Genomic DNA, 55,592 nt, shown 5'->3' on the forward strand with positions numbered 1-55,592 from the left:
CACGGCGGCGGAGTTTCTGACCCTGTCCGATGAGAACTTACGCGGCGCCGGGTTCTCTCGCCCGAAAGTCGCCTATGCCCGTGGGCTGGCGGAGGCAATTGAGGACGGACGCCTGGACATTGCCATCCTGGCGGAGATGGCGGATGACGAGGCTGTCGCCGCCATCACCGCCCTGAAAGGGTTCGGGCGGTGGAGCGCCGAAATCTACTGCATGTTTGCCTTACGTCGGGAAGACCTGTTTCCCGGCGAGGATATCGCGCTTCAAGAGGCCATGCGGCGCTTGAAAGGGCTGGAATCCCGCCCGACCGCTAAACATGCCCGCGCGCTGGCGGCGGCGTGGTCGCCTTGGCGCTCGCCGATGGCGGTTTTCCTGTGGCACTATTATCGCGGCGCGCCGCAGTCATGACCCGTCAGTGTTTCAGCACGAATTCAACGACGAGCCGCGCCGCGTCGCCGCGTTTCTTCAATTTCTGCGGGATCGGTTCGTCCAGGTCCTTCGGACGCCATTCCCGACAGGTTTCGACCGTCAGCCCGGCTTGAGCGAAGGCGTTCAGGTGATCCGCGAATTGGTGCGGATAGGTCGGCATATGGACCTCTTCGCCGCCATCCTTGAAATGCGCGGCGATCCCGTCGCCGGATAGATAGGGATGGATTTCGATCACGACGATCCGCCCGCCGGGTTTTAGCAACCGTCTCGCTTCCGCCAGCGGAATCTCTGTCCTGTCGATATGTTCCAGCACCAGGCAGAACAGCACCAGATCGGCGGATACGTCCGGTAACGGCACCGGGGTCATCAGGTCCTGGCGGATCAATCGGAAGGAGGCATTCCGCGTGGCGGCCTTTTCCAACATGCCGTCGGAAAGGTCCAACCCCGTCAGGCTATGTGCCCCATGCGTCGCGAAGAATTCCAGATTCCTACCGGTGCCGCATCCGAACTCGACGATATCCTGACCCGAGACATCGGCGTGGTGCCGGGTCAGCGCCTTTTCGGCGATGAAGATCATCGGATTGTCGAACCCGTCGTAACTCTCCGCCCACCGGTCGTAGGCGGCCTCGACGCTCAAATCCACGCGGCGGATCGAATCAGTCATTCAGGGACCGTCCCGCCACGGCATTCAGCAGTTCCGTCACGCGGTCGAAATACCGGGCGATATGGACACCGTCCGCGAGACCGTGATGGACCTGAACGGATAGCGGAAAATCGACTTTGTTCGCAGCAAATCCGAACTTGCCGACGGCGACGGCGGGGATCGAACTGTCGTTGAACCGTCCCGTCGGGTGTTGGATCGCAGTGAACCGGAGCCAGGGCAGGCAAGTCGCGAACAAATAGTCGCGGTGATCCATCGAATCCTTGCGTAAACCGTCCGCCGCCGCGGTGACTGCCTTGTCCTTTAGATAGCGGTCCAGGAAGACCGGCCAATCCGCCGAATAATCGGCGGAAGAGAAGTTCACATTCCCGTCCTTGCCCGTCGTCGCATAGGATACGATCAACCGCTCCACGCGATAGACCGCATCGTCCATGATCCGGAAGCGGAATTCGTCGATATCCAGGCTGGCACGGGCGAGTGCGTGCAGGACGATGGCGAAGGGCGGATATCCGTGCCGCTTCGCCGGGGTGACGAAATCCTCCGCTTCCACCAGGGCGGCGATGTTGACGGTCGGATTGTCGAAGCCGCCGTAGAAGTTCAACTGATCCAGACGTGAAAAATTTTCGGGGGTGGCGTATTTGCGCATGACGATAAGTTTCTCCCTTCGGAATCCCGTTCCGGTTCGGGGCACTTATTGTCCCGGCGATCAGGATCGCCGTCGGCTCCGCCAGAGCAACCGCAGCCTATGATTTTCGGTCGCTTGCTTCAAGCCCGATCCCCGATTTGCACTCTGTCCCGCGATCGTCCAAGGTACTTTCATTCGAATTCGAACGGCGACCTTGCGACGTGGGAGAGAGTGTATGGCGGACCTGACCCTGACCGGCCCGGAACTGGCCCCGATATCGGGGGAAACGCCCGACCGCCTGATCGTGCTGCTGCACGGACTGGGCGCGGACGGGGCGGACCTTCTGGCGCTGGGCGAAGTTCTGTCGCGGGTGTTCCCGACGGCCCAATTCGTGGCGCCGGATGCGCCTTTTGCCTGCGACATCGCGCCGACCGGGAAACAGTGGTTTTCGTTGCAGGACCTGTCGCGGGATCAGTTGAAGATCGGCGTGTCGGCGGTGTCGCCGATGCTGAACGACTATATCGACGCGCAGATGAAACGGTTCGATATCGAGGCATCGAATGTCGCCGTCATCGGGTTCAGTCAGGGGACGATGCTGGCCCTGCATGCGGTGTTGCACCGTCCGGACCCGGTCGCCGTGGTCATCGGTTTTTCCGGCATGCTGATCTCGCCGGAGGATCTGGGCGATATCGGCCCCGCGAAGCCGCCCGTCTTCCTTGTTCACGGCGCGGACGATCCCGTCGTCCCGTCCGATATGACCCGGCTGGCGGGGGAGGCGTTGAAGCTCGCCGGCTTCGATGTGGAGGCCATGATCATTCCCGATCTGGGCCATTCCATCGACGAGAACGGGTTGGGCGTGTCCGTGGAAATCCTGCAGCGGGCTTTCGGCGATAAGGAAATCCCGGAAAATTAATCGGGCTATTCCCGCGCCGTTGTTATCGTTTTGTCATGCAAATCGGTTAGACGAGAACCCGACGCATTCGGGTGTTACAACACTGTGATAATTGGAAGGATGCGTTCCACAATATCTTGTGGCCAAAACAGAATATGGGTAGAGTTTACCCAATCGGCGGCGTCAGCACCGGTATTCGGGGAATTCCGGTTCCGCCCGCCAAGTACGGAGAGCAGTAATGTTATCCGCATTGGAAAGCAGTCCGGCCCTTGTCCTGAACGCGGACTTCCGCCCGCTCAGCTATTTTCCTCTTTCTGTGTGGAATTGGCAGGATTCGATTAAGGCGGTCGTTTCGGAACGAGTGAACGTTGTTTCCGAATACGATGTCGAGGTTCACAGCCCGACATGCAGTCTGCGCCTACCCAGTGTGATTTCCCTGAAGGAATATGTTGCCCCGGCGCGCCGTCCGGCCTTCACCCGGTTCAACGTTTTCCTGCGCGACAGACTGGTCTGCCAATATTGCGGCGATGCCTTCCCGGCGCATGACCTGACCTTCGATCACGTCGTGCCGCGCAGTCAGGGCGGCCGGACGTCTTGGGAAAACGTCGTCGCCGCGTGCAGCCCCTGCAATCTTGTAAAAGGGGGACGCACGCCGCGTCAGGCGAATATGCCGCTGATGCGCGACCCGCAGGAACCCTCCGCCTGGGAATTGCAGGAAAACGGACGCGGTTTCCCGCCCAACTTCCTGCATGAAAGCTGGCGCGATTATCTGTACTGGGACACCGAACTGGATCATTGAGCCGAATTGGGTATAGCGTCGTCCGACGGTTTCTCTTGCGATCTCGGACGGGTGTTATGAACGAACAGAAAGTCGACGGTCTCGGTTTCTCTCAATCTTTGTGGTTTGCCACGGCCATTGCGGCGCCGGATACCCCGCCGCTGACCGACAGCCGTAAGGCGGATGTCGCGATCGTCGGCGGCGGCTTCGCGGGTCTATCCGCCGCATTGCATTTGGCGGAACGGGGTGTGGACGTCGTCGTTCTGGAAGCGAAGGAGCCAGGCTGGGGGGCTTCCGGCCGGAACGGCGGGCAAGTTATCGCCGGACTGAAGCACGATTTCGCCGATATGGTCGCCGCTTACGGCACCGATACGGCGGAGCGTATGGCGGCCTTCGCCGATACGACGGCGGACGCGGCCTTCGACCTGATCGCGCGGCACGGCATCGATTGCGATGCGGTGCGCGGCGGGTGGGTGCAGGGCGCGCATGCGGATTCCGCGCTTCCGGAAATCGACGCAATGGTGGAACGCCTGTCCGCCCGGGGTGGCGATGTCGCGGCATTGAACGCCGATGAAATGGAACGTCTGCTGGGGACGAATTGGTATAAGGGCGGGTTTCTGGACCGGCGGGCGGGCACGGTACAGCCCTTGTCGCTGGCGCGCGGCTTGGCCAAGGCGGCAATTGCCGTCGGGGCGGCGGTACACGGCAATTCGCCTGTGTCCGGCATGGCACGCTCTGCCGCCGGATGGGTGGTGACGACGGAAGGCGGCGCGGCGATCACGGCGGATCGCGTGCTGATGTGCACAAACGGCTATTCGGACCTGACCGGCGTGCAAAGCGCCGTCGCCCGCAGTGTGGTGCCGTTTTTCAGCTATCAGATCGCGACGCGGCCCTTGTCGGAAAATCAGCTCGGCGCGCTTCCGGCGCAGGGGCTTGGCGTTTCCGAAACCCGGCGTGTCCTCAGTTATTGCCGGGTCGACAAGGAGGGGCGGTTCGTCATGGGCGCGCGCGGGGCGTTGGACGGCACCCTGACGGACGCAGCCTTCTCTCGACCGTTGGAACGGTTGCAAGAAATCTTCCCCACCTTGAAGGGGGAGGAGATCGTCTATCGGTGGAACGGGAAGGTCGCGATCACGCCGGACCATTTCCCGCGGATCATGGAGGTCGCGCCGGGCGTCGGATCGGCGCTGGGCTGGAACGGACGCGGCGTTGCGATCACGACGGCAATGGGACCGGTGCTGGCGGATTGGATGACGGGTACGCCCGCGTCGGAATTACCCTTTCCGGTAACGGCACCGCGACCGATACCGTTCCATGTTTTCAAACGCCCGGCCTCCGGCGTCGCGGTCACTTGGTACAACTATCTCGACAATAGGGAACGGGCTAAATCCGCTCGCTGAGCCAGATCGCCAGTTTGGACGCCCGCTTGACCGTTGCGCTCAGCAACGGATAGGCGGGCGCCTGTTCCGCGCCGTGTTGCAGCCCGATATCGCGGTGTTCCAACTCTTCCAGGCGGAATTCCTCAATCGTGTCGCGCAGGGCTTCCTCTTCGGGACCCAGGGCGTCGCGCTGTGCCTGATAGTGTTCGTCGATCACTTCCTCGACCGCGACGGTGCAGGCCATGGCGGCCTTTTCGCCCAGCAACGCGGTCCCGGCGCCCAGCGCGAAGCCCGCGACATGCCACAGGGGCTGCAACACCGTCGGACGAACGCGGCGATCCGCGACCATTTTTTCGAAGGTGGCGAGGTGATGGGCTTCCTGATCCGCCATATGCTTCAGCACGGGGCCGTTCGGGCCCTTGCCCAGGATGGCGATCTGACCTTCATAAATCCGCTTCGCGCCGTATTCGCCCGCATGATCGACGCGCAGCATCCCGTCGATGGTTGACGGCGCGCGGCTGTCGCCGGGCAGATATTTCGGTCCCTTGCGTGTATTCTTCACGGGTCGTCCCCTTTATGCCGTGCGCAAACGCTTCTTTGCCGCGAGGCCCCCGATCACGACGACGATCAGGGAAACCAGGAAATTGTAGCCCGCCATGGAGACGCCGAACAGCGTCCAGGCCGGTTCGCCGCAGGACGGGCCTTTCGGACCTTCGCTGACGGATTGGATCGCGGCGGCCAGACCGCCGGACAGTTCCTGCGTGCCGCTGCATCCCGACGGGCCTGCCCAGAATTTGTACTCCACGCCCGCATGGTAGAAGCCGATGCCCGCCCCGACGGCGATGGCGATCAGGGCGAGGATGGACAGCAATGTCGCAAGGTCGCGGCGCTTCCCGTCCGTCATCAGTGCGACGCAGCCGATGCCCAGTGCGATCCACCAAGGCAGGCGCTGATATAGGCACAGCTGGCAAGGCAGATATCCGAACCCGTATTCGAAAACGTTTACGGTGAACAGGATTGCCGCGGATACCAAGACAATTGCCTGGGGCAGGCGGCGCGGGGCGGTCAGGAAGGTCATCATCGTCATACCAGGAATTTGATCGCCAGGAAGCCGCCGATCAAGAGCACGAATGCCGCAGCCACGACCCAGCCCAATCTTTTTTCGATAAAGTCGCGGATCGGCGCGCCGAAATACCATAAAAGGATCGCCACCAGGAAGAAGCGCGCGCCGCGTCCGACGGTAGACGCCCCGGCGAAGGCTACGGGGTCGAGGTCGAGCGCCCCAGCCGCAATGGTCACGACCTTATACGGGAACGGCGTCATGCCGCCGCCCAGCACGATCCACCAGCCGTTTTCCGCAAAGTCAGCCCTTACGCCGTCGAGGGCCGCGCTTGCACCGTAAAGTTCGACCAGCGGCCGCCCCACCGTGTCGAACAGGAAATGCCCGATCCCATACCCGGCCATGCCGCCGATAACGGAAGCCACGGTGCAGACCAAGGCCAGCCGGAACGCCCGGTCGCGGGCGGCAAGGATCATCGGAATCAACAGGACATCCGGCGGGATCGGAAAGACCGAACTTTCGATAAAGGCGATCGCCGTCAGCCACCAAACCGCATGCCGATGCGCGGCGAGAGACAGCGTCCAATCATATAGGGCACGGATAAAAGGCATGGTGGGGAGGTTCCTGGCGAGTGAGATCGAGAAACACCTAGCCGATCCGTGGGGGCAGGTCGAGCGTGACGAGCCGTAAGTCGGGGTGAGGCGGATTCCGTCCTCTAAGCGACCTTGCACTGCAACAGACCATCCGCTACAGATCGAGGCGACATTTTTAGGAAGTGTTCCTTTACCCGCCGCATCGGACGGTGCGCGCGGGGTTTTGACCCCAAATGAAGGGAGTTTTCCAATCATGGCACGGAACAAAATCGCGCTTGTCGGCGCAGGCAATATCGGCGGCACGCTGGCGCTGTTGGCCGGTCTGAAGCAGCTGGGCGACGTCGTCGTTTTCGACATCGTCGACGGCATGCCGCAGGGCAAGGCGCTGGACATCGCCCAGGCCGCGCCGGTCGAAGGGTTCGACGCGAAAATGTCGGGCACCAACGATTATGCCGACCTGAAGGATGCGGATGTCGTCATCGTCACCGCCGGTATCGCCCGTAAACCGGGCATGAGCCGCGACGACCTGATCGGCATCAACGCCAAGGTCATGAAGTCGGTCGGCGAAGGCATCAAGAACAACTGCCCGAACGCCTTCGTTATCTGCATCACCAACCCGCTGGATGTCATGGTCGGTCTGCTGCAGAAGGAAAGCGGTCTGCCGCCGGAGAAAGTCGTCGGCATGGCGGGCGTTCTGGACAGCGCGCGCTTCCGCTGCTTCCTGGCGGAAGAATTCAACGTGTCGGTCGAAGACGTCACGGCCTTCGTGCTGGGCGGCCACGGCGACACGATGGTGCCGCTGGTTCGCTATTCCACGGTCGCCGGTATCCCGGTGCCGGACCTGATCAAAATGGGCTGGTCCACGGAAGCGAAGATCGAAGAGATCGTGAAGCGCACCCGCGGCGGCGGCGGCGAGATCGTCGCGCTGCTGAAGACCGGTTCGGCCTTCTATGCCCCGGCGTCGTCCGCCATTTCCATGGCCGAAAGCTACCTGCTGGACAAGAAGCGCGTTCTGCCCTGCGCGGCCTACTGCGATAACGGCACCTATGGGCTGGACGGCCTGTATGTCGGCGTGCCGGTCGTGATCGGCGAGAAAGGCGTGGAACGCGTCGTCGAGATCGAAATGAACGCGGACGAACGCGCCATGTTCGACAATTCGGTCAACGCGGTGAAGGAACTGAACGAAGCGCTCGCGGGGGTTCTCGCCGCCGGCTAATCGGTCGGCAGCGAAATCCAATCCGGGATTTCGGGATGAAGAGCGGCGCTGCCCACGGTCAGCGCCGCTTCCTTTTTCAGGGCATCCAACCGAATCAGAGCCAACCCACGATCCCCGGCGACGCTATATAGTGTTCCGGCATCCTTGCCGTCGGCCAGAATTTGGCTGCCTTCCGACACATCCGATCCATCGATGCGGACCGGCAGTAGGCGTTTCTTGACCAACCCGCGATACTTGGTTCGCGCGGTCAGTTCCTGCCCCATATAGCAGCCCTTTTTCCAGTCCACGCCGTGCAACTCGTCAAAGCCGTTTTCCAGCAGTGTCGCCTTTTCCGGCTGCATGTCGCGGGATCCGTCCGGCGCGCCCAGCGCGATCCTGTGTTTGTGCCATTCCAGGGCGGTGGTTTCGGCAATTCCGGCGGCGGCAAGCGCGGTGCGCACGGCGTCCGACGGTCCGACGATACGGAACCCCAGTTCAGGCAGCCTTGGGTCGGCGAAACCGATTCCGTCGGACAGCGACGGCAGCATCGCGTCCGGTCCCCATAGGGTGAAGCAGGACCAGCCCTGTTGGATACCCAGGGCGACCTTTGCGCGCAGGACATAGCGGCGCAGCGATTGTCCCAAATCCATCAGCCGGTCGCCGCCCTCGCAATCCAGGAAAAGCGTGTCGTTCCGCCCGATGACGAAGAAATCGTGCCGGAATTTCCCCTGCGGGGTCAGAAAGGCGGCCCAGACCGCCGTTCCATCGGCGGCGGGATCGATATCGTTCGACACCAGACCTTGCAGAAAGTTCACGCGGTCCGCGCCGGACACGGTAATCACGCCGCGTCCCGTCAATTCGGCGAAGACGGCCATTGTAGTCTCCTATTCTATCCCATCTGTTCAGAGGTAGGCGTCCACCGGAAGCTTGGCAAGGTGGTCGTCCACGCGACGGTTGGCACGACCGGGGGCGGCGGCTATAGGAAAGCAGATTTCAGCCTAACCGCGTCAGGGTCTTATGCGCCTTCTGTTCATCACGTCCAACCGCATCGGCGACGCCGTCCTGTCCACGGGGCTGCTGGCGCATCTGATTGCGCAAAATCCGGGTATCCGCGTGACGGTCGCGGCGGGACCGGCATCGGCGCCCCTATTCGGCGGCGTGCCGGGTTTGGAGCGCGTGATCATCGTCCGCAAACAACGGTTCAGCCTGCATTGGTGGAAATTGTGGCGCGCCGTGTCCGGGACGCGCTGGGACATCGCGGTCGACCTGCGCCGGTCCGCCATTCTGACCTTCTTGCGCGCGGGCCGGAAACTGGTTGTCCCGAAACCGCAGGGCGTCGTGCATCGCCTCGACCTTCTGGGCTCCATGGTGGGACGTTCGGACGATCCGCCGCTACCGACATTGTGGTGGAATGTGCCCCATGAGCAGCAGGCTGAAAAGCTGCTGTCGGATGGCGATGGTCCGGTGCTGGCGGTCGGGCCGACGGCAAACTGGCAGGGTAAAGTCTGGCCGGCGGAAAACTTCGTGGAAATCATCGCGCGGTTGACGGCGGCGGACGGGCCGCTGCCGGGCGCGCGGGTGGCCGTCTTCGGCGGACCGGACGAACGGCTGCAGGCCAATCCGGTCATTGCCGCGATTCCGCGCAACCGGCGCATCGACGTGGTCGGGAAGATCGACCTCTTAACCGCGGCGGCCCTGCTGTCGCGGGTGCAGCTTTACATCGGCAACGATTCCGGGTTGATGCATATGGCGGCGGCGGTGCGTGTGCCGGTCCTGGGCCTGTTCGGACCGTCTAAGGACGACCTCTACGCCCCGCGCGGACCAAAGGCGCGGGCCCTGCGTACACCTGAAAGTATGGAAGAGCTGATCGGCTTCGACGGTTACGACCGCCACACGGTCGGATCGCTGATGACCAGCCTGACCGTTGACCGGGTGGTTGAGGCGGCGACGGAGATGCTGCGTTAAACGTCCTGGCCGCGTGCGCGACGGTCCAGGATTTCCTTCGCCTTCACATGGATCAGCAGGCTGTAGGACGCGGCAAAGAATGCCAGCGCGATGCCATAGATCCCTTCCTTGTATCCCTTGCGGGACACATAGGATTTCCAACCGCGTGAAAAGATGCGGCGCAGCGCCCCGCCCAGGGTCGGCACGGTGTTTTTGTCCACCGCATCGCGCGCCATCAGGTCGGTGTAGCGATTCATTCGGTCGATCATGTCCGACAGGTCCCGGTCGACCAGATGGATCAGCCCGTGTTTCAGCGATCCGCGCTTCGGCCCCGTCGTTAGGGACGGATGCACGCGTTCCGGTCCCCAAATCTTCGCGCCCTTGGAAAACAGCCGCGGTGCGGAGGCCGCCCCGTTATACGCCCCCCAGCCGTGTTTCACTTCCCGGCCGGATATAACGTTACGGATCGGGATCAAGTACAGACCGTCCGGGCCTTCCGTGATGGTCTTGCGGACCTCCGCCTCGACCTCCGGCGTGGCGCGTTCGTCGGCATCGACTTCCAGGATCCAATCGGACGTGCAGGCGTCTATCCCGGTATTCCGGCGCGCGCCTTCCGACTCCCAGGCTCCCTCGATGACTAGGGCGCCCGCCTTTTCCGCGATGGCCTTGGACGAATCCGTGGTTCGGTCCAGCACGACGACCAGCTGATCCGCGAAAGAAAGCGAGGTCAGGCAGTCGGGCAGCATCGCTTCTTCGTTGCGGGCCACGACAAGGCAGGAAAGGGTTGGTCCGGCGTTTTGCGTCATGGCTTCGCTATATCGAAGATTTCCCAATGCGGAAAGTCAGGATTGGTTGCACCCGACCCGACGCGGCGATAGAGTTCGCCTCCCATATTCAAGCACGGCTGCGGCTTTCCGTACGACATGATCGCATGAGCGACCCCAACTCTCGACAATCGACTCCCCCGGACACTCCCCCGGACTCTTCTGCTGAGGATTCCGTTGACGGCCCTGAGCCTGCGAGTTCGCAGCCGAAGGTCTTGCAAGTCATGGCCGGTGCCGAAACCGGCGGCGCGGAAGCATTCTTCACCCGTTTGACCTGCGCCTTGACCCGCGCCGGGCAGGACCAGCAGGCGGTGATCCGAACCCATCCCGCGCGCCGCGCGGCACTGGAGGAAGCGGGCGTTCCGGTGACGGAACTGCCGTTTGGCGGTAAATTCGACCTGCGCACCAAAAAATCTCTGAAGAAAATCGCTAAGGCTTTCGACCCGGATATCGTTCTTGTCTGGATGAATCGCGCCGCGAAGGTTGCGCCCAAGGGCGACTGGACGGTGGTCGGACGCCTGGGCGGTTACTACAAGCTGAAGAACTACAAACGCTGCGATCATCTGATCGCGAACACGCAGGATATTCGCGATTACCTGCTGCGCGAAGGCTGGCCGGCCGAACGTGCGTGGTATCTGCCGAACTTCGTCGATGATCGGCGGATGCCGCCGGTGGACCGTGCATCCCTGGACACGCCGGAAGGCGTGCCGCTGTTGCTTTGCCTGGGGCGGTTGCACGTCAACAAGGGCTTCGACACAGCGCTGGAGACACTTGCGAAACTGCCGGAGGCCTATCTGTGGATCGCCGGTGAAGGGCGGGAAGAATCGGCGCTGAAAGAACTCGCCGGGCGCCTGGGCGTGGCCCATCGCGTTCGCTTCCTGGGTTGGCGGGACGACGCGCCGGCCTTGCTGGCGGCGGCGGATGTTTTCTTCTGTTCGTCGCGCCACGAACCGTTGGGCAATATCGTGCTGGAAGCTTGGGCACAGGGCGTGCCGATCGTCGCCGCCGCGTCGCAAGGACCGTCGCAGTTGATCAAGGACGGCAAGACCGGTCTGCTGGCTCCCGTGGACAACCCGGACGCGCTGGCGAAGGCATTCCGCCGCCTGCTGGACGACCGGGCGCTGGGTCACGACATGGCCGGACAGGCGCATGAACAGTTTACGCAGCATTTCTCCGAAGGGCCTGTCGTCGCCGCCTATCAGCGGTTCTTCGACGCTGTCGCCCGCAAACGGTAAGGTCGGTCATGTGCGGGATCGCCGGTATCATGACTCGCGACGGGTCGACGCCGACCGACGGACTGTTGGACCGGCTGATGCAGGGGTTGACGCATCGGGGCCCTGACGGTAGCGGTCGCCATCTGTCCGGCGATGTCGGTTTGGTGCAGACCCGGCTGGCGATTATCGATCTGACGACCGGGGATCAGCCGCTGTATGAGCCCGCGGGCGGGGCCTTGGTCGCGAATGGGGAAATCTACAACTACGTCGAATTGAGGGCGGAAATGGCGGATACGCCATTCCGAACCCAATCCGACTGCGAAACGGCGCTGTTCCTGTATCGTCGCGACGGTGTCCGCTATGCTGATCGCCTGCGCGGCATGTATGCGATCGCGATCCATGACCCGATGGATGGCGGCAGCCTGATCCTGTCGCGCGATCCTTTCGGGATCAAACCGCTCTACTATATCGAAACGCCGGATTGTTTCGCCTTCGCGTCCGAACCCGGTGTTTTGCTGAATGCTGGTCTTCACGGTCGGAAGTTGGACGAGGCGTCGCGGGACGAGTTCCTTCAGCTTCAGTTTTCCTGCGGTCGGACGCTGCCTGTCGCCGGTGTCCAACGGGTTCTTCCCGGTGAGACGCTTGTTATCCGTCAGGGGCGTATCGTCGCCCGCTACCGGCGCGAGGCACTGCCCGCCGGGGGCGTCGAAAAACTATCGGAAGCGGATGCCCTGGCGCGGCTGGATACGGCACTGCATGACAGCGTGACGGTGCATCAGCGATCCGACGTGCCCTACGGCCTGTTTCTGTCCGGCGGGATCGATTCCAGCGTGTTGCTCAGCCTCATGGCCGAGTTGAACGATCAACCCGTCATCGCCTTCACGGCGGGGTTCGACGGGGCCGGGGTGCATGACGAACGGGACCATGCACGGATGCTGGCCACTAAATTGGGTGCGCGGCATGAGGAAGTGTCGTTTGGTGAAAAGGACTTCCATGCGCTGCTGCCCAGCATTGCCAGCGCTGTTGACGATCCGACGGCGGATTATGCGGTTCTGCCCAGTTGGGCCCTGGCCGAACGGGCGGCGCAGGACCTGAAGGTCATCCTGTGCGGTGAAGGCGGGGACGAGCTGTTCGCCGGTTATGGCCGCTATCGATCCGTGCTGCGACCCTGGTGGTTGGGTGGTAAGTCGATGCGCAGTCGCGGTGTGTTTGACCGATTGGGTGTATTGCGCAACGAATCGCGCGATTGGCGGGACAGTATTTACGGGCGGGAAGCCCGCGCCGGACAGGACCAACGCAACCGGTTGCAAACCGCCCAGGCCGTGGATTGCGAGGATTGGTTGCCGAACGATTTGCTGGTCAAGCTGGACCGCTGCTTGATGGCCCACGGGTTGGAGGGGCGCACGCCGTTTCTGGACCCCGCCGTTGCGGAAGCCGCGTTCCGGCTGCCGGACAATCTGAAAATCCGGGACGGGAAGGGCAAGTATCTGTTGCGCCGGTGGCTTGAAAATCGCCTGCCGGAGGCCAAGCCATTCTCTCCCAAGCGCGGGTTCACGGTGCCTGTCGGTCACTGGATCGCGGCGGATGGTGACCGCCTGGGGGCGGCTGTCGCGGCGCAGGACAGCATTCAGGCCATCGCCCATCCCGATCGGGTGCGGGGCTTGTTCCGCGCGGCGGAAAAGAAACGCGAGGGGCAGGCGGCTTGGTTGCTTCTGTTCTATGCACTGTGGCACAAGTCCGTGATCGCCGGACAGGACATACGCGGCGCATCGATCTTGGACGCATTGGACGGAACGGGGACAGGCGCATGACCGCAATGGAACTGACGATCAAGCGGCCGGACGACTGGCACATACACTTTCGCGACGGGGCGATGTTGTCGGCGGTGGTGCCGGAAACGGCGCGGGTCTTCGGTCGGGCGATCGTCATGCCGAATCTGGTCCCGCCGGTGGTGACGCGCGCCGATGCGACGGCCTATCGCGACAGGGTGCTGGCCGCCGTGCCGGACGGATCCGACTTCACCCCGCTGATGACGGCCTATATGACCGAAAAGACGGACGCCGACGATATCGCGGCGGGGTTCGAGGCAGGCGAGCTGACGGCGGTGAAGCTCTATCCGGCGGGGGCGACGACGAATTCCGACGCGGGGGTCCGGGACATCCGAAAGGTCGAACCCGTGCTGAAGCGCATGGCGGAAATCGGTATGCCGCTGTTGGTCCATGGGGAAGTCACCGACCCGATGGTCGATATCTTCGATCGGGAAGCGGTCTTCATCGAGGTGGTGTTAAAGCCGCTGATGGACCGGATTCCGGATTTGAAGGTGGTGATGGAGCATATCACGACCAAACAGGCCGCCGATTTTGTGCAGGAATCGGGCGACAATCTGGCCGCGACGGTGACGCCGCACCACATGGAGATCAACCGGACGGATATGTTCCGGGGCGGGATCCGACCGCATCTCTATTGCCTGCCGATCGCGAAACGGGAAGGGCACAGACTTGCCGTCCGGGAAGCGGCGGTCAGCGGTCATCCGCGGTTCTTCTTGGGCACGGATTCCGCGCCCCATCCGGTGCATGCGAAGGAAACCGCCTGCGGCTGCGCCGGTATTTTCAATGCACCGGGGGCGCTGCCGGTCTATGCCGCGATATTCGAGGCGGAAGGCGCCCTGGACCGATTGGAAGCCTTTGCCAGCCTGAACGGTCCCCGGTTCTATGGCCTTCCGGTCAATGAGGGGACTGTCACGTTGATCCGCGAACCAACGGTTCAGATCGACGGGATAACGGTCGGGGACGATCGCATCCTGGCCTATCGCGCCGGCGAAACGCTGGCCTGGACCGTGCGCTAAAAGGGGGCGGCTTTCGCCCCCCTAAACCACATTATGCGTGGGAAAACTCCCAATACAGTTCGCGGGCCAGCTGGTATTTCGGTCCCGGTTGCAGATCGCGGCCCTCATAGTGCTTCACAGGCATGACCTTGCCGTAATTCCCGGTATTGAAGATTTCGTCCGCGCTTTCCAGGTCCGCCGGGGTGACGCGGCCTTCGACCACCGTTTCTCCCTTGTCGCGCAGCAATTTGATGACGCGCTGGCGCGTGATGCCGTTCAGGAAGGTGCCGTTGACGGCGGGGGTCATAACCACTCCGTCCTTGGCCATGAACAGGTTGGCGGTCGCGAATTCTGCGATATTGCCGATCGGGTCCATCATCACCGCATTGTCGAAGCCTTTGGCGCGGGCCTCCGCCAAGGCGCGTCCGGCATTCGGGTACAGGCAGGACGCCTTCGCATCCGTCGGCGCCATGGACGGCATCGGACGCCGTAGGGTGGACAGGCAGGCGGAAAAACCGTCCGTGCCCGGCATGGGCAGCGGGTTGACCGTCAGGGCGAACTGCGTGGAGCTGGGGTCCGGCGCGACAAAGCCGTTTTCCGCCCAGAACATGGGGCGGATATAAAGCGCGGTATCCGTCGAAAACTGCTTCACGCCTTCAAGCGCGATTTCCTGGATTTCTTCCCATCGCAAGGTGGGGGCTAGCCCCAGCGCGATTCCGCTGCGCACCGCGCGCTGACAGTGCAGGTCCAGGTCCGGCGTTACCCCTTCGAAGGCGCGCGCCCCGTCGAAGATCATGGAAGACAGCCAAACCCCGTGGGACATGGAACTCCACAACGGCGCATTCGCGTCCATCCACTGGCCGTTATAGAAAGTAATCGGTTGCGACATGGCTGTTCCCTCGCGATAGGCGTTATCTGATAGTTCGGTCTATTGGCGGACCCAGGCGATCCGGGCAATCCATGAAATGTCCTGCGCCGGGATCGTTTCAGGGGCGCCGCCTTGAGGCAAGGATATATCTATCGTGAAAGGAGATTGCCGCGACAAGATGCCCAGTTTCAAGGCATCCCCTTGGCGGAAGGCGACCCGGTCGTCGCGATGGATACTCATCCCCGGGGCGCAGACGATCAAATCGCCCTGACGATAGACAGGGGTGTAGTGATCGACATCGACGACCAAACCGAAGCAACGCGGGTCAGGCAAGTCCGGAAACAGGACGCGTTCCCATTTCGGACCGGACGGAAAGCCGTCCGTATCGTATTGTTCCGAATCCGCGGCGTTTCGCATGGACATGCAGGGCAGGCGGAATCCGGCGCGGCTGGACGGGTCCGCATACATGAAATCCACGAAGTCGCCGATGGATATCTCCGCAACCTTCAGGACCTTTGCCAGGCTGTCCATGGACGGCCAGCGCAATCGCCCGTCGGGATTGGTGCGTCTGCCTGTGCTGAATACCGCTTGATCCAATCCCGCCATGCGGGCCAGTCGGGAGGGGGTGACCCCGATTTCGTGGGCAAGGCGATCTATTCCACGCCAAACGTCTTCCTGTTTCATAACAGTCCTCAAAAAACGCGCCCCGAACCGGGATAAATCTTTCCACGAAGAAAAACAATGGCGGAACGTCGGGCGGGGTGCGGTATCTTGGCACGACGAAAGGCGGTTTCGGAATGTGGCGGATGAAACGAATATGGTTGAAATGGAGAATATCAGAAAAATACACAATTGACGATAGAACATAGAGGGTATAAATAATGCTCGCTTGACGGATGATTTGTCCCCGGCCAAAGCCAGGGAGTGTATGGATGATTCAATCGAGATTCGTCCTGAATTCAGGTGATGAGCGTGAGAGGCCGGATGGTCCGACATCTTTCGCGTTGGCGGAGGAAGCGTGGCTTCGAGCGTCCGCGCGCCTGAAGCGGTTCTCCGATCCGGGGATCGGGCAGGCAGATCGCCGACTTTTTCGAGATCCAGAGGGTATCGTTTCCGTCCTGTCCCGCTTGCGGCGGCAACAACGCTTGACGCAAAGGGAGGTCGAAACTCTGTGCCGGTTCGGAGACCTGAACCGTCCGCCGGACAAGCGTGTGCCAAACGAATGGGAAAGCGCGCAATTGTGGCATGGCGCGCTTGAGAAGGCGGCGGGTGCGATGCGTGACAAGCGAGCCGCCGCGCGCGGCATGTCGACATCGGGAAAGGATGCCGGGCATGGATAACTGGCTTGATGCCGGTCATGGCCGGCGCCCGGCGATCGTCGTCTATTCGGACAATTCGGATATGATTCTGCTGCGCCCGCTCAAACGTGGGTTTCGGCATTGTTTCGTCATGGTGTCCGTTGGATCGCTGTGGGTCATGGTCGATCCGTTAAGTCATCGGACCCTTCTGGCGGTAACGGACCTTCACGGATTGTGCGACCATTTGATCGCCCTGCATCACACGGGCCGACGCTGTCAGGCCGTTACGACGACGCCATACCCGAAGCGCGGAATCCTGCTGCGACCCTTTACCTGTGTCGAGGCCGTGAAGCGCATTCTGGGCGTGTCGGCGATGAATGTTCTCACAACGTTCCAGTTATATAAGCATAATAACAAAAACAAATTGACAACAAATATGATTAAGGGTAAGGACAGTGTGGGCTGACCGAATGTGCCTTCCGATGCTTAGTGCAGGGAAACCTGTTTGTAGATGCGTCTAAGCAAGACGGTCGGTTGGACGTTGTGAAAAGGAACAAAAGGAGAAAATAATGGGCGGTTTATTGAGCTCTCCATCCCCGGCGGCACCGGTCGCCGTACCGGAACCGGTGGATACGGAAGCGGAAGAACGCAAACGGCGGCTTGAAGATATGGATCGCCGTCGCCGGGGGCGTAGCGGAACAATCGCCACGGGCTATCGCGGTATTCTGAACGAATCCCGCGGCAGCGCCGGCAAGTCCTTGTTGGGGGAATGACCATGGATCACTCCCAACAGAACCCGCGAACGGCGGAGGCGATCTTGCGTCGGTACGAACGGGCGAAGACACGCCGGTCCGCCTGGGACGGTCATTGGCGCGAATGCTACGACTATGCCATGCCGCAACGGGATGGTGCCCTGGACGGCGGTGTGCCGGGGGCAAAGAAGACGGACAAGCTGTTCGACGGCACCGCCCCCGATGCCGTCGAACAACTGGCGGCCAGCCTGATGTCGGAACTGACCCCGCCCTGGACGCGGTGGTTCGACATCGTGCCGGGGCCGGACTTGGCGTCGGAAGAGGCCGAGAAACTGGCAGGCCCGTTGGAGGAAGTATCCGCCCAACTGCAAAGCCACTTCGACCGATCCAATATCGCCGTCGAAATTCATCAATGCTTTCTGGATCTCGTCACCGTCGGCACGGCCAGCCTGTTGTTCGAGGAATCGCCGTTGGGGGAATCGTCGGCCTTTCGCTTCACCGCCGTCCCGATGGGCGAGGCGGTGCTGGAAGAAGGGGCGGGCGGACTTCTCGACGTCAGTTTCCGCCGAGCCGAATATTCCGAAGACGTGTTGAAAGCCCGCTTTCCGAAGGCCCATATCGTCCCGGATCATGCGGCCGGCGAAATGGATGACGGGGAACGCCGGTTCGCGGTCTTGGAATCCGTTCTGCCCGATGACAAACGCGGCTATGTCTATCGCGCGCTTTTGGTCGAAGGTGGAGATCGCGGCGGGGCGGAGGCTCAGGAACTGGCGACGGGGGTGTTTCCGGCCTCGCCCTTCATCAATTTCCGTTGGATGAAGGCGCCGGGCGAAATTTACGGACGTTCCCCGGTAATGAAGGCCTTGCCGGATATCAAGACCGCGAACAAGGTCGTGGAACTGGTCTTGAAGAATGCGACCATCGCGGTCACCGGAATCTGGCAGGCGGACGATGACGGCGTCCTGAATCCGGCGACGGTAAAGCTTCTGCCCGGAACCATTATTCCGAAGGCGGTCGGGTCCAGTGGCCTGACGCCGTTGACGGCGCCGGGCAATTTCGATGTCTCCAACTTGGTGCTCGAAGATCTGCGCAATCGAATTCGGTCCAGTCTGTTGGCGGATAAGTTGGGACAGATCGACGCGCCGCGCATGACCGCGACGGAGGTCTTGGAACGGTCCGCGGAAATGGCGCGTCATCTGGGCGCGACCTATGGCAGGCTTCAGGCGGAATTGCTGTTCCCCCTGGCGCGGCGGGCCATTGCTATCCTGAAACGGCGTGGGGAAATCCCGGACATCACCCTGAATGGGCGCGAGGTCGACTTGCGTATCGTGTCGCCGATCGCCCTGCATCGGCATCGGGCGGAGGCGCAGGCCGCTCTGCAATGGTTCGAAACAATCGCCCTGTTCGGGCCGGACGCCGCCGGGATCGTGAAGGCGCAGGAGGCGGCGCGTTGGTTCGCCAAATCTTTCCGCATTCCGGAAACCTTGTTGCGGACGAAGGAAGAGGCGGCGGCACAACCCGGCGCGACAACGGGACCGGCACTGCCTTCCTCGATGGGGGCGGCGGATCAGCCGGGGTTGGCGGGGTTGGCGCCCTTGCTATCGTCCCTGTCGCCCGGCACGGCGGGAACAACCGCCCCGGAAGTTTCCGTGCCGTTTGCGGGAGGTGCCTGAAATGTCTGATCTCAGCACAGACGGATGGGCGGGGCTTGAATCCCAACGCGGTATGCCGGTCGGTGGCGCGGCGGCGTCCCGGGTCGTCAGCGGCGCGGCGCAAAGCCGGATCGATAAGGCCTTCGCCCGATGCTTTTCCGGGGATGACGGGGATATTGCCCTGCGTCACCTGCGCGCCGTTACCCTGGACAGAGCGTTGGGCCCAGGCGTCAGCGATGCGTCCATGCGGCATCTCGATGGTCAGCGCTGCCTCGTCCTGCATATCCAATCCCTGATCGAACGCGGCCGGAACGGCCCCAAATAAAGGAACATAAGATGAACAATAAAACTCAGCCAATGGCGATCCCGATGAAATTCCGTAACCCGGAAACGGGGGAGCTGAACAGCGACGCCTTGCTGCGGTCGTATTTGGAACTGGAAAAGAAGCTTGGGGCGGGCGGCGTACCCCCCAGCGCCACCTCCGGCCCCGCCTCCGCCGATTTTCCGGAACAGGAAGAACCGACTCCGGAACAGGCGGAGCTGAAAGCGTTGGGCGTGCCCGAAACGCCGGAACAGTATCGCATCGAAATCCTGGAAGATTTCTTGGAACGGGACCCGGAACTGGAGGCCGTCCTGCACCGCGCCGGGTTCACGGAGGAACAGGCGCAACTGGTTTATGATCTGGCGGCGGAAAAACTGGCGCCGCTGATGATTTCCGTCGTCCAGGCCGCCCGGGGATCCGGCGATCAGTCCCGGCTGGAAACCGAATTCGGCGGCGCCGATCGCTGGAAGGAAATGCGCCGACAGATGCGCAAATGGGGGGAACGGAATCTGCCCCCCGGCGCCGTGGAGCATCTGGCGTCGAGCTATGACGGCGTCATGGCCATTCATCGGATGATGAGCGCGGGCGACGAACCCGGTATCGCCAAGGGCGGTGAGGGCGGCGAGGGCCTCAGCGAACAGCAACTGAAACGCCTGATGATGGACCCCCGCTATTGGCGCGACCGCGACCCGTCGCTGGTCGGCAAGGTTCAATCGGGGTTCCGGCAACTCTATCCGACCGGCAACTGACGCTGGCCGTGGGACAGGCGGCGTCACCGGTCGGCGCGCCGCCGCCCGCTCTGGGTACCCTTGGGGCGGGTACAGCCGACCCTTCCGTAACATTCTTGGAAAGGACGATCATGACGGACGGAAAATCAAGCGTGCAGGTCATCGCCGATGGCCTGAAGACCCTCAACCGCGCGGAATTGGAGGAGCTGGACGCAATCATCACGCCCCGCGCGGCCATTCTGCTGACCAAAGCGTTTGGGGACGGTTTCGGTGCCATTCTGGGGCCGCTTACTGAAAATGACGGGACGGACGGCGCGCCGGCGGGGGATGCCGCCGGGGGTGCCGCCTGGGATGCCGCCGGGGCGGAAGCGGATTTGCGGGCGATGATGCAGGACCCGCGCTACTGGCGTGACCGCGACCCGCGCACCGTGCAGCAGGTCGCCGATGGCTTCCGCAAGCTCTATCCCGGGGAGGTGCAGGCGACGGCGTAACCGCACAAACGCCCCTCTCTGATCGGGGATGGGCGCTTGGGGACCGGGCGGCGGGGAAGTGTGTATCGGACATCAACCAAGTCCGGGGCCGGATCTTCCGTCAAGCACCGCCGCCCGCGTTCCGTTTCATCTCGAACGTTCCAAAGGACAGAACGCATGGTCCAGACATTCAAACTGAAGGCGCCGATCGGCAGCAGCTATGTCGTCGACCCGGACGACATCTCCAAAACCAAAAAGGCCCTGATACGGACGGGCGATTATGAAATCCCCAGCTATGGCCTGACGCCGTATCCCGATACGCCGATGTTCGACGGGCTGAAGGCGTTTCAAAAACGCAACGGCCTGACCATCGACGGCATCGCCCGCCCCGGCGGCGAGACGGAAACGATGCTGAGCCGCACACTTGCGGAAAATAGCCGCACTAACGCTGTTCAAATCAAAGGCGCCAATACCAAGGCGACCGCCCCCAAATACCGGGAGGCATCGCAGAAACCGAAACACAGCGTGCAAACCGCGGATAGCGGTCTCTTGAATTCCGATGCCTGGGCCAATCCGACCGCATGGGCGTTCGGCAAGGCTGGGAAGCAAGTAGACGGGGCCATTGACGGAACCATTGGCGGGGCCATTAAGGCGGCCCCCGATGAGATCGAAGGCGCGGCGGCGCAGTTGGTGTTGCGTGCTGCATCACCGGTCGGTCGCATGCTGGGCCTGACCAACGCGGCGGATGCCCTCGACCATTTTTTGGATGGGTCCGGTAGACCCCGCACCATCCCGCGTGACGAGGCGAGGCAGCGCTATCCCGTGATCAAAGGGGAAGGGCTGAACCGGCAGAGATTCGTTGAAGGGTTCACCAAGAACCGGCTTGCCGATCCAGAAGATGAAAATAAGGACAATATTTACGAATATCGTAGCCATCTTCTCGCCATGAAGGACGGCGATAGTCTGCAATTACCGGCGGGGCCGGATGAAGCGGACATGCCCCGCGATAGGTTCAATTCGATCACGCGGTCGGAGGAGAACTTGAAAAATTGGGAGATCGATGAAGCCCTCGCTTCCGGCAAAAGCCAGTTCAATTCCGAGGCGCAGAATGGATTTACGGCCACGAGAAGCGGCGATACGATTACAATCACGGGTGATGTTACGCATTCGTGGAAAGACCCCTACGATTTTGACGGCGGGCCCTCCAGCGCATTGCCGGAAGCCGCACGGGATCATGGCAATGCGAAAGAATACGATAACCAATCAGCCTGGAAACAGCGGATGATAGCCACCTATCGCATCCAGGATGGCCAACTGGTTCTTCAATCCGTGGACTGGTCGGATTTGGATTGAGGCGGAAATGAAACCACTGGTTATTCGATATCCTCTTTTCTGGTTGGGCGGGGCGGTGCTGATCGGCACCGCCCTGTGCATCATGCTGGTGTCCTGGGCGACCCCGCACTGGGAATGGTTCCGGGCGCATGTGCCGGTCAAGCAGTTCATTCCAGCCTGCGAATTGTATGACTTTGAAACCTCTTTCAGTGGCGTCAATGCGTTGAATTTTCTGGAAGGCGAACCGACCGAAGAGTTCTGGTCGGAACTCCGAAATGACATTAGGAAAGCGGAGTATGAGGACGAACAGATGTTCCCGGAAAGGAGCAGCCGTTCGACCATCTTCATTTCCGGGAAAGTATATACCCCGCTTTCCTGGTTCGATCCGACGCACGATACCGGTAAATACGACGACGAACCCGAAAAGCGGATGTATTATTGGACCATGAGTGTTGCATATCGCATCTATCAGAAACGGTTGGCGGCGGGGCGGTTCGACGGCGTGGATATGTCGGACTTCAAGGCGACGCCGTCTTCCATATACAACCGAGACGCCAAAACCGACCTCATGGCATTTAACGAATGCGGCTTCCTGGAAGAACTGATCATGCGCGGCGGTCGGTTCGCGGAACCTTGATTGGTGCTTTGCGAACAAATCGAAGCACCGCTGTGACGATATTTTCGAGGCGGCATTGTTCCCCTTTCTTGATTCCGCGCACCGGGTTCGTGTGAGTGGTTAGCGGGAAGGTAGAGAGATGCCGATGTTTCCGATCCATTGTGTCTAATTGTCGCACAACCACAGGCGGCGGGTCGCGGCGATCGGATTTGGTCAATTTTGTCGGCATTGTTGCGGATGATATGATTTTCAGCATCCGGTGAGGGTGGCTGTTTTTCTTTTAAAATTAACCAGATACCGCAAAATATATCACATTCATAAAAAATTAAATATTTAATGAAAATTGATCTATATCAATTTCACTTAGGTGATATTCATGCAGTTTCCTGAGTGCGTTTGTGAAAAAGGAAATAATGCATCGAATAAAAATCATAAATAACAATTTTGAGTGGTGGGGAGATGATGGGAAAGATCAGTTGGAATGACCGGCAGGGACGGTCTCTGTCTGGTGCGCGCTTCGATACCGAGATTCTGGATATCGTACCGGCCGCAGTCATGGTCTGCGACTTACCCGATTTTAAGATTTCGTATCTGAATCGAGAGTCCTACCGGCTGCTAAAATCCATTGAAGCGATCTTGCCGGTACCGGCGGACGCGGTGCTGGGACAAAGCATCGACATCTTCCACAAAAACCCATCGGTGCAGCGCTCGATCCTCAGTGATCCCAATAATTTACCTCATAAGGCGCGGATCAAGGTGGCGGCCGAGGTGATGGATTTGAGCATCGTCGCCCGTTTCGACCCCGCCGGGAAATATTTGGGGCCGGTGTTGCTGTGGAACGTTGTGACCGACGCCGTCCGGGCGGAAAACGAGGTCCAGCGGATGGCGCAGATGATCGAACAGCTTCCGATGAACGTCATGTTCCTGGATACGAAGACGTTCGATATTCAATATATGAACCCCGAAAGCCTGAGGACCCTCAAGAATATTGAGGAACACCTGCCCTGCAAGGCGGAGGAGGTTGTCGGCAGCAATGTCGATATCTTCCATAAGAATCCCGGTCATCAGCGACAGATGCTGGCAGACCCGTCGCGTCTGCCGCATCGCGGGAAGATCAAGGTCGGTCCGGAAACACTGGATCTACGGGTCCACCCGGTGATGGATCGCGACGGCGGGTATATGGGGGCGATGGCGACATGGTCCGTCATCACCCGTGAAATCGAACTGACCGAAGGTATTCTGCAGGTCGCGGACAGTGTGAACCGGGCGGCTTCGGAGCTGCAAGAAACGACCGAGATGATCTTCGGCAAGACGGAGGAGTCGAGCTACCAAGCGGACGCCGTTTCGGCGGCAACGGAACAGCTCTCCGCTTCTATACAGGAAATCTCGCGCCAAGTCGCCCGATCCTCGGACGTGTCGACCAATGCGGTGAACGGCGCGGAGCAAATACGCGATCGGATCAACGGTCTGGCGAAGGATGTGGAAAGCATCACGGAAGTGGTGGAGTTGATCACCAAGATTGCCGGACAAACGAACCTCCTGGCGCTGAATGCGACGATCGAGGCTGCCCGCGCCGGGGAGGCGGGCAAGGGGTTTGCCGTCGTCGCCAGCGAGGTGAAGGGCCTTGCGGTGGAAACGGAGCGGGCGACGAAGGGGATCGGCGACCGTATTCAGTCGATCCAGGACGCGACCACCGGTGCGGTGGATGCCATCCAGGCGATCGCTACGGTGATTTCGGAGATGAGCGAGATTTCCGCGACGATTTCCGCGGCGGTGGAACAACAGACCGCCGCCACGCGCGAAGTTTCGGGAAACATTACGGGGGTCAGCGACGCGTCGCGGTCCTGCAATCAGCAACTGGGCGGCATTCGAACGTCAATGGATCAATTGACGGAACAAGCCGCCTATCTGGACGATCAGGTGAAGGCCTTTATCGCCCATCTGGAAGGGTAGCCGTCTGTCGATGGCGGGGAATTCGACTATGGATCGACGGCTTGGCGGGATGTCGGCCTCCGGCGTCTTTGCGACCCGGCAGGGTCGCCTTATGGCTGACACGGTGTTCTGATGGGGTCGGACGAAAGCGACATGCTCGATTTCGACAAAATCGAACGAACCGTCTTGCCGCATTTGGTCAATGCCGCGTCGGAAGCCTTTGTCGTCGTCGACAGTACCTTTCGCATCGCCTATGCGAATAAGGGCGTGGAAGCCATATTCGGCTGGTCGGTCGACGAATTGCTGGGCCAGAATCTGAATGTCCTGTTGCCAAAGCAGATTCGGGAACAGCACCCGGCCTATATGCGCGAATTCGCCCGATATGGGGCGGCGTCACGCACCATGGCGGAACGGGTCGAAGTACAGGGACTGCGCCGCAGCGGCTGCGTCTTTCCGGCGGAGGTGTCGATCGTCGCCGAAACCCTGGAGGGCGTTCCCTATTTTGCCGCGATCGTCCGGGACGTGACCGAACGTCGGATGAAGCAATATGCGCTGGAGCGTAGCGAAACCCGCCTGAAGAATGCCCAGAAGATAGCCGGTATGGGCAATTGGGAATTGGACATCGAAACCTGGGACCTGACTTGGTCCAGGGAGGCCTCGGTGATTTTCGGTGTTTCCCCCAAGACCCGGTCGGGGTCGTTTTCCGGCTTTCTGCGGACCGTCCATCCGGATGACCGGGATGCGGTGAGGGGCGCCATCCGGGCGGCGACGGAAAAGGGCTGGGAATATTCCCTGGATCACCGCGTCGTATTGCCGAACGGGGAGACGCGCTATGTCCATGGTCAGGCGATCCTCGTCAAGGGACACGGCGACAGGGCCGATTTTCTGGAAGGGATCGTGCAGGACATCACTGAAAGGCAACGCAATGCGGAGGCCCTGCAGCAGGCGGTCTATGCCGCTGTGGAGGCGAATAAGGCAAAGGACCGGTTCCTGGCGACCATGAGCCATGAATTGCGAACCCCCCTCAACCCGATCATCGGTCTGGCGGAGGTGATGCAGGGCGAGATGATGGGACCGATCGGGAGCGATGTTTACAAAGGCTATGCCGGGGATATCGCCAAATCGGCGACGCATCTGCTGGTCCTGATCGAAGGCATCCTGGACGTGTCGCATTTCGCCCTGGAAGGGATCGAATTGCGGGAGGAGGAATTCGGCATCGAAGGATTGCTGAACGAGGCGATCAAGGCGACCGATCTCGACCGCCTGAAAGGCATGGGGCGGGTAACTCTTCGGGACGACACTCGGATCTGCAGTCTGTTTGCCGACCGGCGGCGCTGCTATCAGATGCTGACGAATATCCTACGCAATTCATTCAAATTCTCCCGGCCCGGGACGCCGATCACCGTGACCCTGTCGCATGACGGCAGCGGGTTCGCGATCGTTGTTGAAGACCGCGGTGCCGGCATCCCGGCGAGTGCCTTGCCCACGATCGCGGATCCGTTCGTGAAACTCGCCGATCCGGGACAGGCGAAATCGTCTTCCGGCGTGGGGCTGGGACTCTATATCGTCAAACAATTGATGGAAGCCCATGGCGGGGAAATGGAAATAGAAAGCACCGTCAATGTCGGCACCAAGGTGAAGTTGATCTTCCCGACCTGGCGCGCGCGTCACGACGCCATGAGGGGAGCCGGCGCGTAAAAGCGCAGCCTCTTTCCCGACGCCGCGGTTTCCGTTATAAAACCTTGTCCCAGAAGGGATGAAGCGTACACAGTCGAACGGCAGAAGGCCGGAGAACATGCGCGTGATCGTCATTCCCGAACGTTGCCCCGAAACCAATCCGGGGACCGCCTGATGTGCGGTGTCGCCGGATATATCGGAACGGCCCTGCCGGATGCGGCGGCGCAGGCGCGTGCCTTCGCGGCCATGGCGCATCGCGGGCCGGATAATCGCGGCGCGCGGGTCGCGTCAATCGGCGACACAGGGGCGGCGCTGTTGATGCATACGCGTCTGGCGATCATCGACCCCGATCCCCGATCCGCTCAACCGTTTGAAGCCGACGGCTGCATCCTGTCCTATAACGGCGAAATCTATAATTATCTCGAACTGCGTGCTGCGTTGGAGGCGCTGGGCCATGCCTTCCGTACCGACAGCGACACGGAAGTCCTGCTGCATGCCTATCTGGAATGGGGGGCGGATTGCCTGGACCGGCTGGAAGGCATGTGGGCGCTGGCCATCCTGGACACACGGTCGGGGAAGCTGCTGCTGTCCCGCGATCGGTTCGGGGAAAAGCCGCTCTATCTGTATCTCCGGAAAGACGGCTTGTACTTCGCGTCGGAGGTGAAGGAACTGGCGGCGTTGAGCGGGGATACCTTCGCGGTGAACGAGGACCGCGTGCACCGTTTCCTGGCACATGGCTATCGCGCGCTGTTCCGCGACCGATCCTGCTTTTTCGATGGGGTCGACCTGTTTCCCGCCGGGCACTACGCCTGGACCGATGCAGCCGGGGCAGCGGAGCCCATTCCCTATTGGCAACCGCGTTTCGCGCCGGTGGAGATGTCGTTCGAGGAAGCGGCCGACCGCGCCGTCGAAGAAATCGACCGGGCGATCCGCATCCGGCTTCGGTCCGATGTGCCGATTGCGATCAGCCTGTCCGGGGGCATCGACAGCAATGTGCTGGCCGGGATCGCCGTGCACCGTCACGGGCAGCGCCTGCATACCTTTTCGATGCTGGAGGCGGATGCCGCCTTCGACGAAAGCGCGGCGATCCGGCTGGCGGCGGAAGCCTTGGGCACGCCGCATCACGAAACCCGCGTCGAAAGCGCCGGGTTCCTGGATCGCCTGTCCCGCATGATCCGAAGCTATGACGGGCCGGTCCCGTCGTTGGGCATGTATCTGGACGGGTTCCTATCGGAAGCCGTGGCGGCGGAAGGCTACAAGGTTCTGATCAACGGCAATGGCGCGGATGAGGTCTTTGCCGGATACTATGACCACTACCTTTTCTGGCTCGCGGGGCGCGCGGCGGAGGGCGCCGATTTCGATGCGCTGACAGCCGAATGGAAAGCGTCAATGGGCGCGCATGTCCGCAATCCTCTGCTGGCCAATCCGCGCGCCTTTATCGATGCGCCGTCGGAACGGGGGCACCTGCATCTGAACGCGCCGACTGTCGCGGACTATCTGAAGCGCCCGGTCGCCGGGACGTTTGGCGAGACGCCCTATTGCGACGATCTGCTGCGCATGCGGATGCTGAACGAATTGTTGCAGGAAAGCGTGCCGATCCTGACCTGGGCCCATGACAGCCACTATATGGCCCATTCCATCGAAAACCGCGCCGCCTATCTGGATCGCGGTTTGATCGATTTCATGCTGACGGTGCCGTCGCGGCACCTGATCCATGACGGCTTCACCAAGGCCTTGCTGCGCCGCGCCGGGGAAGGTGTCGTGCCGCCGGAAATCCTGCATCTGAAGAAAAAGACAGGGTTCAACGCGCCGATCGCGTCTCTGCTGAACCGCGCGGACGCCGATGTGCGGGACCGTTTGCTCTCGGACAGCCCGTTCTGGGACTTGGTGAACCGCGACGCGGCCGCCCGTCTTCTGGACCCGGCGGTCGATCATGCGGGATTGGACAATTTTCTGTTTTGCCTGACATCCGCCAGGCTGTTCTATGAAACATTCGTCGATTGACCTAGAGGACTGAAGGAGAACCTTCGTTATGGAAAAGACCTATCTGCCGCGGCTTCAGGAGTTGAAGAAACTGGCCGCCAATCTGCCGCGCACGCGCTTCATGGCGCTGGCCCGCATCGATGCGCTGATCCGCATGAATATGGGCTGGGAAGCGCTGCAACTGGATCGGAACCTGCCGGAACATCCGTTCAAGATGGCCTATGATCTGGTCGACCGGGCCATCGGCGATTTGGAGGAAGCGGGCAAGATCGCGTTCTGCGACGGCGGCCTGACGTTGGACCACGATCCGCGCGAACAGGCGATGGAAGAAGAACACCACGACCTGTTCCAATCCTTATGGGTTCAATTCGACGCGGAGCAATATAAGGAGCGCATCAAACGCTATGACGACCGGCTGCGCTTCAACCACTTGGACAAGGGCTTCTTCGACGGCATGCGGGTCGTCGATATGGGCTGCGGCCACGGCAATTTCGACCATGCGATCCTGAATGCGGGCGCAAAGGAAGTGGTCGGCGTCGATTATGGCGAGGAGTCGATTTCCTATGCCCGGGAGGCGGCGGAACGCCTGAACGTGCCGGAAGGTAAGCTGCGCTTCATCCTGTCCACCGTCTATGACGTGCCGGAAGATAGCGGCAGTTTCGACGCCGCCGTTCAGAACGGCGTGTTCCACCACCTGGACGACGAAGACCGCGCCTATCGCGAAATGCACCGGCTGCTGAAGCCGGGCGGCGTCGCCTGGATTTATACGGAAGGCGAGGGCTCCATCGCCCGCGATCTGTTCCATGTCTCGGTCCAGATTCTGTCCGACGTCCCGGCCAAATTGGTGCAGTCGCATCTGGCCCATTTGGGCATGTCGATCAACAAGCGTTACCATCTGGGCGACGGGTTGAAAGCCGTCTACCGGGCCTGTTCCTGGGACAATATCACGGGCCGTCTGTCGGAAATCGGCTTCGGCGAATTCAAACGCCTGATCGGTGGGTTCGATACCGATTTGGACGTCACAGACGCAGACCCATACGCCCGCGAAAAATTCGGGGAGGCGGATATCCGCCTGTTGGCGACGAAGGTGCGGTGACGAAACTGTAATCTGACTGCGATCTTTTTCGTGTAGGATGCGGTTAAGGAATAACTCGACCCAATTCCTGGTGGGGAAGGCAATGCCGTCGAGTATGCACGATATCGATTTCGATGCCGCCTTGGAGCGTACGGAACTGCAAACCGGTTACCGCTATTGGTGCCGGTTGGACCGGTCAGCCGGTGTTCCGGCGCTGCATGATCTCGATCCGCTGGAGATCGTCAAAATTCTGCCGTTGGTGAATCTGGTCGATGTCGTGACGCCGCCGGGCGGCGGATATCGGTTCCGGCATCGGCTGGTCGGCACCGGTTTGGTCGACCGCTTCCGGGCGGAGCATACGGGGCAATGGTTCGACGACCTGTATACGCCGGAACATCTTGCCCGACAGCTTCCGTTCTATCGTTCGGCAATCGAGGATCGAACACCGACGGTGGGCGATGTCAGCCTGGACGTGGAGGGCAGATGGACACTGTCCTATCGGCGTTTGATCCTGCCGATGACGGAGGGGGACGGCGCGGTGACATGCCTGATGCTGATCTTTGCCTTTTTCACCGGCGAGGGTCGTTTGGTCTTAACCGACGATGGATTGCCGTTGCACCAGCCGGGGCGTGGCTCACGGCGCAGTATCGGCACGACCCCCTAAAGAAAAGCCCCCCGTTCCGGGCGGGTTTCTCCAAATAGTGCGGTTCTCGTCAGGACGATAGTTTCTTCAGGAAACCGTCGACCTCGTTCCGCAATTCGCCAACGGTGCTGGCCAGTTGCGCGGACGCGGATTCGACCTTTCCGGCGCCGTCGCGGTTGTCGCGAGCCTTGCGGCGGACATTGTCGATGACCCCGGCAACACCTGTCGTGGAGCTGTGCGCGTCGTCCACATTCGTGGAGATACGCTGCGTCGCTTGCGCCTGATCGTCGACCAGTCCGGCCATCTCTTCGGAACTGGCACTGAAGCGCTGGATCGTCGCGACGATATCGGCGATGGCGCTTCCCGCTTCCTGGATCGCTGTCTGGATGGAGGTGATCTGGTCGGCGATCTCGCCGGTGGCGTTGGCGGTCTGCGTCGCCAAGCCCTTGACCTCGTTCGCGACGACGGCGAAGCCCTTGCCGGCCTCTCCGGCGCGGGCGGCCTCGATCGTCGCGTTCAGGGCCAGTAGGTTGGTTTGTTCCGCGATGTCGTTGATCAGTTTCACGACCTCACCGACCCGGTCCGCGGCCTGTTGCAGTCCGACGACGCGGGCATTGACGCTTTCCGCTTCCTTTGCCGCGTCCTGTGCCTGCTTTGCAGAGGCACCGGACCGATGGCCGATATCCTGAATGGAACTGTAGAGTTGCGTCGTGGCGGAGGAGATTTCCGTGACCTTCTGCGCCGCGATTTCGGATGTCCGCGCGACCTCGTCGGCCAATGTCTGCAGATCGCCCGCATTGGCGACGATTACCTTTGTGGCGTCGTCTCCGGTGCGGCTGACCTTGTCCAGGTCCTGCAGGATGCGACCGACGGAATCCCGGAACTGTTGCGCCGTTGTTTGCAGAAGCGCCTTCTTTTCCTGTTCCGCCTTCGCGGCGGTTTCCGCCTGACGGGCCTCCATTTCCGCCTTTTCCTGGGCGTTGCCCCGGAAAACGTCCAGGGCCTTGGCCATGATACCGACCTCGTCGGATCGCGAAAGATAGGGAATTTCCGTACGGACATCGCCATGGGAGACTCGTTCCATGGCCCCGGCCAGATGGTGCAGGGGGCGGATCGACAGGCGCACCAGAAGTAAGGCAATCACGGCGCAGACGATCATGCTGATCGCTGCCGCGATGAGGATGCCCGTTACGATAATGTCCATGGTGGCGGTGATGTTCGATTGAAGCACACCGGCATAAAGGATGCCGATAACCTTGCCCGCATTGTCGAAAATCGGCTGATAGATCGTGTAGTAGTCTTTACCCAGGATCGTCGCTTCACCCGAATAGGTTTCGCCGCGCAGCATATAGGGATAGACGCGGCCCTTCTGGCCCAGTTGGGTGCCGACCGCGCGGTTGCCGTCGTCTTTGATGATATTCGTCGTCTTGCGCCAGAAGTCTTTCGAGTCCTCTTCCCAGGCGAAAACCGTCGCGGTTTCCCCGGTGACGCTGCCGATTTCGTCGATCATGTCGTGATTTTCGAAGACCGGAATTGCGGGCAGGGTCAATTTCGAGACCTTACCGTCTGCCGAAATCTGGAACTTCGTTTCCGGAACCGTTTTCCGCAAAAGGACGGCGGCCGTTCGCAAGCTCGCATTCTGCTGTTCGATGACCTGATTGGCCATTTCCCGTTCCAGAATAAAGATCGCGCTGCCACCGACGGCGGCGGCGGCGAGGAAAATCAAACAGAGGACCGTAAGCAGAAACTGGACGCGTAGCGAAAGGGCTTGCCGAAAGCGCATGGATCCATCCCATTTTATACGATCGCAAGTTCCCCATATTCTTGTTTAGACAAGGTTAGTTAACAAAAGCTTCCGTCGGGAAGCAAAAAGGGCCCCGAGGGGCCCTTTTCGTCAGTAATTCGCACAAATGGAATGTATTATCGTTCCATCCGGCGGTATTTGATGCGGTGCGGCTGGTCCGCTTCGACGCCCAGGCGGCGCTTGCGGTCGGCCTCGTAATCGGCGTAGTTGCCTTCGAACCAGACGACCTGACTGTCGCCTTCATAGGCCAGGATATGGGTCGCCAGACGGTCGAGGAACCAGCGATCGTGCGAGATGACCACGGCGCAGCCGGGGAAGGTGCCCAGGGCTTCTTCCAACGCGCGCAGGGTATCGACGTCCAAATCGTTGGTCGGTTCGTCAAGCAGCAGGACGTTGGCGCCGGTCTTCAGCATTTTGGCGAGGTGAACGCGGTTGCGCTCCCCACCCGACAGCTGACCGACCTTCTTCTGCTGGTCCGGGCCCTTGAAGTTGAACCCGCCGACATAGGCACGGCTCTGCACTTTGCGTTTGCCCAGTTCGATGATGTCCTGACCGTCGGACACTTCGTCCCAGACCGTCTTGTTCGGGTCCAGCTTGTCGCGCGACTGGTCGACATAGCCGAGCTTCACGGTCTCGCCGAGACGGATCGACCCGCTGTCCGGCGTGTCCTGACCGGTGATCATGCGGAACAGCGTCGTCTTACCGGCGCCGTTCGGGCCGATGATGCCGACAATGCCGCCCGGCGGCAGGCGGAAGCTGAGGCCATCCATCAGCAGCTTGCCGTCATAGGCCTTGGTCAGACCTTCGGCCTCGATCACGACACCGCCCAGACGCGGGCCCGGCGGAATGATGATCTGCGCCTCGGCGTTCGACTTTTCGGCTTCTTCGGCTTCGCGCACCAAATCGTCATAGGCCTGAATACGCGCCTTCGATTTCGTCTGACGGCCCCGTGCAGAGGCGTTGACCCATTCGCGTTCCGCTTCGATGCTGCGGATGCGGGCGCTTTGATCCCGGCTTTCCTGCGCCAAACGCTTCTGCTTCTGCTCCAGCCAGGAGGTGTAGTTTCCCTCGTAGGGAATACCGCGACCGCGGTCGAGTTCCAGAATCCAGCCGGTGACGTTGTCCAGGAAGTAGCGGTCGTGGGTGATCATTACGACGGTGCCTGGATAATCGGCCAGGAAGCGTTGAAGCCACGCGACGCTTTCGGCATCCAGGTGGTTGGTCGGTTCGTCGAGCAGCAGCATGTCCGGGCGGCTCAACAGCAGGCGGCAGAGCGCGACGCGGCGCTTCTCGCCGCCGGACAGATTGGCGACGTTCCAGTCGGCGGGCGGGCAGCGCAGGGCATCCATCGCGACCTCGACGCGGGAATCAAGGTCCCAGGCGTCGGCGACGTCGATCTTTTCCTGAAGTTCCGCCTGTTCGGCCATCAGGGTCATCATTTCGTCGTCATCGGTGACTTCGCCCAGTTTCATCGACACGTCGTTGAAACGGTCGACGATGGCCTTCAGGTCGCCCAGGCCTTCCATCGCGTTTTCGGCGACGGTCTTGCTGTCGTCCAACTGCGGTTCCTGCGCCAGGTAACCGATCTTGACGCCGTCGGCGGACCAGGCCTCGCCGGTAAACTCGGTGTCGATGCCGGCCATAATCTTCAGCAGCGTGGACTTACCCGCGCCGTTGACGCCCAGCACACCGATCTTCGCGCCGGGCAGGAATTGAAGGTTGATGTCCTTCAGGACTTCCTTGCCGCCCGGATAGGCCTTGCCCAGATTGTGCATGCCGAAAACGTACTGATAGGAGGCCATGTCGCCGCAACTCCTGCTTGTCGGAAAATCTCTTAGGGCCGGAAAATCCGGCCATGCGTGCGGGTTTTAGCGGAAGCGGGGCGTCAGGGCAATCGGTAGCCGACCAATGCTCTAAGAAGATGAAAAACAAATTTTCGCTGTACGGTATAGTCGTACTTCCATCAAACCGAGAGGAGGGGTAGGATATGGCTACCAATTTCAACCGTGGCGATATTAGCGTGCATGTCGCGTCAACCATTGAAGACCTGATCGCGTGCCAAAGAATCCGGTCGGCGTGCTTTATGAGCGGGGCAGAACCGGAACCCTATATGGAACAGTTCGACGGCAATGATTTTTCCTCCGCGACGCATCTGGTCGCGAGCCGGAAGGGCGTGCCCGTCGGCAGTATGCGTATCCGCATCTTGAATTGCGGGGAAGCGGCGGAAGCGACCTGGGAAAAGCTGTCCGTCCTTCCGGGGGAACGCGGGTCCCTTGCGGTGCTGAACGCGCTGGCATGGGGCGCCGTGCAATATTCGGCGTTGAAAGGGGTGACGACGGTTTGGGGGCTGGCCCGCGATCCGCGCGTCATGAAATTCTGGAAGCGAACGTTGAACGGCGTGGTGACCGACGATCCGCCGATCCGGTATGAGGATCGCGAATATGTCCATATCCGTGTCGATCTGCGTCCCTATGCCGAGACGGGGCCGCGTGTTCGGTTGGAGGAGATCGAACCCGATCTTTTCTCTCGTCGGATGCGCGCCATTGCGGCCCAAACAGAGCATAGGGCCGTTGCATGATCGATCCGGGTAAGCTGTTTCAGTCCATTTATCAGGCCTGCGACCCATCCGACGTAGAAATCGTTCTGCGTCGGATGGGCGTGACCCATATGTTCTGGCAGGCCTGGGGGCCGGAAATGTTGTACACATGGGATAGGGTCCCGCCGGGCTTCTTCTCCCTGTATTACGGTTTGGATTCCGACCGCCATTGCCCTCTGGCCAATGCGGCGCGGGCCGGTTGGATCTGTTTTACCTTCGATCAGGCGCGCGACGCGTTTTGCAAAAGCCAGGACGCCCGTGACGCGACCACGATCTGGACCAATTTCGGCATGCCGGACGGGGTGTGTACGGTCCATGGCTATGGCGATCGCCGGTGCGTTCTGGTCACGGCGGTGGAAAAGGGGCAGGGCGCAAAGCTGATCGCCGACTATCAGCCCTTGTTGGCGGCGGCGTCGGCGCGGCTCGATATGTTGCTGCGCGATAAGCTGGACACGCTCTATAAGGCGTCGCGGTTGCGCGGGCTTCTGTCCCCGACGGAGGTCGCGACGATCCGGGCGCAAATCGACTTCCCGCATTTCACGGCGCGTCAGCAGGCGGACTATCTGAAAGTGTCGCCCCGCACCTTGCAGAGCCGCCATGCCAATATTGCGCGGAAGCTTGGCGTGTCGACCTTCCCCGGCGCAATCGTCGTCGCCCTGCGTCAGAAGGAACTGCATGGCGGAACCGACCCGAATCCGCCGGAAGGCGGAGAAGGGGTGGGTTCCCTCGCCCCGTCGGCTTCGGCGCAGCAGCGAGATTCGGCGTAACGGCGGCTTGTTTCCCGATCCTGTTTCGGGCAAGCAGGGATGGCCTATCGTGGGGAATGCCGATGTCCTTTTCCGAAAACCCACTTGTCGCCGGTCGCAGTATCGGCGCGGCCCCGCCGCCGGAACCGACGGGAAGCCTGCTGTTTGCGGCGCTGTGGATGATGGGGGCGCTTTCGTCCTTTGCCCTGATGGCCGTGGCCGGGCGGGAGGTGTCGCACGAGATCGATACGTTCCAGTTGATGTTCTATCGCAGTTTGCTCGGCGTCATTATTATCGTCGCGATCGGGGCGGTACTGCCCGGTGGCTTGAGCCGTTTCAAGACGCAGCGATTGGGCATGCATTTCAGTCGGAACGTGCTGCATTTCGTCGGGCAGTTCTGCTGGTTTTATGCCATCGCGCTGATTACGTTGGCGGAAGTCTTCGCCCTGGAGTTCACCACGCCGATCTGGGTCGCGTTGCTGGCGCCGCTGTTCCTGTCGGAACGGATGACGGTGGGACGCGGGGTCGCCGTTGCGTTGGGCTTCGCCGGGGTCATTATCGTGTTGCGGCCCGGCATCACGGCACTGGAAGCCGGGCATATCGCCATGCTGTCCGGCGCCGTCGGGTTCGCCTTTTCCTTCATGCTGACCAAGAAATTGAGCCGCACCGACAGGCCGTTGACGATCCTGTTCTGGATGGCGCTGATGCAGGCGCCGATGGGACTGATCGGATCGCTGGGCGATGTGACGCTGCCGGGGCCGATGCTGGCCATATGGCTGATCCTGGTAACCGTCTGCGGATTGAGCGCGCATTTCTGCACGGCACAGGCCTTCCGCTGGGCGGATGCAACCGCGGTCGCCCCGATCGATTTCTTCCGTCTGCCGTTGATCGCTGTTGTCGGCATGGTGCTTTATGCCGAACCGCTGGACCCGTTTGTGTTTATCGGCGGCGCGGTGATCCTCACCGGTAACTGGTTCAATATCTGGTACGAACACCGCAAGCGACAGGCGTCGGAAGGTCGACTCCCGAAGGCCCGCGGCGATCTATGATCACCTTTGGTACCGGTCCGCCGGAATGAGATTGACGCATTGGACGCGTAACAGTGTTAAAACACCGGCGGACTTTCTCGCTATGGTCTCCAAACTACGGACTTGATTTCATTTTTCGCATCGCCGAAGTACTATGGCACGGAGGACGGTGCGATCATGCGTGAAAAAGACGAGCTTTCGGGTCAGGAAGGCCATGCCACGTCGCCCCCGCCGACAGGCGCGGGTGGGAATTCCGATGCCGTGGATAAGGGGCAGGCCCGCTTCAGTATCGGCCAATCGGTTCAACACCGGAAATTCGGTTTCCGGGGCGTGATCTTTGACGTCGATCCTGTCTTCGCGAATACCGAAGAATGGTACAATGCCATTCCGGCGGAAGTGCGCCCCCGCAAGGATCAGCCTTTCTATCATCTTTTCGCCGTCAATCCGGCGGATCAGTCCCCCTATGTCGCCTATGTCTCGGAACAGAACCTCGTTCCAATCGAGGACGGGGAAGACGTCGTGCATCCGCAGTTGGAAGAATATTTCGAAGGCCGCGACGGGGATTTCTGGGTCGTGCCGCGCGATCGCGTCAATTAACGCACCATCATGCTGACGAAGGCAAATCGGTACGAGGATGTGGCGGATGCCTTCGTCTGGGCCGTGCCGCAACGCTACAATATCGGTGTCGATGTCTCAGACCGGCAGAATCCGCAGGCGACGGCCATCATCTATCGTGATTCCGACGATACCGTCGCCGAATATACATTCGGCGACCTGTCGCGGTTGAGCAATCAATTGGCCAATGTTCTGACCGGGCGCGGATTGGCGCGGGAAGACCGTGTCGGCATCCTGCTGCCCCAGGCGCCGGAAACCGCCGTGTCGCATATCGCCGTCTATAAGGCGGGAATGATCGCGGTGCCGCTGTTTTCCCTGTTCGGCGAGGACGCGTTGGAATATCGCCTGTCGGCCTGCGGGGCGCGAGCGCTGATCACGGATGCGGTGGGACTGGCCAAGATTTCCACGATCCGGGATCGGCTGCCGGCGCTTCGTTATATCTTCTGCATTGACGGGCCGGGGCCGGGCGCCTTGGATTTTCGGGTGGAGATCGGCAAGGCGTCCGACACGTTCACACCGGTCGATACCGCCGCAGAGGATCCGGCGCTGATCATCTTCACCTCCGGCACGACCGGACAGCCGAAAGGCGCCTTGCACGCGCATCGCGTCTTGCTGGGCCACCTGCCGGGGGTCGAATTCCCACAGAACTTCTTCCCACAGCCGGGGGATCGGTTCTGGACGCCCGCGGATTGGGCCTGGATCGGCGGGTTGATCGACGTCCTGTTGCCCAGCCTGCATCATGGCAAACCGGTCCTAGCCTATCGCGCCCGGAAATTCGACCCGGAGGAGGCGTTCCATATCCTGGGCCGCTTCCATATCCGCAATGCCTTCATGCCGCCGACGGCGCTGAAACTGATGCGGCAGGTGGAAACGCCCCGAACGCGGTTCGATTACGCCATGCGATCGATCGGGTCCGGCGGCGAAACCCTGGGGGCGGAACTGCTGGATTGGGGGCGGGAAACCTTCGGTCTGACCATCAACGAATTCTACGGTCAGACGGAATGCAATCTGGTCGTCGGCAATTGCGCGGATTGCATGGAGGTGCGCCCCGGCCTGATGGGACGTGCCGTGCCCGGTCATCGGGTCGGCATCGTCGATGACGACGGTAACGAACTGGCGGACGGCACGGTCGGCAATATCGCGGTGAAACGTCCCGATCCGGTGATGTTCCTGCGCTATTGGAATAATCCGGAGGCGACGGCGGAGAAATTCGCGGGCGATTGGCTGCTGACCGGCGATACGGGGATGCGCGACGATCACGGCTATTTCCGCTATGTCGGCCGGGCGGATGACGTCATCACCACGGCGGGTTACCGCGTCGGTCCGGGCGAAATCGAAGATTGCCTGATGAAACATCCCGCCGTGGCCATGGCGGCAGTCGTCGGCGTTCCCGACCCGGTGCGGACACAGGTGGTGAAGGCCTTCATCGTGCCGCGCGACGGTGTGGAGACGACGGATGCGCTGGTACGCGAAATCCAGGACTTCGTGAAGGCGCGGCTGGCAGCCCATGAATATCCACGCCAAGTCGCCTTCGTGGACAGCCTGCCGATGACGACGACGGGCAAGATCATGCGCCGCCATCTGCGTGAAGTTTGACTGGCGCGCGTACGGTTTGGCGCGCTTAAGGTATCGACGGTCCGGCGGAAACCGCATAACGTGTTGGGATGATTTGGGGGATTCAAGATAATCGGCAACGTTGCCGCGCCGCGAAAGCGTTTGCGCGGACCGGGCTGCTATGCGCGTCTCTTGCGGTTGGGATGGCTGCTTCCGGCGCGTCTGCTCAAACCTTGGCGGACCTGCAACAGGTACCTGCCTTCGTGCTTCAGAAATACGAAAAGAAGGCGGAAGCGGGCGACCAGGGCGCGCAGTTCCGGCTGGGCCTTTTGTATGAACGCGGCCTGGTGGACGGCACGCCGAACGACATGGCGGCGGCGGATTGGTATGGTCGCGCGGCGGAAACCGGCTTTCCCCCGGCACAGTTCAAACGCGCCCGTTTCTATGCCGAAGGTCGTGGCGGGCCGCGCGATATGACGAAGGCGGCGGCCCTTTACGCCGCGGCGGCGGAACAGGGCCTGCCGGAAGCGCAGTATAATTATGCCATCCTGCTACAGGACGGCATCGGCGTGGACAAGAACCTGCCGGAGGCGATCCGTTGGTTCGAGCAGGCGGCTTTCCGGGGAGAGACGGCGGCGATGCGAGCATTGGCCCTGCTATACATGGCCGGACCATTGGGTACCCCGCATGACATGATTGAGGCCTGGGCGTGGCTGTCCCAGGCGGTCGACGCCGGGGAAGCCGACCTGAAAGCGGAACTGGATGCCGTGCAGGCGGTCTTAAGCGACGCCGATTTGGCAGAGGCGCAAAAGCTCCTTAAGGCCTATGGCGAATTGAGGCTTGCCCGGTAATGGGGAATGTTTGATATCCTCCCCGGATGCTTCGCCTGTCGTCGGAAAGACAAATCGTGTCGTTCGGGCGTGAGCCGGAAATCCGCCGCAGACTAGGTTTGACGGCGGTTCGTAACAGTTGCCGGCATGCACGGCGTTAAGGTCGCATCCGGTCTTTCAAGGGATAGAGGAAATGGCTGACGAAGAAGATCTCGATCTCCGGTCTCTGGACGATCAGGAACTTGTCGAACAGATGTGGGACGACCTGTATGACGGTCTCGCGGACGAGGTTGTCGAAGGCACCAACATCCTGTTGGAACGCGGCTGGGCCCCATACCGGGTTCTGACCGAAGCGCTCGTCGAAGGCATGCGCATCGTCGGTGTCGACTTCCGCGACGGCATCCTCTTCGTGCCGGAAGTGCTCATGGCGGCGAACTCCATGAAGCAGGGCATGAACATCCTGCGCCCGCTGCTGGCCGAAACCGGCGCCCCGCCGCAAGGCAAGATGGTCATCGGCACCGTGAAGGGCGACATTCACGATATCGGCAAGAACCTCGTTTCCATGATGATGGAAGGCGCGGGTTTCGAAGTCATCGATATCGGCATCAACAACCCGGTTGAAGCCTATCTGGAAGCTTTGGAAGAGCACAAACCGGACATTCTGGGCATGTCGGCTTTGCTGACCACGACCATGCCCTATATGAAGGTCGTGATCGATACGCTGAAGGAACAGGGCATTCGCGACGACTATGTCGTGCTTGTCGGCGGCGCGCCGCTGAACGAGGAATTCGCCCGTGAAGTCGGGGCCGACGCCTATTGCCGTGACGCCGCCGTGGCGGTGGAAATGGCAAAGGAATATATGGTCCGCAAAAACAACCAGTAGGCCGGGTACGCTCGGCCCAAGGGCAGACGCCATGGCCGACACATTTCCCGATACGGGGCCGGCGCCCGACGCGGCGCCGGAATTCCCTGCCGCCCCAACCGGTGACAATGCCGATGGGGCGGGCAAGGTTCTTGTCATCGCCTGCGGGGCGCTGGCCCGGGAGATTCTGGACCTGAGCCGATTGAACGGATGGGACAACCTGTCCGTCGCCTGCCTGCCCGCGAAACTGCACAACACGCCCCAACAGATACCCGATCTGCTGCGCGACAAGATCCGCGCGAAGCGTGACGGGTTCGACCGTATCTTCGTCGCCTATGCCGACTGTGGAACGGGCGGTTTGATCGACCGTGTCGTCGAACAGGAAGGGGCGGTTCGGATCGGCGGGCCGCACTGTTATTCCTTCTTCACAGGCGGGGCAGCCTTCGAAGCCCTGGCGGAAGAGGAGATCGGCAGTTTCTATTTGACGGATTATCTGGCGCGGCATTTCGAAACGCTGATCCTGGACGGGATGGGCTTGCGGAAATATCCGCAGATGCGCGACATGCTGTTCGGGAATTATAAACGGCTGGTTTATCTGGCGCAGACCGACGATGCCGACCTGGATCGAAAGGCCGAAGCGGCGGCGGAAGCCCTGGGCCTGCGATACGAACGGCGGTGGACCGGATACGGCGAACTGGCCGATTTCCTGCAGGAAGCGGCGGAACAACAACAAGCGTGATGGGGTAAAGAAATGGCGCAATTGATCGTGGTCTATTGGCGGGACATTCCGGCACAGGTAATCGCCAAGAAGGGCCGCCGCGACCAGGTGAAGGTCGTGCTGGACGAACGGTTCGAAAAGGCGATCGACCGGGCCGCCATGCGCGGCGGGGCGCGTTCCACGGATGACTATCTGGCGGAATGGCGCAAGGCCGATCCGATTGAAGTTTCGGACGATCTGGAAGGCGAGGCCCGCGCCGTCGCCGACCGTTTGGAAGCCGAGTATGACGACGAGCGCCTGAAAGCCCTGGTGGCGGCGGGCGGGACCGAGGCCGCTTAACGCGCGGCCTTTTTGCGCTTGGCCTCCCGATAGACCGCCTCGGACAAGACTGCGAGACAATAGACCAGCAGGATCAGACCGGCGGACATTGGGCTGATCTCGGTCGCATGCCGAAGGGTGGCCAAGCCCCCCACGCCAATCAAGACCGCGATTGTCAGCCGCAAGTCGGCCACAAACATCTTGAACAGTTCTTTCAGGACGTCGCCGATAATGGTCATGCCGCATTCCCTTCCGGAGTGATTCTGGCGAGCCGGGCCAGCAGGATACCCACAGCCAAGAAAACGACAGCCAGAACCGGCAGGCATAGATCGGCACCGGGCCATTCGATCCCCAACCCTTCGCCGGTCCAAAAGACCCCGAAGGCGGACAGCATGACACCCACGCCGAATTTCAATGTATTTTCCGGCACCCGTGCCAAGGGTTTGTGAACGGCCATGCCGACGCAGAGGACGAGAAGGCAGGCGGCCAGCGCGCCGAAGGACGCTTCCCACAGCAACCCCTTGCCGGCCCCGACGGCGACGACGATGAAGGCGACTTCCAAGCCTTCCAACAACACCGCCTTGAAGGCCGCGATCCCGGCAATCCAGGCCAATGTTCGCGCAGGGCCGCTTTGCCCTGCAAGGTCCGCAGTTTCCGCCGCGAAGGCTTCCAATTCGTCATGCAGGGGCAGGACATCGGCGGATCGCAGCACCGCCTTGCGCAGCCACCCCATGCCGAATAGCAGCAACAGGACCCCGACAACGAGTTGAAGGGCCTGAATCGGCACGAAGCGCAAGGCGGGACCGAGAATCAGAACGACCAGCCCAAGGACCGCCAAAGCCGAGGCGGTACCGGCAACGGCCGGTTTCCAACCGCGTGTCGTGCCGACGGCCAATACGATGGTGAAAGCTTCGACCACTTCGACGATCGACGCCAGAAAGGCCGCCGCGACAGCGGGAAACAGAACCGTCCAGAAATCCGCAGGCATTGGGAGCCTCGCTTATTTTGTTGCGAATGCTACATTGGTGTCGTGATCATGCCAATTGTGTGTAGCAGATGCAACATGTATGTTGCGGACATGAACGATATGTCCTTTTCAGCGCGGACTTCCGACCTTGGGGTCAGCCTTACCCCGGCGGATCGACGTGTGATCGCCTATCTGACGGATAACCGGGAACGCGCCCTATACTCCTCCGCTGCCGACATTGCCCAAGCGGTGCGCGCCAGCGACGCGACGGTGATCCGGACCGTCCGGAAGCTCGGCTATTCCGGCTTGGACGCGCTGCGCCAAGCGCTGGCCGACGACCTGCGCCGCGATCTGACGCTGTCGGACCGGATGGCGAATGAGTTGAGGCAGAGCGAGGACGGGACCGCACTGACCGGTGCGGCGGCGACCCTTAGGGTCGGTCTGGACGCCATCGAAGCAATCGATGGCCGGACCGTGGACGAGCTGATCCGGATCCTTGTGGACGCGCGATGCATTCATGTCTTCGGCATCGGACCGTCCGGGTTCGTTGCGGGGTATTTCGCGGCACAACTCGCGCGGCTGGGATTTGAGGCAAGGGCGCTGACGCAAACCGGTCTGCAATGCGCGGATGATTTGATCCGGATGAAGCCGGGGGATGCGGTCGCCGCGCTGGCCTATGACCGACCCTATCCGGAGGTCACAGCACTGTTTGACCGCGCGGTACAACAGAATCTGTCGTCTATCCTGATCACGTCGACGGGTCCTCGATTGCCGGATCGCCGGGCGAGTGTGACACTGCGCGTGCCGCGCGGGCGGGCGGAAGGGTTCGGGTTGCATGCCGGAACGATGGCGCTGCTGGAAGGGATGTTGATCGCCTGCGCCGGTGCGAAGCCAGACAAAAGCCGGGATGCTCTGGACACGTTGAATGCGATCCGCCGCGATCTTTCCGGGGACGGGATGGGGCTTTAAGCCGCATATCGGCAGATGAGACGGTATTCAACTTGCCCGCGATACCGATTCACCCCATCGTTTCGGTATGAAACGCTCTGTTCGAACCGGTCTTGCGGGAATCGCACTTGCCGGGCTGGCGACGATCACTCTCGCCGGTACGCCGTCCTTGCGCGCGGAAGGCGAAGGGGTGTTCTCCTCGCCGGTCGATCCCAAGGCGTGCGGCGAGCGTCTCAACACCATGATATCCGGCGATTTCGCGCCGTTCTGGAGCTTCGTCGACCGGCACGGCTATTCCGGTGTGACGGATTATGTTTCGTCCGTCCCGGAACTGCCGGGGGAAAGCAGCGAGGATTGGGGAAAGCGATCCCTGCAATGCGTGCTGGAGGTCGAACGGTCGAACAAGCGCAGCGATACGGTCGAGACGCGTCTGGCGCTGGGTTATCTTCTGTGGTTCGGGACGGCCAATCGCGGGTGCGAATGCGGGGATGCGGAAGACGGCGGACCGGATGCGCGGGAACGTGGCTATACCATGATGCGCTCCGCGGCGGACGACGGCTATGACCCGGCGATCGAGGCCCTGATTCAGGTCTATATGGAAATGGCCACGACGGAAGACCGTCTGCATGCCTATGCGGGACGGTTGGGTAAGGAACCGGAGGACATCCCCGATTGGTGGCCGAAGTCGGACAGATTGCTCCTGGCTCTGGACCGCATGGCGAAAACCGGACATGCCAGCGCCTATCTGGCAATATCGGCAATCTATTCGGAACGCGCCCTGTTGGTCGGCGCCACGGGGCACGACCACCTTGGGAATCCCGCAAAATCACCCGATCCGCGCCTGATTGAAGCGTCCAAGGCCTATCGCAAGGTCTGGGAAGAAAAACGCGCGGAGTCCGAAGTTCGGAACTGACCGCGCATTCTCTTCGAGGCCGGGGCGCTTACTTCGCCTCAGCTTTCGCCATTTCGATATATAATTCGCGCAGCTTGCTGGCGATCGGGCCGGGAACGCCGTTGCCCAGAATACGGTTGTCGATTTTCACGACAGGCATGACGAAGGCGGAGGCGGAGGTGATGAAGGCCTCCGCCGCGTCATAGGCTTCGTCCGGCGTGAAGGAGCGTTCTTCGACCTTCAGACCTTCCTGTTCGGCGATCTTCAGCACCGCGCGGCGGGTGATGCCGTGCAGGATGTCGTTCGACAGCTTGCGCGTCACGATGGTGCCGTCCTGGGTGATGATGAAGGCGTTGTTGGAGCTGCCTTCGGTGACATAGCCGTCTTCGACCAGCCAGGCATCGTCGGCACCGGCGGCTTTCGCTTCCATTTTCGCCAAGCTGGGGGCCAGCAGTTGGACCGTTTTGATATCGCGGCGGTGCCAGCGGATATCCTGAACCGTGATGACGGACATGCCGGTCTTCGCGGCGGGAACGTCGACAATCTTCCGGGCCTGGGTGAACATGACCAGGGACGGTTTCGCATCCTTCGGGAAAACGAAGTCGCGGTCGGCGGCGCCGCGCGTGATCTGCCAATAAACCGCGCCTTCCTCGACGTCGTTGCGGCGAATGACCTCCCGCTGGATATCGACCAATTCTTCCTTGGTACAGGGCCAGCCCATATTCAATTCGTTGAGGGAGCGTTCCAGCCGCGCCAGATGCGCGTCGTTATCGACCAGCTTGCCGTCCAGGATGGAAGAAACCTCATAAACGCCGTCGCCCATCAGGAAGCCGCGGTCGAAGACGGAAATCTTCGCTTCTTCTTCCGGGACATACTCGCCGTTGACGTAAACGATACGGGACATGGAACGCTCCATAGATGTGATCACAATTTGGGAAGCCGATCTGCCTTAGCACCTAGCGGCCCGCGCCGCAATTGGTTGCAACGCACAATTACCGGATCGGACGTTCCAGGAGTGTTTCCAGCGGGATAAAACCGCGCTTTTGGTAGGCCCGGCCTGCGCGGTCGTTCCCGACGAGATGGGACACGATCATCACCGACAGACCGAGGGCGCGGAAATGGTCTTCGGCGGCGGCGAAGAAACGGTCGACCAGATCACCGCCCCGGTAGGACGCATCGACCCACAAGTCCGCGATCCGTCCCGCCCGTTGATGGGCGGGGGACAGATAGGCCTCTTCCTCCACCTCCACATAGCAGACGAGGAATCCGACCAAGGCGTCACCGTCTTCGGCGACAAGATAGAGCCCCTGATTGTCCGTCGCCGTCTTGCGCAGATGGGCGACGTGTTCCGCCGCCATCCCCGCGCCGGGCGGGCGGCTGACCGGGTGGACGGCGCGTTCGACATCCTGAAGCGCGGCCATCATGCGATGCAGGTCGATTCGGTCCCGGTCTTCCGCCGGCCGCAGTCGGATCGTCATGGCGTCGCGCTTTTATTCCGCCGCTTTCGGTGCCGGTTCGGCGGGACTGCCGGACGGATTGCGGTAGCGCGCCAGCAAATCCGATTCCTGCTTCTTCGCCAGGGCGACATGCCGTTCCTTCACATGACCGAAGCCGCGGATTTTCTCCGGCAGGGCGGCAAGTTCGATGGCGGTGTCGTAATTCGCGCTGGTCAGGGTGTTCAGGATTTCCTCGATCATCGCTTCGTAATCGGCGATCAACTGGCGTTCCATTTTTCGCTCGTCGGTGCGCCCGAAAATATCGAAGGCGGTCCCGCGCAGGAAGCGCAGTTTGGCCAGCAGGCCGAAGGCCGACATCATCCAGGGGCCATATTCCTTTTTCTTCAACTCGCCGGTATCCGGGTCGCGATCCGCGAACAGGGGCGGGGCCAGATGGAAATGCAGCTTGTAGTCGCCTTCGAACCTGTCGCGGACGGACCGCAGGAAATCGCCGTTCGTATACAGGCGGGCGACCTCGTATTCGTCCTTGATCGCCAGCAGTTTGAAGTAGTAGCGGGCGACCGCCTTGGCCAGATGGCCGTCTGATCGGGCGATCCGCGCTTCGGCGGTGACGACGCGGTCCACCAAATCCTTGTAGCGACGGGCATAGGCCGTGTTCTGATAGTCCTTCAACACGGCGATGCGTTTGGCGACTATGTCTTCCAGCTTGGTCGCGAAATGCGGGGCTTCGGTCTTTTCCGCCGCCTTGCCGATCAGCTTGATCACCGCGGCGCTGTCATGGGCCATGCGGCGGCCCCACAGGAAGGCGCGTTTGTTGGCCTCCACGGCCACGCCGTTCAGCGCGATCGCTTCCTCGATCGCATCGCCGGAAACCGGCAGCAGGCCCATCTGATAGGCAACGCCCATCATGAAGGGGTTGGTCGAGATCGTATCGCCCATCAGCGCTTCCGCGACCTGGGTGCCGGGAACGAAATTGGCCGCGTCCGGACCGACCTGATCGCGGATGATGCGTTCCATTTCTTCCGCCGGAAACTGCCAGTCGGGATTGCGCGTGAAGGCGCCGGTGACGGATTGATGCGTGTTCACCACGGCCTTGGTGACGCCGCGTTCAGCCTTTGCCAATGTATCGACGCCGGACGCGACGACCATGTCGCAGCCCAGGATCAAATCGGCCCCGCCCGCCGCGATGCGCACGGCCTTGATGTCTTCCGGCGTCTTGGCGATGCGGATATGGCTGACGACCGGGCCGCCCTTCTGTGCCAAGCCGGCCATGTCCAGGACGGAACAGCCCTTGCCTTCGATATGCGCGGCCATGCCCAGCAAGGCGCCAATGGTCACGACCCCGGTGCCGCCGATGCCGGTCAGCACGATATCCCAGGTCCGCCCCTCGATCGACGGAATGATCGGTTCGGGCAGGGTTTCGAATACATCCGCCACGCCTGCGAGTTTTGCAGAGCCGGTTTCCGCGCCCTTGCCCTTGCGCGGCTTGCCGCCATGCACGGTGACGAAAGACGGGCAAAAACCGTCGACGCAGGAATAGTCCTTGTTGCAACTGGACTGATCGATTTCGCGCTTGCGGCCGAATTCCGTTTCCTTCGGCACGACCGACATACAGTTCGATTTCACCGAACAGTCGCCGCACCCTTCACAGACCGCATCATTGATGAAGGCGCGCTTCGCCGGGTCCGGGAACAGGCCCCGCTTGCGGCGACGCCGTTTTTCCGCAGCGCAGGTCTGGTCGTAGATAATGACCGTACAGCCTTCGGTTTCGCGGAATTCCTTTTGGATGTGATCCAACTCGCTGCGGTGATGGACCGTCGTGCCGGGCGGGAAGTAGCCATGACGTTGCGGGTATTTCTCCGGCTCATCGGACACGATGGCCAGGCGTTTTATGCCTTCGGCATAGACCTGCGCCGCCATGGTGGGCACGTCGATCGGCCCGTCATGCGGCTGGCCGCCGGTCATGGCGACGGCGTCGTTGAACAGAATCTTGTAGGTGATGTTGGCGCTCGACGACACGGCCCCGCGCAGGGCAAGCAAGCCGGAATGGAAGTAGGTGCCGTCGCCCAGATTGACGAAAACGTGCTTTTCCGACGTGAACGGCGCCTGCCCGACCCAGGTCATGCCCTCGCCGCCCATCTGGCTGAAGCTTTGCGTATTCCGGTCCATCCACAGCGCCATGTAGTGGCAGCCGATCCCGGCCAGCGCGCGGCTGCCCTCGGGGACCTTGGTCGATGTGTTGTGCGGACAGCCGGAACAGAAATACGGCAGGCGCTTCGTGCCTTCCTTGCCGGTATTCAGCGATTGTTCCTTCGCGGCCAGGAAGCCCAGCCGGTTTTTGAAATGCTCGTTCGAATCCACCGTCGCGCTGCCGCCGGGCAGCGCTTTCAGGCGGTCGACCAGAACCTGCGCGATCCGTGCCGGGGTCAGTTCGCCATAGGACGGCAGTTGCAGCGTACCCTTGTCGTCGAATTTACCGACGACGCGTGGGCGAACGTCTTCGCGCCAGTTGTAGAGCTGTTCCTTCAACTGGTTTTCGATCAGGGCGCGCTTTTCCTCGACGACCAGGATTTCCTCCAGGCCTTCGGCGAAATGGCGGATGCCTTCGCGTTCCAGGGGCCAGGGCATGCCGACCTTGTAGACGACGATGCCCAGCTTTTCCGCGAAGGATTCGTCGATATGCAGGTCTTCCAGCGCCTGCATGACGTCCAGGTAGCTCTTGCCCGTCGTAACGATGCCCAGCCGTCGGTTCTTCCCGCCCAGGACTTCGTAATTCAGCTTGTTGGCCCGGGCATAGGCGAGCGCGGCATAGAGGCGGTATTTGTGATGCAGTTCCTCTTCGGCCAGCGGCTCGTGGATTTTGGCGCGAATGTTCAGCCCGCCGGGCGGCATTTCGAAATCCGTCGGGATAAGGCTGTTCACCCGATGCGGATCGACATAGACGGAGGCGGAGGTATCCACGGTATCGGCCAGCGTTTTGAACGCGACCCAAGCCCCCGAATAGCGCGACATGGCCCAGCCATGCATGCCGAGGTCCAGAAATTCCTGCACATTCGCCGGGTTCAGAACCGGCATCATCGCATCGACGAAGGCGTATTCCGTCTGATGCGCGGTGGTGGAGGACTTGCTGGTGTGATCGTCGCCCGCGAGGACGAGGACACCGCCGTTCTTGGACGTGCCCGCCATATTGGCGTGGCGGAAGACGTCGCCGCTGCGGTCGACGCCGGGACCCTTGCCGTACCAGATGGAAAATACGCCGTCGACATCCGCGCCGGGATAGAGGCCGACCTGCTGCGTCCCCCAAACGGCGGTTGCGGCGAGATCTTCGTTCACGCCGGGCTGGAAGTGGATGTTGCTCTTTTCCAGAAACTTTCGGGCGCGCCAGAGCTGCTGATCGAAACCGCCCAGCGGCGACCCGCGATAACCGGAAATGAAACAGCCCGTGTTCAGGCCCGCCGCACGATCCCGCGCCCGCTGCATCAGCGGCAGACGGACAAGCGCCTGCGTGCCGGTCAGGAAGACGCGGCCTTGTTCCAGCGTGTATTTGTCGTCCAGGGAAACGTGTGCCAGTTCGGCCATGGTGTTTACTCTCCCAAGTTCAGCCCGGCTTGTTTCTTATATAAGGAGTATGGTGCCGGTCCGGGTGCGTCTCAAGAGCCGTGGCTCCGTCGGGCACTCTGTTGATCCATGGATAATAGGTTAGCATTGCTGACCTATTATTTCAATCGGCTTGCTTTCCCTTGCGGGCTGCGGTCGAATCGCGCCCGCATACCGCAACGCGCCAATTCGGCGGAAATTGGGACAATCCGGGACCTGGGATGAAACTTTCCGATCGCGATATTCTGAAACGGATCGAGGATGGCTCGATCGGCATCGACCCGCCGGAAAAGGTGCGGTTCGGACCCGTTTCCATCGACCTGACGCTCGACAGCCGGTTCCTGTATTTCCGGCACGAACAACTGTCCGTCATAGACGTTGAAAAGGGGCTCGCGGGACAGGATCCGATGGCGCAATACGATGTGCCGGACGGGCAGGCCTTCATTCTGCAGCCGAAGGCCTTTGCCCTCGGCGCGACGAAAGAACGGGTGAAAATTCCCGACGATCTGGTGGGCTGGCTCGATGGGCGGTCCAGTTTGGCGCGAATCGGGCTGATGGTGCATGCGACGGCGCATACGTTGGAACCGGGATGGAACGGCGTCATTACCCTGGAATTTTTCAATGCGGGCAATATCGCGCTGGCCCTGCGACCGGGGATGCGCGTCTGCGCGGTCAGCTTCGAGCCGCTGACCTCTCCGGCGCTGAACCCCTATGACCGCAAGGAAGGGGCTAAGTATGTGAACCAATCCGGCCCCGTCGCCAGCCGCGTCGGCAAAGACAGCTAGCCCCTTCTCGACAAGGTCCGTCAGTTAGGGGATGCATCCTGCGGCGCAAGCCGGTATATCAGCGGCAATTCAGCCATCCGTTTCAAAGAGCCTGGATCTATCGATGACCGTCCTTGTCACCGGCGCCGCCGGCTTTATCGGAATGTCCGTCGCGCACGCGCTGTTGGCCAAGGGCGAAACCGTCCTGGGCATCGACAATATGAACAGCTATTACGAACCGGCGCTGAAGGATGCCCGGTTGGCGACGCTGGACGGCAAACCCGGCTTCACGTTCCGCAAACTCGATATCGCCGACAGCGCGGCCATCATGGAATTGAAGGATGCCGGGATCGACCGGATTGTTCATCTCGCCGCCCAGGCGGGCGTCCGCTATTCGCTGATCAATCCGCATGCCTATGTTCAGTCCAATCTGATGGGGCATCTGAACATCATGGAGCTGGCGCGGAATTTGGACGGGCTGAAGCATATGGTTTATGCGTCGTCCTCCTCCGTTTACGGCGGGAATACGAAGGTGCCGTTTTCCGTCGATGACAGAACGGACACGCCGGTATCGCTCTATGCCGCCACCAAACGGTCGGACGAGTTGATGAGCCATTCCTACAGCCATCTCTACGGCATCTCGATGACGGGGCTGCGGTTTTTCACCGTTTACGGTCCTTGGGGGCGGCCCGACATGGCGGCCTGGATCTTCACGGAAAAAATCCTCAAGGGCGAAACCATCCCGGTCTTCAATAACGGGGACATGAAGCGGGACTTTACCTATATCGACGATATCGTCGCCGGAATTTGCGCCGTGCTGGAAGGCCCGCCGAGCGCGGAAGCCGGGAAGGCGCCGCACCGCGTCTATAATATCGGCAACAACCGATCCGAACCGTTGATGCGGATGGTGGAGGTTCTTCAGGCGGCGATCGGCGTCGAGGCGAAGATCGATTTCCAGCCGATGCAGCCGGGCGACGTCAAGGAGACATACGCCGATATCGACGCGATCGCGCGTGACTTCGGGTACCGGCCGACGACGCCGATCGATGTCGGCATTCCCAAATTCGTATCCTGGTATCGGACGTATCGCGGTTTATAGGTCGGCATAATCGTCGCGTCCTCGCACGGCCTGATATTTTAGGTATGCGACCCTGGGACCGACGCCGACGGCGTGTCTTCGAAATGCATCCCTTGCGGGAAAATTGTTGGCGCCAGACCGTACATTCTACTGCCGGTACTGTTCCTATTTACACAGCTTTCGGGTACGCTCGCCGCCTTGCAGGATTTGGGGTGGGGAGCGACTTTAAGTAGATGAATAGTCGTGGGGAGGACATTCGGGGGGACACGACCGACGGGGGGAAATCGACCCCCGTAAGGGACGAGTCCGCCGCTGCGGCGCATCCCGTCGACATCCTGACCCGCGACAGCCTGAACGTCCTTTCCCTCGCCATCGGTCCGATCTGGGTTTTCGACCTGGACCAACATCGCGTCTGGTGGGCGAATGCGGCCGCGGTTCGGTTTTGGGGGGCGGACAGTGAGGCGGAACTTCTGGCCCGTGCCTATGAGCGCGACAGCGGCACAACCCGCCGCCGCCTGCGTCAGATATTCGAAAGCACGCCGCCGGGTCGAGCAGTTCAGGACAATTGGACACTTTATCCGGATGGGCGCCCGACATCGGTCGCGATCTCCCTGACGCCGATCCGAATTCGGCCGGAAGGCGCGCCGGCGCTGTTGATCCAACTGGTCTCCCAATTCGACGATCAGGATACCGGCATCGACCGCCGCATGGTGGAAGCCTCGCGCTATACCGCCTTGATGATCAGCATTTTCGACATGGACGGGGCTTTGCTGTCCATGAATCCGGCGGCACAGGACACGTTCGATCGATCCGAACCGCTGATCGCGCGATTCGTCGATCAGGAGGAAGGGCGACAGATGCTCGACGCCTGTCGGGAGGGACGTGAGTCGAAGGGCGAATATCACGCAATGACCTGTGCCGGACAGTGTTGGCATCGGATCGATATGAAGATCGGCTACGATCCGGTTTCCGGCGGGCGCTGCATTATCGCGGTCGAAGAGGACATATCCGCGCTGAAGGACGCGCTGACGCGTCTCGAAACCTTGAACCGCACGCTGGAAGAAAAGGTTGAGGAACGCACGCTGGAACTCGACTTCGCCCGCCGTCGCGCCGAAGAAGCAAATAATGCGAAATCCGAATTCCTGGCGAGTATGAGCCACGATCTGCGGACCCCCTTGAATGCCATCCTGGGTTTTTCCGAGATATTGGCGTCGCCGGAAACGCAGGGAATGGCCCGCGACCGATATCAGGAATACGGCCAGGATATCCATAAGGCCGCCGCCGCGCTGCTGCTTCTGGTCGACGATTTGCTGGACCTGTCGCGGATTGAGGCGGGCCGCACGACCATGGATATGGAAGAGGCGGATGTCGCCATGATCATGCGGGATTGCGTCACGATGATCGGCCCGACGGTGGCAGGGAAGGGTCTCACGCTGGCGGTGGACCTGCCGGTCGGTCTGAAGGCCCGTACCGACGTGCGCGCGGTGGCCCAGATTGGGGCGAACCTTCTGTCCAATGCGGCGAAATTCACGCCGGTGGACGGGCGCATCGACGTGACGGCCCGTCGGGACGACGCGGACAACTGCATCGTCGTGACGATCGCGGATAGTGGTATCGGTATTCCCAAGGAAGACCTGCGTCGGGTCTTCGAGCCCTATCGCCGGGGGCGTACCGATATCGCCCGCACTATTCAGGGAACGGGGCTCGGTCTTGCCATTTGTCGGCGGTTGGCGGACTTGTTGAATGCCCGGTTGGATATCGAATCGGAACCTGGGACCGGCACGACGGTGACCCTTCGGCTGCCGATCGAGGGGACGGAATCCTCCTTCGAAGGGGACTGACTTCCAAGGAGGATTCCGGCAACCGATCGTGAGCGGCGGTCAGATAAGGACGCCGGTTTTCCCGTCGAAATCGCTGGCTTCATGGCGTTCGGGAACTTGTTCACCGTCTTCGCCCCAGCTGCGGTTCACGGCGCGACCGCGGATGACCGCAGGGCGGATGCCGATTTCCTTCGCCCAGCGTTGGACGTTTTCGTAAGATTTCGTATCCAAGAAAGTTCCGGCGTCGTTGTAGATCGCACCGAGCGCCAGGAGGCCGTACCACGGCCAGATCGCAATATCGGCGATCGTGTAATCGTCGCCGGCTATGTATCGGCTTTCGGCGAGGCGGCGGTCCAGAACGTCGAGCTGCCGTTTGGCTTCCATGGCAAAGCGGTTGATCGGATACTCCCACTTTTCCGGTGCATAGGCATAGAAATGGCCGAAGCCGCCGCCCAGATAGGGGGCGCTGCCCATCTGCCAGAACAGCCAATTCAGGGTTTCCGTGCGTCCGGCATGGTCCTCCGGCAGGAAGGCGCCGAATTTCTCAGCGAGATACAGAAGGATCGATCCGGACTCGAAAACCCGCACCGGTTTATCGCCGCTGCGATCCATCAGCGCCGGGATCTTGGAATTCGGGTTGATGTCGACAAAGCCGCTGCCGAATTGGTCGCCGTCGCCGATGTTGATCTTATAGGCGTCGTATTCCGCGCCCTTGTGTCCGGCCTCCAGCAGTTCCTCCAGCATGATGGTGACTTTCACGCCGTTGGGGGTGGCGAGGGAATGCAGCTGCAGCGGGTTCTTGCCCACCGGCAGAGCTTTTTCATGAGTCGGTCCGGCGATCGGCCGGTTCGTGGAAGCGAACTTGCCCCCGTTCTCCTTGTCCCAAACCCAGACTTTGGGCGGCGTGTAAGTATCGGTCATCCCCGGTCCTTTCTATCCCCTGTGGTGCGCCCGTTGCGGCGCCGCTGTCAATGTTACCCCGGACAAGATGGGGCGCGATTGCCGTTCGGCAAGTTATTGGAATGAACGTTCCAGTAACTTTATCGTTAGGACCGATCCGCGATTGCAAGGCGGGCGGCGAATCCTGCGAAGGCGGCAGCGAACCCCCGCTGCATCCAGCGTGTAACCGTTTCCGATTGCAGGACATGGTGCCGAACCGCGTTCGCCAGCAAACCGTAGACGAGGAAAACGACGAGCGTCAGGCCCATGAACAACCCACTGAGGACGAGCGTATAGGGTAGGGGGGAGGCGATGCCCGCGGGAATAAATTGCGGCAGGAAGGCGAGGAAGAAGATCGACAGTTTTGGGTTCAAAATATTGATCAGGCTGCCCCGGACCGCGATTCGCGTCAGGCTGGACGCCTGTTTCGTGGACCCGTCCAGTTCCATCGTCCCGCCGCTGCGCAGCATGCCCCAGGCCAAGTACAGTAGATAGGCGATGCCCAGAAGTTTGAGAACCTGAAAGGCAAGCGCGCTGGCGTGCAGCAGGGCCGCCAGCCCCAGAATACTGGCCGCCAGGTGCGGCACGATCCCCAGGGTACAGCCGGTCGCCGCCGCGATGCTGGCCCGCGCACCGCGAAAGACGCCGGTCGACACGGTGTAGATGACCCCCGTTCCCGGCGCGAGAACAACTAGGGTCGCCGTTATCAGATATTCCGGGCTGATCGCATCGATCGGCGTCATGATATTTGATCCTTATGAGTGCTCGGCTTGTCTGCGGCGAAGTCTAGTACAGCGTACCGCGATGACAACAATGCTGATCTGCGCCGCAACGACTGCGGGCCAGATCGATGGAAAGGACGGGTCGAAATACTTATGCGGCCCGAAGGATAGTAGCCCCGTCAAGGCGAAGCCCACGGCACAGAGATTACCGGCGCGATGACCCTCGTTCGACAAGAACCATGCAACGAATCCGATGGCCAACGAGGCGGAGAAGAACGGACCGAGCGCGAAGAGTGCAATACTGTTCGGCGGATGCGGATCCGTCTGTGTGACCAGGAACAACAGCATGGTTGCCGTGATGCAGAGCAACGCGATCACCGCCGAGACGGCGACCGGGTCGCGGGCATCCCTGATTTCAAGATGGGACGTCGTTTGCATGGAATACCTCCTGTATTGAATCCGTACCCATTGGTACGGTTGCAGAGCACAGTACCAATGGGTACGGTTGAGTCAAGAGATTGGGAAAGGAAATCGACATGCCGACGGATACCCGGCGGGACGCCATCATGAATGCCGCCATGGAGATTTTAGTGGAACGGGGGTATCGCGATACGACCATGTTGGCCGTCGCCAAACGGGCACAGGCATCGAAGGAAACGCTGTATTCCTGGTTCGGCGACAAGACCGGCTTATTCACCGCGATCATTCACCGGAACGCTGAATTGGTGCGGGCCTCCCTTGAACAATCGATGGAATCCGAAAGCCCGCTGGACCAAGGCCTGACGGATTTCGGTGTCGAGTTCATCACCATGCTGTTGGGCGACAGCGCGATTGCGATCAACCGCGCGGCGATTGCGGAAGTGAACAAGGACCCCAGCCTATCGCGTGCCCTGTCGGCATCCGGGCGCGATGCGACCCTGCCGATCCTCGTCGCGTATCTGGATCGTCACGCGGAACGCGGAGCCTTGCGGGTCGATGATACGAAGATCGCCGCGCGCAGTTTTCTGGGGCTGTTGATCGCCGATGACCAAATAAGTCGCTTGCTGGGCCGGATATCCGCGCCGGATCGCGGGCAAGCGGAAAGGACGGCCCGCATGGCGGTCGCGTCTTTTCTGAAACTCTACGGTGCCTGCTGAACGGAGGAAGGCAGGTTAGGGCTTAGTCGACCGAATACTCGGTCTTAAAGCCGCCCTTGCTGTTCAACTCGATCTTTCCGTCCTGAATGGCATAGAGCCACGCGGCCGACTTCTTCAGGCCGCCCAGCGGATACAGATGCGTCTGCACGATGCCGCAATTCGGATCGCTCGCCTTATAGGCGGCAAGCTCACGGACCAGCTTGTCCGGTTCGCTGACCGACATCAACTTCGCGACGTTGCGGGCCTGTTTGGCGATGAAGCGCATGGAATTGCCGATACCGCAGGCTTGGGCATGCTTCATCAGCGTTTTGATCGTGGCCAGACCCGGAATGCCGATATGGATCGGCAACTCGTTGCCTTCCGCGCGGATCTTGCGATCCCATTCGATTAGCGGGTCCGCTTCGAAGCAGAACTGCGTCGCTATGTAGAAATGCATC

At 61.1% G+C, this 55,592-nt stretch carries 58 protein-coding genes (2 of these 58 only partly in view); 38 read left to right on the forward strand and 20 right to left on the reverse strand.

The features are described 5' to 3' along the window. A protein-coding gene (locus tag HH303_RS15215) for a DNA-3-methyladenine glycosylase family protein (RefSeq protein WP_169626221.1) crosses the window boundary here: on the forward strand, positions 1-406 show its 3' portion. 209 nt of this gene lie to the left of the window's left edge; the window shows 406 of its 615 coding nt (coding positions 210-615); the start codon falls outside the window, past its left edge; it ends in the stop codon at positions 404-406. Positions 407-410: 4 nt separating this feature from the next. On the opposite strand, the gene HH303_RS15220 is transcribed toward HH303_RS15215, so the two are convergent. Together HH303_RS15220 and HH303_RS15225 are read right to left on the reverse strand one after the other, a co-directional pair. Then, positions 411-1,091 (reverse strand): class I SAM-dependent methyltransferase, encoded by a 681-nt coding sequence (locus HH303_RS15220; protein WP_169626222.1) that lies wholly within the window; start codon positions 1,089-1,091, stop codon positions 411-413. Further along, a complete protein-coding gene (locus HH303_RS15225) occupies positions 1,084-1,734 on the reverse strand; it encodes a CatA-like O-acetyltransferase (RefSeq protein ID WP_169626223.1) in 651 nt (216 codons plus the stop codon). The genes HH303_RS15220 and HH303_RS15225 overlap by 8 nt, the downstream gene beginning before the upstream one ends. A gap of 214 nt (positions 1,735-1,948) precedes the next feature. Between HH303_RS15225 and HH303_RS15230 the strand changes: the two genes are divergently transcribed. The 3 genes from HH303_RS15230 (at position 1,949) to HH303_RS15240 (ending at position 4,783) form a co-directional block, all read left to right on the forward strand. Further along, positions 1,949-2,626, forward strand: coding sequence for an alpha/beta hydrolase (locus HH303_RS15230; RefSeq protein WP_169626224.1), 678 nt, complete (start codon positions 1,949-1,951; stop codon positions 2,624-2,626). 217 nt (positions 2,627-2,843) lie between these two features. Continuing rightward, the gene (locus tag HH303_RS15235; protein WP_169626225.1) at positions 2,844-3,404 is read left to right on the forward strand and encodes an HNH endonuclease; all 561 of its coding nucleotides are present in this window, start codon (positions 2,844-2,846) and stop codon (positions 3,402-3,404) included. 56 nt (positions 3,405-3,460) lie between these two features. Next, the gene (locus HH303_RS15240) at positions 3,461-4,783 is read left to right on the forward strand and encodes an NAD(P)/FAD-dependent oxidoreductase (protein WP_169626226.1); all 1,323 of its coding nucleotides are present in this window, start codon (positions 3,461-3,463) and stop codon (positions 4,781-4,783) included. Here HH303_RS15240 and HH303_RS15245 read toward each other — a convergent pair. The 3 genes from HH303_RS15245 to HH303_RS15255 all read right to left on the reverse strand — a co-directional run bounded on the left by HH303_RS15245 (position 4,767) and on the right by HH303_RS15255 (position 6,433). Continuing rightward, the gene (locus HH303_RS15245; protein WP_169626348.1) at positions 4,767-5,255 is read right to left on the reverse strand and encodes a demethoxyubiquinone hydroxylase family protein; all 489 of its coding nucleotides are present in this window, start codon (positions 5,253-5,255) and stop codon (positions 4,767-4,769) included. The two genes, HH303_RS15240 and HH303_RS15245, sit on opposite strands and share 17 nt — an antisense overlap. Before the next feature lie 81 nt (positions 5,256-5,336). Continuing rightward, entirely contained in the window at positions 5,337-5,849 is a 513-nt protein-coding gene (locus tag HH303_RS15250) for a disulfide bond formation protein B (protein ID WP_169626227.1), read from the reverse strand. Then, positions 5,846-6,433: a YqaA family protein gene (locus tag HH303_RS15255; protein ID WP_169626228.1), complete on the reverse strand. Its 588-nt coding sequence runs from the start codon at positions 6,431-6,433 to the stop codon at positions 5,846-5,848. Before HH303_RS15255 ends, HH303_RS15250 begins: the two co-directional genes overlap by 4 nt. Before the next feature lie 235 nt (positions 6,434-6,668). Here HH303_RS15255 and mdh point away from each other — a divergent pair, with 235 nt between their 5' ends. Beyond that, a complete protein-coding gene (gene mdh / locus HH303_RS15260) occupies positions 6,669-7,631 on the forward strand; it encodes a malate dehydrogenase (RefSeq protein WP_169626229.1) in 963 nt (320 codons plus the stop codon). Here the strand turns inward: mdh and ygfZ are convergent. Continuing rightward, positions 7,628-8,485 carry a CAF17-like 4Fe-4S cluster assembly/insertion protein YgfZ gene (ygfZ, locus tag HH303_RS15265; protein WP_169626230.1) on the reverse strand — a complete coding sequence of 286 codons (858 nt, stop codon included), beginning with the start codon at positions 8,483-8,485 and terminating at the stop codon, positions 7,628-7,630. The genes mdh and ygfZ overlap by 4 nt on opposite strands. Positions 8,486-8,627: 142 nt before the next feature. On the opposite strand from ygfZ, the gene HH303_RS15270 reads away from it, so the two are divergent. Beyond that, positions 8,628-9,575 carry a glycosyltransferase family 9 protein gene (locus HH303_RS15270; RefSeq protein WP_169626231.1) on the forward strand — a complete coding sequence of 316 codons (948 nt, stop codon included), beginning with the start codon at positions 8,628-8,630 and terminating at the stop codon, positions 9,573-9,575. On the opposite strand, the gene HH303_RS15275 is transcribed toward HH303_RS15270, so the two are convergent. Next, complete coding sequence (locus tag HH303_RS15275; RefSeq protein ID WP_169626232.1) at positions 9,572-10,360, reverse strand: glycosyltransferase family 2 protein; 789 nt, start codon at positions 10,358-10,360, stop codon at positions 9,572-9,574. The genes HH303_RS15270 and HH303_RS15275 overlap by 4 nt on opposite strands. Before the next feature lie 242 nt (positions 10,361-10,602). Here HH303_RS15275 and HH303_RS15280 point away from each other — a divergent pair, with 242 nt between their 5' ends. The 3 genes from HH303_RS15280 to pyrC are packed head-to-tail and all read left to right on the forward strand — an operon-like array spanning position 10,603 to position 14,437. Then, entirely contained in the window at positions 10,603-11,613 is a 1,011-nt protein-coding gene (locus HH303_RS15280) for a glycosyltransferase (protein WP_227421844.1), read from the forward strand. An 8-nt stretch (positions 11,614-11,621) separates the two neighbouring features. Further along, the gene (gene asnB / locus HH303_RS15285) at positions 11,622-13,403 is read left to right on the forward strand and encodes an asparagine synthase (glutamine-hydrolyzing) (protein WP_169626234.1); all 1,782 of its coding nucleotides are present in this window, start codon (positions 11,622-11,624) and stop codon (positions 13,401-13,403) included. After that, the gene (pyrC, locus tag HH303_RS15290; RefSeq protein WP_169626235.1) at positions 13,400-14,437 is read left to right on the forward strand and encodes a dihydroorotase; all 1,038 of its coding nucleotides are present in this window, start codon (positions 13,400-13,402) and stop codon (positions 14,435-14,437) included. Before asnB (HH303_RS15285) ends, pyrC begins: the two co-directional genes overlap by 4 nt. Positions 14,438-14,468: 31 nt before the next feature. On the opposite strand, the gene HH303_RS15295 is transcribed toward pyrC, so the two are convergent. After that, positions 14,469-15,305, reverse strand: coding sequence for a branched-chain amino acid aminotransferase (locus HH303_RS15295; RefSeq protein ID WP_169626236.1), 837 nt, complete (start codon positions 15,303-15,305; stop codon positions 14,469-14,471). Positions 15,306-15,344: 39 nt separating this feature from the next. Then, a complete protein-coding gene (locus tag HH303_RS15300) occupies positions 15,345-15,968 on the reverse strand; it encodes a helix-turn-helix transcriptional regulator (protein ID WP_169626237.1) in 624 nt (207 codons plus the stop codon). Positions 15,969-16,216: 248 nt separating this feature from the next. Here HH303_RS15300 and HH303_RS15305 point away from each other — a divergent pair, with 248 nt between their 5' ends. The 14 genes from HH303_RS15305 (at position 16,217) to HH303_RS15370 (ending at position 29,785) form a co-directional block, all read left to right on the forward strand. Then, positions 16,217-16,624: a hypothetical protein gene (locus HH303_RS15305; protein WP_169626238.1), complete on the forward strand. Its 408-nt coding sequence runs from the start codon at positions 16,217-16,219 to the stop codon at positions 16,622-16,624. Then, a complete protein-coding gene (locus HH303_RS15310; RefSeq protein ID WP_169626239.1) occupies positions 16,617-17,048 on the forward strand; it encodes a hypothetical protein in 432 nt (143 codons plus the stop codon). The genes HH303_RS15305 and HH303_RS15310 overlap by 8 nt, the downstream gene beginning before the upstream one ends. A gap of 103 nt (positions 17,049-17,151) precedes the next feature. After that, positions 17,152-17,355 (forward strand): hypothetical protein, encoded by a 204-nt coding sequence (locus HH303_RS15315; RefSeq protein WP_169626240.1) that lies wholly within the window; start codon positions 17,152-17,154, stop codon positions 17,353-17,355. Positions 17,356-17,357: 2 nt separating this feature from the next. Beyond that, positions 17,358-19,007 (forward strand): portal protein, encoded by a 1,650-nt coding sequence (locus HH303_RS15320; protein ID WP_227421845.1) that lies wholly within the window; start codon positions 17,358-17,360, stop codon positions 19,005-19,007. A 1-nt stretch (position 19,008) separates the two neighbouring features. Continuing rightward, positions 19,009-19,311: a Bbp19 family protein gene (locus HH303_RS15325; protein WP_169626242.1), complete on the forward strand. Its 303-nt coding sequence runs from the start codon at positions 19,009-19,011 to the stop codon at positions 19,309-19,311. Positions 19,312-19,322: 11 nt separating this feature from the next. Then, positions 19,323-20,057, forward strand: coding sequence for a capsid assembly protein (locus tag HH303_RS15330; protein ID WP_169626243.1), 735 nt, complete (start codon positions 19,323-19,325; stop codon positions 20,055-20,057). Between the two features lie 110 nt (positions 20,058-20,167). Then, positions 20,168-20,527 carry a hypothetical protein gene (locus tag HH303_RS15335; RefSeq protein ID WP_169626244.1) on the forward strand — a complete coding sequence of 120 codons (360 nt, stop codon included), beginning with the start codon at positions 20,168-20,170 and terminating at the stop codon, positions 20,525-20,527. A gap of 156 nt (positions 20,528-20,683) precedes the next feature. Then, entirely contained in the window at positions 20,684-21,859 is a 1,176-nt protein-coding gene (locus tag HH303_RS15340; RefSeq protein ID WP_169626245.1) for a hypothetical protein, read from the forward strand. A 7-nt stretch (positions 21,860-21,866) separates the two neighbouring features. Beyond that, positions 21,867-22,475: a hypothetical protein gene (locus HH303_RS15345; protein ID WP_169626246.1), complete on the forward strand. Its 609-nt coding sequence runs from the start codon at positions 21,867-21,869 to the stop codon at positions 22,473-22,475. Between the two features lie 438 nt (positions 22,476-22,913). Next, on the forward strand, positions 22,914-24,407 hold the full coding sequence (locus tag HH303_RS15350; RefSeq protein WP_169626247.1) for a methyl-accepting chemotaxis protein: 1,494 nt from the start codon (positions 22,914-22,916) through the stop codon (positions 24,405-24,407). A 132-nt stretch (positions 24,408-24,539) separates the two neighbouring features. Continuing rightward, positions 24,540-26,084 (forward strand): sensor histidine kinase, encoded by a 1,545-nt coding sequence (locus HH303_RS15355; protein ID WP_169626248.1) that lies wholly within the window; start codon positions 24,540-24,542, stop codon positions 26,082-26,084. Between the two features lie 153 nt (positions 26,085-26,237). After that, the gene (asnB, locus tag HH303_RS15360; protein ID WP_169626249.1) at positions 26,238-28,067 is read left to right on the forward strand and encodes an asparagine synthase (glutamine-hydrolyzing); all 1,830 of its coding nucleotides are present in this window, start codon (positions 26,238-26,240) and stop codon (positions 28,065-28,067) included. Between the two features lie 28 nt (positions 28,068-28,095). Continuing rightward, positions 28,096-29,142, forward strand: a complete 1,047-nt coding sequence (locus HH303_RS15365) for a class I SAM-dependent methyltransferase (RefSeq protein WP_169626250.1) — start codon at positions 28,096-28,098, stop codon at positions 29,140-29,142. A gap of 82 nt (positions 29,143-29,224) precedes the next feature. Further along, on the forward strand, positions 29,225-29,785 hold the full coding sequence (locus tag HH303_RS15370; protein ID WP_169626251.1) for a PAS domain-containing protein: 561 nt from the start codon (positions 29,225-29,227) through the stop codon (positions 29,783-29,785). A gap of 49 nt (positions 29,786-29,834) precedes the next feature. On the opposite strand, the gene HH303_RS15375 is transcribed toward HH303_RS15370, so the two are convergent. Beyond that, positions 29,835-31,547, reverse strand: a complete 1,713-nt coding sequence (locus HH303_RS15375; RefSeq protein WP_169626252.1) for a methyl-accepting chemotaxis protein — start codon at positions 31,545-31,547, stop codon at positions 29,835-29,837. Between the two features lie 137 nt (positions 31,548-31,684). Continuing rightward, positions 31,685-33,370: an energy-dependent translational throttle protein EttA gene (ettA, locus tag HH303_RS15380; RefSeq protein ID WP_169626253.1), complete on the reverse strand. Its 1,686-nt coding sequence runs from the start codon at positions 33,368-33,370 to the stop codon at positions 31,685-31,687. A gap of 281 nt (positions 33,371-33,651) precedes the next feature. Between ettA and HH303_RS15385 the strand changes: the two genes are divergently transcribed. The 9 genes from HH303_RS15385 (at position 33,652) to HH303_RS15425 (ending at position 40,856) form a co-directional block, all read left to right on the forward strand. Further along, positions 33,652-34,146 (forward strand): GNAT family N-acetyltransferase, encoded by a 495-nt coding sequence (locus HH303_RS15385; RefSeq protein ID WP_169626254.1) that lies wholly within the window; start codon positions 33,652-33,654, stop codon positions 34,144-34,146. Beyond that, the gene (locus tag HH303_RS15390; RefSeq protein WP_169626255.1) at positions 34,143-34,931 is read left to right on the forward strand and encodes a helix-turn-helix domain-containing protein; all 789 of its coding nucleotides are present in this window, start codon (positions 34,143-34,145) and stop codon (positions 34,929-34,931) included. Before HH303_RS15385 ends, HH303_RS15390 begins: the two co-directional genes overlap by 4 nt. 62 nt (positions 34,932-34,993) lie before the next feature. Then, a complete protein-coding gene (locus HH303_RS15395; protein ID WP_169626256.1) occupies positions 34,994-35,959 on the forward strand; it encodes a DMT family transporter in 966 nt (321 codons plus the stop codon). 156 nt (positions 35,960-36,115) lie between these two features. Next, complete coding sequence (hspQ, locus tag HH303_RS15400; RefSeq protein WP_169626257.1) at positions 36,116-36,535, forward strand: heat shock protein HspQ; 420 nt, start codon at positions 36,116-36,118, stop codon at positions 36,533-36,535. A gap of 9 nt (positions 36,536-36,544) precedes the next feature. Beyond that, positions 36,545-38,149, forward strand: a complete 1,605-nt coding sequence (locus tag HH303_RS15405; RefSeq protein ID WP_169626258.1) for an acyl-CoA synthetase — start codon at positions 36,545-36,547, stop codon at positions 38,147-38,149. Between the two features lie 161 nt (positions 38,150-38,310). After that, positions 38,311-38,958 (forward strand): tetratricopeptide repeat protein, encoded by a 648-nt coding sequence (locus HH303_RS15410; protein ID WP_169626259.1) that lies wholly within the window; start codon positions 38,311-38,313, stop codon positions 38,956-38,958. 172 nt (positions 38,959-39,130) lie between these two features. Then, the gene (locus tag HH303_RS15415; RefSeq protein WP_169626260.1) at positions 39,131-39,820 is read left to right on the forward strand and encodes a corrinoid protein; all 690 of its coding nucleotides are present in this window, start codon (positions 39,131-39,133) and stop codon (positions 39,818-39,820) included. Positions 39,821-39,851: 31 nt separating this feature from the next. Next, the gene (locus tag HH303_RS15420) at positions 39,852-40,538 is read left to right on the forward strand and encodes a DUF1638 domain-containing protein (protein WP_169626261.1); all 687 of its coding nucleotides are present in this window, start codon (positions 39,852-39,854) and stop codon (positions 40,536-40,538) included. Between the two features lie 12 nt (positions 40,539-40,550). Further along, the gene (locus tag HH303_RS15425; RefSeq protein ID WP_169626262.1) at positions 40,551-40,856 is read left to right on the forward strand and encodes a virulence factor; all 306 of its coding nucleotides are present in this window, start codon (positions 40,551-40,553) and stop codon (positions 40,854-40,856) included. On the opposite strand, the gene HH303_RS15430 is transcribed toward HH303_RS15425, so the two are convergent. Beyond that, on the reverse strand, positions 40,853-41,074 hold the full coding sequence (locus HH303_RS15430; RefSeq protein ID WP_169626263.1) for a hypothetical protein: 222 nt from the start codon (positions 41,072-41,074) through the stop codon (positions 40,853-40,855). The genes HH303_RS15425 and HH303_RS15430 overlap by 4 nt on opposite strands. Continuing rightward, a complete protein-coding gene (locus tag HH303_RS15435) occupies positions 41,071-41,823 on the reverse strand; it encodes a COG4280 domain-containing protein (RefSeq protein WP_169626264.1) in 753 nt (250 codons plus the stop codon). The genes HH303_RS15430 and HH303_RS15435 overlap by 4 nt, the downstream gene beginning before the upstream one ends. A gap of 99 nt (positions 41,824-41,922) precedes the next feature. Between HH303_RS15435 and HH303_RS15440 the strand changes: the two genes are divergently transcribed. Both HH303_RS15440 and HH303_RS15445 read left to right on the forward strand, forming a co-directional pair. After that, positions 41,923-42,771, forward strand: coding sequence for a MurR/RpiR family transcriptional regulator (locus HH303_RS15440; protein WP_169626265.1), 849 nt, complete (start codon positions 41,923-41,925; stop codon positions 42,769-42,771). 67 nt (positions 42,772-42,838) lie between these two features. Beyond that, entirely contained in the window at positions 42,839-43,663 is an 825-nt protein-coding gene (locus tag HH303_RS15445) for a hypothetical protein (protein WP_169626266.1), read from the forward strand. Positions 43,664-43,691: 28 nt separating this feature from the next. Here HH303_RS15445 and HH303_RS15450 read toward each other — a convergent pair whose 3' ends face one another. From HH303_RS15450 to HH303_RS15460, 3 genes are all read right to left on the reverse strand, one after another. Further along, complete coding sequence (locus tag HH303_RS15450) at positions 43,692-44,546, reverse strand: D-amino-acid transaminase (protein WP_169626267.1); 855 nt, start codon at positions 44,544-44,546, stop codon at positions 43,692-43,694. Positions 44,547-44,634: 88 nt separating this feature from the next. Beyond that, on the reverse strand, positions 44,635-45,120 hold the full coding sequence (locus HH303_RS15455; protein ID WP_169626268.1) for a GNAT family N-acetyltransferase: 486 nt from the start codon (positions 45,118-45,120) through the stop codon (positions 44,635-44,637). 12 nt (positions 45,121-45,132) lie between these two features. After that, positions 45,133-48,678 (reverse strand): indolepyruvate ferredoxin oxidoreductase family protein, encoded by a 3,546-nt coding sequence (locus HH303_RS15460; RefSeq protein ID WP_169626269.1) that lies wholly within the window; start codon positions 48,676-48,678, stop codon positions 45,133-45,135. Between the two features lie 239 nt (positions 48,679-48,917). On the opposite strand from HH303_RS15460, the gene dcd reads away from it, so the two are divergent. The 3 genes from dcd to HH303_RS15475 all read left to right on the forward strand — a co-directional run bounded on the left by dcd (position 48,918) and on the right by HH303_RS15475 (position 52,379). Continuing rightward, positions 48,918-49,481 (forward strand): dCTP deaminase, encoded by a 564-nt coding sequence (gene dcd, locus HH303_RS15465; RefSeq protein WP_169626270.1) that lies wholly within the window; start codon positions 48,918-48,920, stop codon positions 49,479-49,481. 103 nt (positions 49,482-49,584) lie between these two features. Next, the gene (locus HH303_RS15470; RefSeq protein ID WP_169626271.1) at positions 49,585-50,559 is read left to right on the forward strand and encodes an NAD-dependent epimerase/dehydratase family protein; all 975 of its coding nucleotides are present in this window, start codon (positions 49,585-49,587) and stop codon (positions 50,557-50,559) included. A gap of 212 nt (positions 50,560-50,771) precedes the next feature. Beyond that, the gene (locus tag HH303_RS15475) at positions 50,772-52,379 is read left to right on the forward strand and encodes a sensor histidine kinase (RefSeq protein WP_169626272.1); all 1,608 of its coding nucleotides are present in this window, start codon (positions 50,772-50,774) and stop codon (positions 52,377-52,379) included. Positions 52,380-52,418: 39 nt separating this feature from the next. Here HH303_RS15475 and yghU read toward each other — a convergent pair whose 3' ends face one another. From yghU to HH303_RS15490, 3 genes are all read right to left on the reverse strand, one after another. Then, the gene (gene yghU, locus HH303_RS15480) at positions 52,419-53,279 is read right to left on the reverse strand and encodes a glutathione-dependent disulfide-bond oxidoreductase (protein WP_169626273.1); all 861 of its coding nucleotides are present in this window, start codon (positions 53,277-53,279) and stop codon (positions 52,419-52,421) included. A 125-nt stretch (positions 53,280-53,404) separates the two neighbouring features. Beyond that, complete coding sequence (locus tag HH303_RS15485) at positions 53,405-54,040, reverse strand: LysE family translocator (protein WP_169626274.1); 636 nt, start codon at positions 54,038-54,040, stop codon at positions 53,405-53,407. A 12-nt stretch (positions 54,041-54,052) separates the two neighbouring features. After that, entirely contained in the window at positions 54,053-54,457 is a 405-nt protein-coding gene (locus HH303_RS15490) for a hypothetical protein (RefSeq protein ID WP_169626275.1), read from the reverse strand. Between the two features lie 98 nt (positions 54,458-54,555). On the opposite strand from HH303_RS15490, the gene HH303_RS15495 reads away from it, so the two are divergent. After that, on the forward strand, positions 54,556-55,155 hold the full coding sequence (locus tag HH303_RS15495) for a TetR/AcrR family transcriptional regulator (protein WP_169626276.1): 600 nt from the start codon (positions 54,556-54,558) through the stop codon (positions 55,153-55,155). Positions 55,156-55,177: 22 nt separating this feature from the next. Here the strand turns inward: HH303_RS15495 and HH303_RS15500 are convergent, their stop codons facing one another. Then, on the reverse strand, positions 55,178-55,592 hold the 3' end of the coding sequence (locus HH303_RS15500) for a methylenetetrahydrofolate reductase (RefSeq protein ID WP_227421846.1). 506 nt of this gene lie beyond the right edge of the window; 415 of the gene's 921 nt are visible here — the last part of the coding sequence; its start codon lies beyond the right edge, outside the window; it ends in the stop codon at positions 55,178-55,180.

Origin of the sequence: Pacificispira spongiicola (assembly GCF_012926505.1) — a bacterium.
Taxonomy (GTDB): domain Bacteria; phylum Pseudomonadota; class Alphaproteobacteria; order UBA8366; family Aestuariispiraceae; genus Pacificispira; species Pacificispira spongiicola.

Excerpts from the sequence above, each read along its gene's own strand:
- HH303_RS15220 (WP_169626222.1), bottom strand. The coding sequence starts at position 1,091 with ATGACTGATTCGATCCGCCGCGTGGATTTGAGCGTCGAGGCCGCCTAC.
- HH303_RS15225 (WP_169626223.1), bottom strand. The coding sequence starts at position 1,734 with ATGCGCAAATACGCCACCCCCGAAAATTTTTCACGTCTGGATCAGTTG.
- HH303_RS15230 (WP_169626224.1), top strand. The coding sequence starts at position 1,949 with ATGGCGGACCTGACCCTGACCGGCCCGGAACTGGCCCCGATATCGGGG.
- HH303_RS15235 (WP_169626225.1), top strand. The coding sequence starts at position 2,844 with ATGTTATCCGCATTGGAAAGCAGTCCGGCCCTTGTCCTGAACGCGGAC.
- HH303_RS15240 (WP_169626226.1), top strand. The coding sequence starts at position 3,461 with ATGAACGAACAGAAAGTCGACGGTCTCGGTTTCTCTCAATCTTTGTGG.
- HH303_RS15245 (WP_169626348.1), bottom strand. The coding sequence starts at position 5,255 with ATGCTGCGCGTCGATCATGCGGGCGAATACGGCGCGAAGCGGATTTAT.
- HH303_RS15250 (WP_169626227.1), bottom strand. The coding sequence starts at position 5,849 with ATGACGATGATGACCTTCCTGACCGCCCCGCGCCGCCTGCCCCAGGCA.
- HH303_RS15255 (WP_169626228.1), bottom strand. The coding sequence starts at position 6,433 with ATGCCTTTTATCCGTGCCCTATATGATTGGACGCTGTCTCTCGCCGCG.
- mdh (WP_169626229.1), top strand. The coding sequence starts at position 6,669 with ATGGCACGGAACAAAATCGCGCTTGTCGGCGCAGGCAATATCGGCGGC.
- ygfZ (WP_169626230.1), bottom strand. The coding sequence starts at position 8,485 with ATGGCCGTCTTCGCCGAATTGACGGGACGCGGCGTGATTACCGTGTCC.
- HH303_RS15270 (WP_169626231.1), top strand. The coding sequence starts at position 8,628 with ATGCGCCTTCTGTTCATCACGTCCAACCGCATCGGCGACGCCGTCCTG.
- HH303_RS15275 (WP_169626232.1), bottom strand. The coding sequence starts at position 10,360 with ATGACGCAAAACGCCGGACCAACCCTTTCCTGCCTTGTCGTGGCCCGC.
- HH303_RS15280 (WP_227421844.1), top strand. The coding sequence starts at position 10,603 with ATGGCCGGTGCCGAAACCGGCGGCGCGGAAGCATTCTTCACCCGTTTG.
- asnB (WP_169626234.1), top strand. The coding sequence starts at position 11,622 with ATGTGCGGGATCGCCGGTATCATGACTCGCGACGGGTCGACGCCGACC.
- pyrC (WP_169626235.1), top strand. The coding sequence starts at position 13,400 with ATGACCGCAATGGAACTGACGATCAAGCGGCCGGACGACTGGCACATA.
- HH303_RS15295 (WP_169626236.1), bottom strand. The coding sequence starts at position 15,305 with ATGTCGCAACCGATTACTTTCTATAACGGCCAGTGGATGGACGCGAAT.
- HH303_RS15300 (WP_169626237.1), bottom strand. The coding sequence starts at position 15,968 with ATGAAACAGGAAGACGTTTGGCGTGGAATAGATCGCCTTGCCCACGAA.
- HH303_RS15305 (WP_169626238.1), top strand. The coding sequence starts at position 16,217 with ATGATTCAATCGAGATTCGTCCTGAATTCAGGTGATGAGCGTGAGAGG.
- HH303_RS15310 (WP_169626239.1), top strand. The coding sequence starts at position 16,617 with ATGGATAACTGGCTTGATGCCGGTCATGGCCGGCGCCCGGCGATCGTC.
- HH303_RS15315 (WP_169626240.1), top strand. The coding sequence starts at position 17,152 with ATGGGCGGTTTATTGAGCTCTCCATCCCCGGCGGCACCGGTCGCCGTA.
- HH303_RS15320 (WP_227421845.1), top strand. The coding sequence starts at position 17,358 with ATGGATCACTCCCAACAGAACCCGCGAACGGCGGAGGCGATCTTGCGT.
- HH303_RS15325 (WP_169626242.1), top strand. The coding sequence starts at position 19,009 with ATGTCTGATCTCAGCACAGACGGATGGGCGGGGCTTGAATCCCAACGC.
- HH303_RS15330 (WP_169626243.1), top strand. The coding sequence starts at position 19,323 with ATGAACAATAAAACTCAGCCAATGGCGATCCCGATGAAATTCCGTAAC.
- HH303_RS15335 (WP_169626244.1), top strand. The coding sequence starts at position 20,168 with ATGACGGACGGAAAATCAAGCGTGCAGGTCATCGCCGATGGCCTGAAG.
- HH303_RS15340 (WP_169626245.1), top strand. The coding sequence starts at position 20,684 with ATGGTCCAGACATTCAAACTGAAGGCGCCGATCGGCAGCAGCTATGTC.
- HH303_RS15345 (WP_169626246.1), top strand. The coding sequence starts at position 21,867 with ATGAAACCACTGGTTATTCGATATCCTCTTTTCTGGTTGGGCGGGGCG.
- HH303_RS15350 (WP_169626247.1), top strand. The coding sequence starts at position 22,914 with ATGATGGGAAAGATCAGTTGGAATGACCGGCAGGGACGGTCTCTGTCT.
- HH303_RS15355 (WP_169626248.1), top strand. The coding sequence starts at position 24,540 with ATGCTCGATTTCGACAAAATCGAACGAACCGTCTTGCCGCATTTGGTC.
- asnB (WP_169626249.1), top strand. The coding sequence starts at position 26,238 with ATGTGCGGTGTCGCCGGATATATCGGAACGGCCCTGCCGGATGCGGCG.
- HH303_RS15365 (WP_169626250.1), top strand. The coding sequence starts at position 28,096 with ATGGAAAAGACCTATCTGCCGCGGCTTCAGGAGTTGAAGAAACTGGCC.
- HH303_RS15370 (WP_169626251.1), top strand. The coding sequence starts at position 29,225 with ATGCCGTCGAGTATGCACGATATCGATTTCGATGCCGCCTTGGAGCGT.
- HH303_RS15375 (WP_169626252.1), bottom strand. The coding sequence starts at position 31,547 with ATGCGCTTTCGGCAAGCCCTTTCGCTACGCGTCCAGTTTCTGCTTACG.
- ettA (WP_169626253.1), bottom strand. The coding sequence starts at position 33,370 with ATGGCCTCCTATCAGTACGTTTTCGGCATGCACAATCTGGGCAAGGCC.
- HH303_RS15385 (WP_169626254.1), top strand. The coding sequence starts at position 33,652 with ATGAGCGGGGCAGAACCGGAACCCTATATGGAACAGTTCGACGGCAAT.
- HH303_RS15390 (WP_169626255.1), top strand. The coding sequence starts at position 34,143 with ATGATCGATCCGGGTAAGCTGTTTCAGTCCATTTATCAGGCCTGCGAC.
- HH303_RS15395 (WP_169626256.1), top strand. The coding sequence starts at position 34,994 with ATGTCCTTTTCCGAAAACCCACTTGTCGCCGGTCGCAGTATCGGCGCG.
- hspQ (WP_169626257.1), top strand. The coding sequence starts at position 36,116 with ATGCGTGAAAAAGACGAGCTTTCGGGTCAGGAAGGCCATGCCACGTCG.
- HH303_RS15405 (WP_169626258.1), top strand. The coding sequence starts at position 36,545 with ATGCTGACGAAGGCAAATCGGTACGAGGATGTGGCGGATGCCTTCGTC.
- HH303_RS15410 (WP_169626259.1), top strand. The coding sequence starts at position 38,311 with ATGGCTGCTTCCGGCGCGTCTGCTCAAACCTTGGCGGACCTGCAACAG.
- HH303_RS15415 (WP_169626260.1), top strand. The coding sequence starts at position 39,131 with ATGGCTGACGAAGAAGATCTCGATCTCCGGTCTCTGGACGATCAGGAA.
- HH303_RS15420 (WP_169626261.1), top strand. The coding sequence starts at position 39,852 with ATGGCCGACACATTTCCCGATACGGGGCCGGCGCCCGACGCGGCGCCG.
- HH303_RS15425 (WP_169626262.1), top strand. The coding sequence starts at position 40,551 with ATGGCGCAATTGATCGTGGTCTATTGGCGGGACATTCCGGCACAGGTA.
- HH303_RS15430 (WP_169626263.1), bottom strand. The coding sequence starts at position 41,074 with ATGACCATTATCGGCGACGTCCTGAAAGAACTGTTCAAGATGTTTGTG.
- HH303_RS15435 (WP_169626264.1), bottom strand. The coding sequence starts at position 41,823 with ATGCCTGCGGATTTCTGGACGGTTCTGTTTCCCGCTGTCGCGGCGGCC.
- HH303_RS15440 (WP_169626265.1), top strand. The coding sequence starts at position 41,923 with ATGTCCTTTTCAGCGCGGACTTCCGACCTTGGGGTCAGCCTTACCCCG.
- HH303_RS15445 (WP_169626266.1), top strand. The coding sequence starts at position 42,839 with ATGAAACGCTCTGTTCGAACCGGTCTTGCGGGAATCGCACTTGCCGGG.
- HH303_RS15450 (WP_169626267.1), bottom strand. The coding sequence starts at position 44,546 with ATGTCCCGTATCGTTTACGTCAACGGCGAGTATGTCCCGGAAGAAGAA.
- HH303_RS15455 (WP_169626268.1), bottom strand. The coding sequence starts at position 45,120 with ATGACGATCCGACTGCGGCCGGCGGAAGACCGGGACCGAATCGACCTG.
- HH303_RS15460 (WP_169626269.1), bottom strand. The coding sequence starts at position 48,678 with ATGGCCGAACTGGCACACGTTTCCCTGGACGACAAATACACGCTGGAA.
- dcd (WP_169626270.1), top strand. The coding sequence starts at position 48,918 with ATGAAACTTTCCGATCGCGATATTCTGAAACGGATCGAGGATGGCTCG.
- HH303_RS15470 (WP_169626271.1), top strand. The coding sequence starts at position 49,585 with ATGACCGTCCTTGTCACCGGCGCCGCCGGCTTTATCGGAATGTCCGTC.
- HH303_RS15475 (WP_169626272.1), top strand. The coding sequence starts at position 50,772 with ATGAATAGTCGTGGGGAGGACATTCGGGGGGACACGACCGACGGGGGG.
- yghU (WP_169626273.1), bottom strand. The coding sequence starts at position 53,279 with ATGACCGATACTTACACGCCGCCCAAAGTCTGGGTTTGGGACAAGGAG.
- HH303_RS15485 (WP_169626274.1), bottom strand. The coding sequence starts at position 54,040 with ATGACGCCGATCGATGCGATCAGCCCGGAATATCTGATAACGGCGACC.
- HH303_RS15490 (WP_169626275.1), bottom strand. The coding sequence starts at position 54,457 with ATGCAAACGACGTCCCATCTTGAAATCAGGGATGCCCGCGACCCGGTC.
- HH303_RS15495 (WP_169626276.1), top strand. The coding sequence starts at position 54,556 with ATGCCGACGGATACCCGGCGGGACGCCATCATGAATGCCGCCATGGAG.